Below are 48,884 nucleotides of genomic sequence, written 5' to 3'. Positions count from 1 at the left end.
TTTCACCGGCCTGTCACCGGTTTTTTAATAAAATCAAATGATCGATGCATAAATCAAAATGATTGATGCATAACTTCGAGGAATCGATGCATACATCCTTTTCATTGAACAATAAACTGATTCAGATTTATATCAGGACAGTTTTAAAATCGTATCCAGTTCACTTTCAATGTTCTTTCTAGTAAGAAGTCATCTTTTAGGTAGAAATCCGCCAGTTGTCACCGGCCTGTCACCGGTTTTTTAATAAAAACAAACCGCAGATGATCACTTTGCCCCATCAATCGATAATTGCTTCCAATCACACCTATATCATAAACTGCCATTTCAAAATGATCTCTTAAATATTCCTCTTAATAATTTAAAATCTTTTTCCCCAACCGTTCCCCTTGTTCTGCCAGCATACCTCCTATTTCGATGACGGAATTTCGCCTTTTGCCTCAGTTAAGCTTGATACCACGCGGATTACAGAGGAAAATGGCGATGAAAACAGGGCATTTTTTTAAAGGAATCGGCGGTCTTGAGGGGGAATTACTACCTACAGGGAAAGCACCCTGCATCTTTTCGGAAAGGTAGTGAGATGAAGTATGATATTTCTTAACCTACATCGAAAGGTTCCTGAACAAAATGCCAATGCCAATGAGACTGCCAAAGAAGAAGAAGCGAAGGAGCCCGTCCGAAAGATCCTGAACCGGGTAAAAGTGATGACGATGGTGAAAGCAACACCAGAAGTGGAGCGTGAGTCCAGAAGACTGTCATTACTAGGCAGCCAGAATGCCAAGCAGGGAAGCCGCGTTTCCAGTCTAATCCGATTACAGCTGGAGGAAGTGAAGAGAAAAGTCGGGGCATCCTCCCCTGCGGCTTTGCAATTCATAGGCCCGGGTGATCGTGAAATAACTCCAACTTTGAGAGGAGGGATAACCATATAGGCCGCAGCACCCACAATTAAATAATCTATATATAATATAAATATGAATTTATCTATCTTTACTATTAATCTGCAGCCGCCTTCTGCAGAAAAGAGCGCTTCCGGCAGCGGGAAGCGCTCTTTGTGTTATTGTTCCTATCACAGTTTTGACACCATCTTAATATAATGCCGACAACCCCAATGCGACTGTCCCTTCCACTTGTCACAGCCTGGACATCGTTTTTTCAATAAACCCAAATCATTTATACCATTAATTTTACTTAAATAGTGCCCCGCTCCCCTTTGTCACAGCCTGGACACCGGTTTTTCAATAAATTCAAATAATCGATGCATAACTTCCCAGAATCAATCGATAAATGGTCGCCATCGATGCATAAACCCAAACCGACTCCTTCCCTCCACGAAAAATAGTGCCCCTCTTACCACTAAACACATTATTTTAAGTGAAAACAGTACCTCAGTTCCCCTTTGTCACAGCCTGGACACCAGTTTTTCAATAACCTCCAACCATCGATGCATAAACCAAAATAATCGATGCATAACTTCACAGAATCAATCGATAAATGGTCGCCATCGATCGATAAATCCAAATTTGCTGCTTTCCTCCACGAAAAATAGTGCCCCTCTTACCACTGAACCCTTTATTTCAGTAAAAATAGGGCCGCGGTTCACCTTTTGTCACAGCCTGGACACCGTTTTTTCAAGAAATAGTGCACAAAAAAGCCTGAGAGGTAGGTGAAATCTCTCAGACTTTACTCCTTCCAGTTACAGGCCAGACTGCATCATTGTTAAGAGGGGTTTTTTAACAATGATCCTTGACTGGCCCTGGATAGCCTACGTCCCCGGCACTAAAGCCTGGGGCGCTCTTCAATTGGAAGGAGGGAACTTAAGTTAACTAAAGTATAAACTCGAATCTTCATTCTCACTATCACCTTGTCATGATATCTCACACGGTTTTTATTTTAAAAAAGACAAAAATATGAAAAAAGTGGGCAAGTGGATGTAACTTTCTTCTTCCTGGCTCTGCTATAGTTGGAAACGAATAATAAGTGTGAGAGAGGAGGATTACGAAAAGCCGCACAGCACTTCCTATAGAACAACCATATAAAAGGAGAGATCACATGGGTAAACAACTTAATATCTTGCTGCTGGCCATATTGGTTTTATCTTCGGCATTCTCAAATGTAAGCGCTGCATCAGCCGCCGACACCGAGAAAGGCTTTCAATTTTTATTCGGTGAAAATCTTAAAGAGGGCTACATAACAATCAATTCTTCTTCCCTCTACAGCAAAGAAACAGGCTACGGACTGAAAAACCCGTCTAGCATCCAAAGCGGTCAGACGACCATCTCTGGTTCGGAAATTCAATTGTCTGCCGATTTGCCAGTAAATGATTACAATGTTTCCCTTTCTGTCCCTGGAACAGTTGATACCACTAAAGCAAAGGTTTTTATCAATAATGTCGAAATTAAAAAGTCCTGGGTGGAGCAGGACGGGGGAAAGGTTTTGGCCTTCCGATTTGCTTTAATTGATGATTCTATGAATTTTAAAATTACCGGGGAGCCTGCAGCCCTTTCCCAGCTTTCCATTACTCCGCTCCCAAAACGGACAGCCGGGGACAAGCCGTCCATCTTTTTGATCAGTGATTCAACGGTGCGGGCCTATGAAATTGCACGGGCTCCAATGACTGGCTGGGGACAAGTGATAGACCGTCTTTTCGAACCGGAAATCAAAATCGAGAATCGGGCCATGGGAGGAAGAAGCACCAGAACGGCCTACGCTGAAGGGCGATTGAATGACTTGCTTGTCGACGTCAAACCTGGCGATTATGTCTTTATTCAATTTGCACACAACGATGAAGCCGTTAATTATCCTGACCGATACGTGACCGTTGACGAATACAAGTCCTACCTAAACAATTACTACATTAAAGGGGCCATTCAGCGCGGCGCCATCCCGGTTGCCCTGACTTCCATGAACAGACGTACATTTAAACAGGACCTCGGCGCCTTTGTGGATAGCTTCCCAGCCTATACCCAAGCGATGAAAGAAGTCGCTGCCGAGAACAAGCTTACCCTGCTCGACTTGAATGCCAAAAGCCTGGAGTACTACAACCAGCTTGGCTACGAAGGGACGGCGTCCATCTTCATGCAGTTAAAGCCTGGCGAAGCTCCAAATTATCCGGCAGGGCTCAATGATAATACCCATTTTAAAGAAGCAGGTGCAAAACAAATGGCAAGAATGATTGTCGAGGAGATCAATGACAAGCTTCCTGCCTTGTCGCAATACACTCTTCCTTATCACAAAGTGATGAAAGAGGTATTTAAAGATACCGAAACCCTTTGGGAACGAGAGCAAATTGAAAAGATGGCACTTTTAGGAGTCATGTCCGGAGCAGGCAATAACTTCAAACCTGAGCGGGAGGTTACCCTTCAGGAGTACTTAGGAATGCTGGAAAGACTGACAGGCGTAAAGCCAACCGAGCTGGGCCTTGAGAACCTGGAGCCGAAGCCTGAGCTGTTAACTCGCGAAGCAGCCGTCAGCCTGGCACTGGATGCTTACTCTCAAAAGAAGAAGATTGCCCCTCCGGCAGGGAATGCCGACCTTTATGCTGATAAAAATGATATCTCGCCAGAACTCGTAAATAAAGTGGTATCAGCAGCTCAATTAAACCTCATCATCCCTGATGAAAACAAGAGGCTTCAGCCAAAGGGTGTGATGACGAAAAAAGAGACTGCTGTCCTGCTGTACAAGGTTTACATCATGATGAATATTTAATTTAAAATCAAAAGCAGGGCAAATCGTTTGAATTTGCTCTGCTTTTTTATCGCTATTGAAAGGTTTTGCTTGAGTCTGAAACCCTATCTAAAGCTTCCATTTAAATGGGACACATCTATCAACCCTCTTACTTCCTTTCACCATCTTCGGGAGGCATAAAGTGACGATGGGTCATGCAGTATTCCATCGCCTGATTAAGCCATGCCTCTTCTTCTGGTGTAAAAGGTGATGGATAGTGCTCCACAAGCTGTTCGGAATCCTGGACATCCATTTGTTGAAAAGCCTTGATCGCCTCTTCTCCAACAAACTCCATCGTGGCTTTCATGTAATCCAGGATCAGCTTTTGGACTTCAGGATCATCAAATGGTTTTCCAAATAGTCGCTTTACCTCCTTCGAAAGCTGGACATAGGCCTTATCCAGCCCGAGCTTTTCTTCCTCCGATTTATTTAAAAGCTGATCAACCACTTCTTTTGGTGCGCGTTCTTCCAGCCATTGCTTCAGGTCCTTTTCTGTTTGGATACTGGAGATCAAGCTCATTAAAACAGCGCTGTCCACCTCCCCTTCTTCTTCCAGGATTGTGATCACTCGATTGATCGAGGTGATGGCGGCCTCTATTTGTTCCTTTTTTTCTTCAAATGCTTTCTTTTGCAGGTACAAGGATTCATTCAGGCCCACATCAAACGTCGGCTTGCAAATCATGTCTGCAATTTGTTCAAGCGGATAACCCAGGACCTTCAGGCTCACAATTTTTTGAAGGGTCAAAACGTCACGGTCACTGTACAGCCTGTGACCTGAAACTGGATGTTTTTCAGGTGTCAGCAGTCCAATTTCATCATAATAATGCAGTGTTCTAACCGACGTTCCGGTTCGCTCCGAAAATTCACCAATCAAGTATTTTTTCTGCTCTCCCAACTTGTTCCCTCCCCGCTAAAACTAGAGGCAAGGATAATGTCACCTCCCCGCCTCCTTTGATACTTTGATTCTACCTCCTGACGTAACTGGAGGTGCAAGCGGAAATTTCAAAAAAAGTTTCCAAGGAGAATCAAGCCGTTATTTTCTAAACAGCTCCATTGGAAAAGAAACCGCCTCACTCAGCAGGGACAAAAACCCTTCACCCTTCCGAACGAAAGAGGCTGCCTTGATGGCAGCCCCGGCAAACTTTTCAATGGTTATTTTGAAACAGTAACAGTTCTAGCAGCACTTACTTGTCCTTTTGCATCCTTGGCCGTTACAGATAGCTTTTTCCCTGCCTTCTGTTTTGGAATGGAAACCTTGTAATTCCCGTAAGCATTCGCTTTGGCAGTATAGGTTTTTGTTCCTATTTTAACGGTCACTTTTGCATTTTTCTCCGTTTTCCCGGATACTGCGGCAGAGGTGGATTTTACTTTATTGACAGTAGGCATATTCGGCGCAACTCGGGAAATCTTCAATGTCCTCGCCGCACTTGTATTGCCCTTGCTGTCTTTTGCGGTTACAGATAGAGATGTTCCTGCATTTTGCACCGGAATTGTCACTTTGTAGTTTCCATACTTGTCCGCCTTTTTGCTGTAGCTTTTCCCTGCGATCGATACTTTCAGGGTTGCATAGGCTTCCGTTTTCCCTGTCACAGATGTCGTTTTATTGCTCACCTTACTGACACCAGGCATATTCGGCGCAGCTCTTACAATAGCCACTTTCCTTGCAATACTTACTTTTCCCTTGCTGTCCTTTGCTGTGACAGACAGAGATGTTCCGGTATTTTGCACCGGGATGGATACTTTGTAATTACCGTACTTATCCGCTTTTTTACTATAATTCTTCCCCGCAACTGATACCGTCACGGTCGCATTTGCTTCTGTTTTTCCCGTCACTGCGGCCGCTTTATTGCTCACCTTGTTCACAACCGGGATATTGGGTGCCACCCTTACGACTTTCACTTTCTTTACGGCACTCGAATTTTTGGCAGTGTCTTTTACGGTTAAGGATAGAACAGTCCCCGTGTTTTGTACCGGGATGGCAATTTTGTAAGTTCCGTATTTATCCGCTACTTTGATGTAGCTCTTCCCCGCGATGGACAGTGTGACCGTTGCATTTGCCTCTGTCTTACCGATAACCTCCTTGGACTTATTTGTTACAGTATTTATATTTAAAATGGATGGAGGAGTTTTATCGATGACCTTTATGGCAGCAGCAGGACTTTCAGCATTCAGCTTGTCCTTATAGGTGATGGTCAGCTGCGTCCCGGCTTTTTGAACAGGAATATCCACTGTGAAGGTTCCATTATTGCCAGCTACCGTGCTCCCGACTAGTTTTGAACCGTTCATCACTTGAACTGTTGCATTTGCAGGTGCTTTTCCGGTAATCACCCGATCTTTATCATCCACCGTGCTGACTGATGGCAGATCCAGCTGTTTAGCCAGATAAGCCGAGGAAACATAGCCTGTCAGCTTTTGATCAGCCGTTTTGACCGGATACCAGACGAATTGATTTTGCCTGTCAACTGATTCGTCATATACGAAATCTCCTGTTATGACCAATGGTGTATTTTCCGCTAATTGGTTAGATGATGAACCACTCGTCGGATGAGATCTTAAGTTTGTTGCTAGAGTCGTGACAACCCTATCCCCTGTTTTAAAAAGAGAAGTGCTGGTATGCATCTGGCCGCTAATGGTGTACTCCAGCTTTTTAAAGACTATATTTTGAGTACTGTCAGTGAGATATTGAAAGTCTGCCCTGTTGAAAGGGAATTCCGCCAATTCCGTATCATCCAGGAAGGAGTTCTTTTCAATCAAGGCAAAGACCTGCTCCTGATAGGCATCCGTATTCTTACTCCCATCTGCCTGTTTAAGCGGGCTGTTTACAGGCTTTGTCCCATTATAGGCCATGACAGGAAAATACCAGTTTTCAATCACGTGCCGGCCTGCCCCTTTTATTTTCGGAAGATCTTTGCGGAGGTACATGCTGTTAAGAACCTCGACCCCGGCCTGAATATTGTAGGAAATGTCCGTTTTTAATTTCTCTTGATCGTATTTTGATTGATTCGTAATCTGCATGAGCCCGATTCCGCCATCAGGTGCGATGACGGGCTGCCCATCCGCATCAAATTGCCTCCAGCCGCTGCTTTCCTTCTCAGCTACTGCCTTGACAACCTCCGGCGGAATATCCGCTTCTAAGGCTGCATTCGTTAATAAGCAGTTCACGTGCTGCGGTGATGGGTTCTGATTTGGTTTCATTTCACCAAACGAGGCACATTTGGCCGGCCAGGTTGTCTCTGCGGAAGCTTCCCCATTTGAGACGCCCAGGAACATGAAGCACGTCAACACTCCAGCTTTCAGTAAGGATAATCTCATTCTCCCAATCTCCTAACATTTAATTTCCAATTTTCAATCTACTATATAGTAACATGATAGAAGAAGTGTTTATATAAAAATACCAATCATTTCTCCTCTCCCAAAAAATCCTTTATAATAAAATAGATTGAATTTTCAATAAAATCCTACTAAAAAGGAGGCAAGACCATATGGAGGATGCCATTGACAATCGATTTAGCATCGAGGATTCCTTTTCCATACAGCACTTGTATATGAAAGGCCAGCACAATATGGGGCAAAGCCATCAGCACTCTTACTATGAATTATTTTATTTAATCGACGGTGAACGGGTCTATTATATTAACAACAAGGCGTATACAGTTAAAAAAGGCGATCTTGTCATTATCCACCCGAAGGATTTGCACCATACTAAAAGTGCAAATGTGCCCCTATACGAAAGAATCCTGATCTATTTCAAGCCTGATTTTATTTCATCCCTGACAGCCACTGATGCGTTTCCGTTCCACCACAGCTCGATGCTGCTGAGATTGCCGCTAAAGGAGCACGGCCCAATCAATAAAGCGATTGGAGATATCTATACAGAATGCCGGGAACAAAAAACAGGATTTGAGACCTGTGTAAAATTAAACCTGACCCTCCTGCTCATCAACCTTCAGCGGCATCTGCTTTTAAATAACCAAAATCCATGCGAGCAATCTCATCCAATGTACGAAAAAATGACTGAGATCACTTCCTATATGAGTAAAAACTTCCATAAAGAAATAAGCCTGGAGTCGATTTCCAAGAAATTTTTCATCAGTCCCTCTTATTTAAGCAGGACATTTAAAAAGATTACAGGGCACCATTTCAGTGAGTATCTGCAGCAAGTTCGCATAAAAGAAGCGAAAAAATACTTAAGCGAGACGCAGGAAAAAATGGCGATCGTCGCTGATAAAGTGGGATTCCGGCACCTGTCGCACTTCAATACGACTTTTAAAAAGATGGAGGGGATGACTCCCCGGCAGTATCGGAAGGCCCACCTGGACACGGACACGTATAACTAAAAAAAAGAGAAGTGTGTCTCCACACTTCTCTCTGGAATTCTATTAAACTCTTACTTCACATCCACCTCACGTGCACCATACTTTGTCACCCAATCCTTCACCTGGTCAAAGTCATCGGAGAAAGACAGGGAAAGCATCAGCAAAATGCGGGCATGCTGCGCGTTCAAACTATCGGCCGGGATGATTCCGGCCCCGCCCCCATAGACACTTCCGGAACCTGTCCTCGTTGCGCTCATGAAGACGACGCCTTTTTCAATGGCTGCTCTTCTCTCGGCGCTTTGAGCGGAGGAAATGCCGCCTGCCCCTGTACCTGCGGTTACGATTCCCTTGGCACCACTATCAGCAAAAGCTTTGATTGCTTCGCCGCCGGCACCCTGGTAGGAGTAGGCGATTTCAACCTTTGCCAGATCGGCTTTGTTTAATTTCTTCAGATTAAAAGGCGTTCGCCAATTCCCTCCCTTTTCAAACGCACGGGCTGGAGCTTCATAAACCTGAATGTTGTTTTCATCAATATGTCCCAATGGGCCCGTACGCGACTCAAAGGTATCGACCCGGTAGCTGTTCGTCTTCGTCACATCGCGGGCCGGGAACATCGTATCGTTCAGCATAATGACCGTTCCGAAGCCGGAGGTCTCACCGCTCCCGGCGAGCTTGATGGCGTTGAACAGGTTTGCCTGCGCGTCACTGCCAATCACCGTCCATGGACGCATGGAGCCCGTCACAACCACCGGTTTGTTGCTCTGCACCGTCAAATCAAGGAAATAAGCGATTTCCTCCATCGTATCCGTTCCCGTGGTCACGACAACGCCGTCATTCTTCTTTAATTGCTCATCCACTAAAAGGGAAAGATCATATAAATCCTGCATGCTGTAGGCGGAGGACCCTTTATTCCCGAATTGGGTGGTGCTCACATCCGCCATTTTCTCTACATTCGGCAGCTCATCCACCATATCCTTGATTGCCAGGCTTCCGGATCGATAGGAAATGAAGCTTGTCTCATCGGTGGACTTTCCCGAGATGGTCCCGCCTGTTCCAATCACCTGAACCTTAGGAAGGGCGGCCGCCTGTTTCGCACTCGCCTCTTTCGCCGCTGCGTATGTAATCTTCTTTGGATTCACCTCATTCACGACTGCCGTTGTCCCTACCAGCAGTAAAGTCGACGCCGTCATGACCGATAATGTCTGTTTTACTTTTCTTCCAATCATTTCTTTTCCCCCTTAGATTCTGTTAACTCCTTCACACTCCAACTATAAAATAGAAATCTAGCAATATCATTGAGTATGTAAGGAAACCTAACGTGTTTTCTGGCAGAAAAGAATTATCGTAAAAAAGATAGGGAGAAACACTGACATAAAGGAAAATCGATTGAGTAATTCGCAATAATTCTTTAGAAGAAGGCCAATAAAAGAGAACAGGGTCATCTTATGTGCATTCCTTTTGGACTGCCTGCAGGCAATTGACGCTTAACCAGCTGGCTAATGGGATTGTAGAAAAACAAGAAAAAGGACTGCAGCAGCAACCCTTTTTATTTCCTATCGGTTTTCTAAATGACAAACCCATTTATAATAGATGATGACAATCCATAATAGGATGGGGTCAACCATCACTGAATGCCATATTTTCCACCAGCCATAATTGAAGTACCCCCAAGGTTCTGGAAGCAAAGAGATCCATTCATAAATCACCATGAATGCTACCCAATAAAGATAATAAAGCATTCGTTTTTTTAAAGGGGAATCAAACGGATACCAATTGATAAACATCATATTCACAGGCGGTACAACCATTGTAATGGTAGGAAGCGACTCCCATTCAATGTCTTTGGAAAAATACCAATAACCGTGGTATTTTTGGTCAATATATAAATCAGCAAGTCCCTGCAGGGCAATCGTAAAGGCCCATATATGAACAATTTGGTTTTTAGAAAGACGTTTATTCGTGATAAAAGCAACAGCATTAAAAATGATGATGGCTATAATAAGTCCAACCATAAAAAATTCCTTTTTTGAATCATTTTCCCCTGTTTTCCCTTCCTTCATTCAGTCCCGCTATGAAATAAGAAAAGCTGCCTTTATTGAAGACGCATCATTCATTAAAAGGCTCCGCTGCAGCATCTTAATCCTTTGCTCTTTCCCTTACTTAAGGGTGCTTCCGCAGCAACCATATTGTTCGCCGAAACCCCTCTCTAAACTACTTCTCTCAAACCCTCGGGATATGCCAAGAGCTTTTTTGTCATAATAAGATGGTTCAATCATAAATGAAGGAGGGATTGCATGCAGCAGAATCAGCAATCAAATAAGAATTTGGGCTCGATTATGAAACCAGGATTTGCAGGAACGGATCCACAAAAAGTAAGACAAGAAATAAAAAAAGACGTAAGCGAAGGACAAGGTTCAATGACTTCCCGGGAAGCTGGGGCAATGAATGATTAAAAAAACCACTCACAGTGGTTTTTATTTTCAGGTTCAAAACTCCTCACCAATCCAGGAATTACGCTGCCTCAGTCCCCCATTTCCCTTAAAAAATTCAGCAGCCTTTCCATCCAAACAATATTCTGTTCGCTTTGGCTAAAGGCATGCTCACTGATAAACTCTGCCGCCTTGAGCTGTTTTTCGTCGAGGGATTCGTATATTTTTTTCACTTCTTCTGTATTTTTAACCTCTCGATAATGGGCCCAGCGCTTTTTTTCCTCTGAGATGGCATCTTCCAGGAAGATGGCGGCTTTGAATGGGTCAATGTATTTCAACAGATAAATGGAGATATAAAGATCTTCCATCCTGGAGACATGTTTAAAACTGCTGTAAATCTCCTGTTCAAGGTATTGCCGTCCACTCTGAGTGATTTTATACAAGGTTTTGTTTGGCCGGTTTTCTTTCTGGACGGTTCCGGCAGGTTCTATGAGCCCCTTTTTCTGAAGTGCCTCGAAGTTATAGTAGAACTTTCCCTCACTGATTTTTTCGATCGGAAGGACATCAAGCAGCTTTTTCTTTATTTTATATGGATGGCTGTTGTCCTCGGCTAAACTCCCCAGAATATATAACGAAAGAGACAAGAGGAATTCTCCTTTCTGATGTTCCATTCTTTAAACTCTTAAATTTTACCACACAAAGCATTCCCTGACTTGAGTCCCCGAACCTTGACTCTCCCCCGCATCCCTAAGTACCCTTACTCCCATTGAAAATAAATGTAGTCTCCATGTCCTATTACATATTACTCTTTATAAACTACTCTGATTAGAGTAATTTATAAGGGAACAAGAGCATGAAATTTTTACCTTTTCGGAAACCTGTGGAGTCTATTTTTAAAGGAGGAAGTAGAACGATGCTAAAAGAAGTCATTCCGATGAATGAAATTACTAATTTCCAATCGCGGGCAGAAGAATTCTTTCCTATTGACTGGTACAAAGGGATGCTGGAGAATCATCCTGTTTATTTCCATGAAGGTACGAACACCTGGAATGTATTTAAATTTGAGCATTGCAAACAGGTGCTGAGCAATTATGAATACTTTTCGAGTCAGGGTCCCAGAACCACCATTTTTGTCGGAGCGAATGACAAACAGGAAAACACTTCGCCCATCATGAACCTTACGCTACTGGATCCGCCCGACCACCGAAAGGGCCGTTCCTTGCTGGCAGCCGCTTTCACTCCCCGCAGCCTAAAGAACTGGGAGCCCCGGATTCAGCAAATTGCCGCCCAGCTTGTGGACGAAATCGAGGAAAACTCCGTCGTCAATATCGTTGAAACGCTGGCTGCCCCGCTGCCTGGTTTAGTCATCGCTGATTTATTTGGCGTACCAGTACAGGATCAGCATCAGTTTAAAAAATGGGTGGACATTCTCTTCCAGCCTTATGATAAGGAACGGCTGGAAGACATTGAGCTGGCAAAACAAAATGCCGCTAGAGAATACTTCCACTATCTCTACCCGATTGTTGTGCAAAAACGATCCAACCTCGAAGATGATATCATCTCTGACTTAATCAGGGCTGAAGTAGACGGGGAACGATTTAGTGATGAAGAAATCGTCCAGACCACCATGCTGCTTTTAGGGGCAGGGGTTGAAACCACCAGTCACGCCATCGCCAATACCTTCTATTCCTTGCTCTATGATGATGAGTCGTTATTCGGAGAACTAAAAAGGAATGTAGAATTGGTGCCGAACGCAGTCGAGGAAATGCTCCGTTATCGGTTTCATATGTCCAGAAGAGATCGGACAGTCAAACAGGACAATGATTTATTGGGAGTTCCCTTAAAAAAGGGAGACGTTGTCATTGCATGGATGAGTGCCTGCAATATGGACGAGGCGATGTTTGACGATCCGTTCTCGCTCAACATCCACCGTCCAACAAATAAAAAGCACCTAACCTTCGGAAATGGCCCTCACTTCTGTTTAGGCGCCCCGCTTGCACGCCTGGAAATGAAAATTGCCCTTGAGGCCTTCCTGCAGAAGTTTTCCCGCATTGAACCAGTTGAAGGGTTTGATTTGGAAAACAGCCTGACTGCTTCAGCAACAGGGCAGTCCCTGACCAATCTGCCGATGAAAGTTTATCGGTAAAAGGGCAAAATAGCAATTCAAAAGGAGAACACACAGCTTGCCCCTGTTGTTCTCCTTTCTTTTCTTTACTAGTTGATTCAGCTCTGAAACAGCATCCTCTTTAAGGATAAAAAAAACCTTCAATCCAAGTCAGATCAAAGGTTCTGTCCTATTTAATGAATTTCATCCAAAAATTAATGATAGGCTAGCTCTTTTTCAGTTTTAAGCGCGAGCGCCTTTGCTGTTGAAGCATGGATATCGCGCAGGAGCTCAGGATTTTCCATCAGAGACGCGCCGTAGGAAGGAATCATTTCCCTGATTTTTGGTTCCCACTCATCCACATGCTGCGGGAAGCATTTTTTCATGACTTCGAGCATGACTTGAACGGCAGTGGAAGCACCAGGAGAAGCACCCAGCAATGCAGCAATCGAGCCGTCTGCGGCGGTAATCACTTCTGTGCCGAACTGCAGCGTTCCTTTACCGCCAGCTTCCGTATCCTTGATCACCTGCACGCGCTGGCCGGCGACAACCAGATCCCAGTCCTCGCTGTTGGCCCCCGGAATAAACTCACGAAGCTCTTCCATGCGCTGTTCTTTGGATAACAGCACTTGCTGGATCAGGTACTTTGTCAATGCCATCTCTTTGGCACCTGCCGAAAGCATCGTTAACAGATTGTGCGATTTTACCGAAGTGACCAAATCGAGCATGGAGCCTGTTTTCAGGAACTTTGGCGAAAAGCCGGCAAATGGTCCAAACAGCAGCGACTTTTTGTTGTCGATATATCTGGTGTCGAGATGAGGTACCGACATTGGCGGCGCCCCCACCTTCGCCTTGCCGTATACTTTCGCATTGTGCAATTCCACCACATCCGGATTATTGCACACCATGAAGATTCCGCTTACCGGGAATCCGCCAATATGCTTTCCTTCAGGAATGCCGGATTTTTGCAGCAGATGCAGGCTTCCTCCCCCGCCTCCGACAAAGACGAATTTGGCCGTATGGCGTTCAACTGTACCGTTGCCATTCTGCACCTTCAATTCCCACTGGCCATCGTTTGTCCGCTTCAAGTCCTTAACACTGTGATTATAATTAATCTCTACATTCTTGCTCTCTAAGTGTTCAAACAGCATGCGCGTCAATGCACCGAAATTGACATCCGTCCCGGAGTCGATTTTGGTGGCCGCGATCGGTTCGTTCCATGAACGGTCCTGCATAACAAGCGGAATCCATTCCATCAGTTTTGCAGGGTTTTCAGAGAATTCCATTCCCTCAAACAGTGGGTTGTCTGACAGCGCTTTAAATCGTTTCTTTAAAAAAGTGACATTTTCTTCCCCTTGCACTAAACTCATATGGGGCAGCGACCTGATAAAATCCTTTGGATCCTTGATCAGCTTGCTGTTAACAAGATAAGACCAAAACTGCATGGAAACCTGAAACTGTTCATTAATTTGAATCGCTTTGCTGATATCGACAGAACCATCCGGTTTTTCGACTGTGTAGTTAAGCTCGCACAATGCGGCATGCCCCGTTCCCGCATTATTCCATTCGTTGGAGCTTTCCTCTCCTGCTTTTCCGAGCTTCTCAAAAACTGTAATGTTCCAATCCGGTACTAATTCTTTCAAGAGTGTCCCCAAAGTCGCACTCATGACTCCGGCGCCAATCAGAATGACGTCTGTTTTAGTTTCTCTGTTGCTCATATTTATCAACCTTTTCTTCTAAAATTTGCAGAAAAGATGCAGGCTCCACAACAAGCCAAGGCCCTACCTTAGTCAAACACCTCTCCTGTCTCAATTATTAAAATTATTGATAGATTCAACTATCTACTATTATATGATAATTATAAATTATTTAAAAGTTGGTAAAAAGTGAGAAGTCTTACCATATGGCCTAAAATACACAAATACTTTCCCTGATCCCAGCATTTAAGAGATGATCGGTTCGCATTACCAGGGAATCGCCAGCTCCTTTTCCTTCCATATAAAAAAGGCGATTACCCTTGTCAGTAACCACCCGTGTACCTATTCCATATAGTCTATTTGATTTTCCTTACACCAACTAATCGCAATTTGTCTAAAACACCGTTCACGGAAGGAATACCACTGTTCTTCTAATTGAAAATTAATGATATTATCGTTAAACCTTCTAAAGGCCCCCTTTCCCCTAATGGCCCGCAATAAAGATTCCTTCTTCCGCCGATCGTTAATTCATACTCATTTACTTCATATCCAGAAGGCAGCTCCAGATAATTATCTTGGTCCTCAATAACGTCATTTGCACTGATCCTATCTTCTATTTCCCAATCAGCTAAATGGTCGAATGGTTCTTCGTCTTCTGCAGCTCTCAGGTTGTCCGATGTTACAGACAAGATTTCACCCGTTTTAAGATTCAGGAATGAATGCGACTCCTCCAGCTGCATTTCCATTTCCTCAATGATGTCTTTTAAATTGACTTTTATATTCATAAGAATCACCTTTTATATTTATAGCCAGTCCCATTGCGGACTATTCCAGTCTATTCATAGCAGCAACTTTTATTAAGCAATAAAGTATTTTCACTTTCCTTCGGCACACACAACTTGGAGTTGGGCACCCCCTATTCTTGTTGAACTAAACTTTAGTAAAGGGATTTTTGACAGTAAACTTTTGGACAAAAAGATCCCCTTATTAAAGATAAGCCGAGTCAGACATTTAGAAAGTTATAACGTCGAACCTTTTTCGGGCAGATACTTGTTTAAGTACCCATTCAGTGATGCAGCCTTTATGGATTGCTATTTTAAAAGGAGGACATAAAAATTCCCCTTCAGGCGAAAGATATAATGTAGCGGAACAATGTTTTAGGAGGTAAGCATGAAAAAAGTCATTTGCACTAATAACGAAGGTTTTGAGCTGGAATTCAACGTAGGAGAGGAATACGAGGTAGAGAGAGAATTGGATACAACCTACATTGTGATAAATAAACTAGGAAATAAGCATACAGTTTTTAAAATTAATTTTGAACCAGCGGAGGAAAGTGAATGATAAGTTTGACTAAACTTATATGGAACAGAAGAAAATTCACATTTCTTCTTTGACTATATTGCCCTTTTGCTGAAGATGAAAAAGACCGCCTGGAACAGCAGCGGTTCTTGTACTCTTGTACCCGTTGGTTTAATAAGAATCAGAAGAAATGCCTTTCCCTCCCCTAGCTATTAGGGTATTGATTCTCTCCATTCCAGTAATAATTGGTTTTGCGCGCTGTATTAATGTTTGAGTAACTTCAAGTGTTAGAGACGCCTGATGGGCATCTTCATTACTCCACACTTCATAAACATATACAGTATTTGGTTCGCCCTCAGAAGTACTTACAAGATAGATTTCGCATTCATCCAAATTCTCCATGGATTCAGCTGCTTCCAGCAAAATATCTACAAGTGTGCCTCGTTCCCCTTCTTTTACGGTAAACTTGCCAAACAATCCGAATTTCCCCATACTTCTCCCCCTAAATGGTACAGTCCTTATTTCTTAATTAAACATTTCAACATTACGGTTCACTTTTCCTATTATTACCACAAAAACATTGTATAATCTTCTTTCACTATCCTCTTAGTTGTAGAATATTCTTGGGCTACAAGGGTTTCCAATCAGGATCCTTGATATCTGACTTATTTGGAGGCCTTCCATATTTCAGACTTCTCTCACCTTTAGCCCCAAATTTTATAAAGTTTTGCTGCGCTTCTCTAAAGGAAACATAATTGGCGCCAGTTTCATCTGGATATATATATTGTTTCATCTGGATATATATATTGATAGCCATCATCTTCCCAAAAACAGATCTCACATATTTCATAGGTGTCTGGAGGTTCTTCATCTAAAGTTTTAAAACCACAGCAAGGACAAGTATATTTCATTGGTTTCACCTCGTTCATGATCATTATCTGAAACTTTTGTATTCGTTAATTCGGTTAATCGTAATTACATTTTCCAGTGATCTTTTATTACAGTTGCTAGTATTGAAATTTATAATCCGATAACTCTATTTAGTATTAATAGTATCCAGGTTGCATGTCATAAAATATGGCAAATCTTTATTGTTCCTAAAGGAGAAAAGCTATCATCACATCAACTATAAACTTGCAACATTATCAAACGGTACAGATTTCCCATTAATAATGACATTAATAACTTCGTGTTCTGGATTTAATGTTAATTTGTAGACATGATTCTTAAGCACATCTGCTTTTTTATTCTTCTCTTCTAACTTTACTTTTAATGTATCACCTTCTGTTAGAAGATCAGTGGAAACTGTCCCATTTGATTGGTAGACAATATACGCAGCATCTTCCCCATCAGTTATCAGTTGAAGCTTATAATCGGGGTCAACCTTATTATGGACATCGCTTGGGACCGTATCCATTTCACTTATACTTAAAATAGATGTATTGCAAGCTACTAAAAGAGTTGTGGTAAATAGTAATAATGATATTATTTTTCTCAATGAATTTTCTCCTTTCATTTTTTGTATAATACTAAAATCACAGGATTGTAATAAACAAACTTGCATAATATTTTAATGATAATTTGTTTTTTAATATCCCTCCTTGCTGGATTTAATTTATGAATTTCTACACGAATTGTCTAATTCCTTTTTGTTCCACCAACCCTCTTAGTAGAAAAGGTTCCCAACGGTAATCTTTACCAAGTTTTTATGATAAGATACCGCGTTTTTATCATACAATAACGTGGTATATAAAGAAGGCAAGACCAATAAACAACAGGAGGGACTGGTTAAATTGCAAGATTTAACAGCGACTTCAAGGTTATTATTGGACTCTGCAAAAACTGAGGCAACATTTGCCGAAAGGGCGACTGGCACACTGGTCTTGAATCAATATATTTAAGATCGCCACTGCCCCAACTGTCCTGTAGGCAGGACAAAAAAGGTGTAAACCAAATTTGGTTTGCACCTTTTTTATTGAACAAAATACCGTATCCGATTAATCTTCTGCAGTTTTGTCAGATTTCCTCTTTTTAAAGAGAAACAAACCCCAATAAAAAATGAGGTAGAGATAACCTATTAATGCATACATGGCCCAAGCTGAGCCTTGCTGTAAATGATGAACCAAATGTTCAAATTCATTGACACTTTCACCCCTCCCGATGGTGTTCATTACAGAGATGATCGGGACCGTAATGGTTACGACTATCACAGTCACGGAGGAGACAGCCAGTTTTTTTCTGAATATATTTAAAATAGCCAGCCCTAATGTTGCCAAAATAAAAATGTAATAAAACACCCAAACATAAGCAGGAAGTGTTTGCCAGTACACTTCAAACATACCATCACCTCTTGCCACTTAATCCTTTTTCCTTAAAATCCAGTTTCGGTGTACTTTCCATCTGCTCCTTCCCTTGAAAAAGCCAGACCTGTTAACTCAATAAAAATCCCTGGATCGATACGAATAATGAAAATAAAAAAACAGCGACAAAAAGCCAGCCATTCGCCTTTTTTCCTCTTTGAAACTCTTCTAATCCCATAATCAACATTAATAAACTCAATAAAAAGAACATTATATCGTTCAGATTAAAATTTTGAGTTATTAGTCCATAAGCTCCAAATAAAAAAACCACTACCGATAAAGCATAACGCGAGATTTTTAACATTGAAAAATCCTCTCTTATCTTCTTACACTTCTTAGTTAGTTACTTCTCTGGTACAATATTTAAGATAATTAAGTATGTTTTTTCATTTTTCTTCATCTCACCTACATAGACCATTTGATGAATCTGGATGGCTTCCCCTTCTTTGAGGTGTTCTTTTTGAGCTTTTATTACATGCTCAAGTCTCTCGGCAAATGAAACATCGTTATAATGTTTTCGAATTGTCCATTCAATAATCACCTGACTTTGTAAACTCATTTTACCAATCCCACCTCATAAAATTACTTCAACAATTCTTGAAGTCACCTGCCCCAAAGTCAGATAAGAAAAGGGTCGACTGGAAGATAGCCGGTTCTAAAGGAGATTCAAAAAAATTAGATTTTTGACAATGTATCTTCTTTCCATAATCGTGCCAAATTGACACCAGTCGGAGTAAAAGTTAATTGAAAAACATCTGGATTGCTGAGATTTCTCCAGCACTCAAAATTAAAATCTCGAACATACTTCTTTAGCAGAAGGGATATGATATTCCCGTGACTGACGATTACCGTGTTTTCAGTCCCGCTTGCCAATACTTCTTCTACAACATTTACAATTCGATTCATCGCTTCCTGGCTTGACTCCCCTCCCTCAAATTTTAATTTCAGATCCTTAAATGTCTCCTGGAGTTTTTCGTACCAGTCCGGTAAATCCTTTGTGCTCAGTATGCGTTCTGACAGCCGCTCATCCTTCTCTATTTCTATATTTCTTTTCTTACTTAATGGTTCTATTGATTGAGTTGCACGCAAAAAGGGACTGGATATGATCCGGTCAATTTCAGTATTATTGAAGAACTGAACTAAGACATTCGCTTGGTTTAATCCTTTTTCTGTCAACGGAGACTCAAAAGGCTGTCCCTGTGCCTCACAATGCCGGACAACATAAATCTTTTTCGGCATACCATTTTCCTCCTATCCCAGACCTGTTAAACCAGCCCTTTAAGAAAAAGGAGACTGCTGGAACAGTCCCTATTTTAAAACTGTTACCCATTTAGGCTGTTCAACCGCTGAATCAGACCAAAACTAGCTGGAACAGCACGGATTCTTATACTCTTGTTCATTCAGCGGGGATGGTTGATTCATTTAAAAGTAACCACCTAACTGCCTTGTTTATGTCCTCAGCAATAAAGTGAGGCTGTACCTCACCCCAGCTTCCAAAAAAATGATTATTCATGTACTTTTCAAATGTTTCTTTGCCACTGCCCGTTTTCACTAAAATTTTCTTGCATCCAACTTCTTCGGCAGCTAATAAATCGGTCCATCTATCCCCGATGACTGCACAGTTACCTAAATCCAAATTATGATCATTGGCGGCCCTTTTAAGCATTCCTGGAGAAGGCTTCCTGCACTGACACCCTTCATCAGGTGAATGAGGACACATATAGATTTCATCAAACCCAAAATCTTTGAGTTCCTTCTCGAATCGATAACAGGTTGACTCACCCTTAGAGATTCCTGGTTGATTGGTAAAAGAGCAAACTAAAATACCAGAACTCTTTAACTGCAGGATTGTCTTTGAAACATTAGGAAACAGGGTAAACTCCCCGGGATAAATAACTTGATCATTCCCGCCAATTGTTCCATCCCTATCAATAAAAACTGCTTGTATATGTGTCATTTTAGCCCCCCGAATCGGCAAACTTCATACTAAACTATTATGTGGCAACCCTGGGTATACCTGTTGCTCTATATTTTACCACATATATCCATATTTCTACTATCACCCGACATGTGCATTGTATCCAGTCTGCGAACCTATTTTTCTATTTTCCCCTCTAATTCTTTCAGTCTTTTCTCTGGTTTTTTTCTTGTCTCCATCTCATAAACAACAAACATTTTTTAAAGTAATGCCCTAACTTTCAGTAGCATCCTTCATTTGCCCAAGAGATTCTACAAGAAAAAACGCCGATCCTTTATTCGGGATCGACGTATATTAATCTATTAGTTATTTGATAATGACCCCTGTTTGTTTGGTTTGACAAACTTTACAAATAGGAAACGCACAAGCGGCCCCATAATAATGATTTGCAGCGGTAGCGCCATCAGAAGGTTTTTACCAAACACCGATAGATAATCACCAACAATCGAATTGGAATGATATTCACTGTGTGCTATGGTTGTAACCAGCCCAAAAATAGACATGAAAAACGCCATTCCTATTACCATGAAGGTTGAAATCATCAGGATCGTATAAACCTTATTGTTCGCTTTTGCCGTTAATTTCAAAGCAAACTTTTTTGCATTGGGACCGACAATAATCAGATCAAGTATAAGTGCAATAATAAACGCAATGAAAAAATCTGCGATTCCTTCATAGAAGGTCATTTCCCCAATCATTCCATTAAGGTAAAAGTTATATACCGTCATAACCAATACCATTCCAAAGCACATCATGATACCAAAACATAAGCTTTCTTTCTTTGTAGCTGGAATTTCCATCATCCCCTTTTTTTAGATACTTTGCTAGTATAGCCATGGTGATAACCTTCTCGTAAGTGAACATTTTGTGAACGTTTTGTGAACAAACCCCACTTCATTCTCCACCTTAGCGATCCAGTTCAATACCAACCCTTTCCACCTGTAATTTTCGTTTTTACTTTGATTGTGCTTTCAACCAGATTGCCCTTTTATCAAAAAGAAAAAGCTGCCTATATTAGCAGCTAGATCTTAAAGTAAGTATACGGAGGCCATCGATGAAGCTCGAATTCAGCACCCAAGTTCTAACAGAGTCTTTTGTTCGTATCGTAGAATGGAAAAACTCATGATTCACACCCGACTATTTGCCTGCGTAATATGCCCATAAGTAAATGCATAGAAAAAGAGGTGAAGAAAATTTATGGCTCCATCTATGGATTATACATCTCCATTGGCTCAATTTTCTTTTGACTTAAATAACAGCCCGTTGTTCAAGTTAGATGATAAAAACCTTATCAACGTATTAGGAATCCAACAATTGAATACGCTTGAAAATGTGTCTCTGCTGGATATTTTCCTAAGCAGGGATCATGTGGTGGAACCGCACTATCACCAAAATGCAGCGGAACTGGTCTATTGTATTTCTGGTTCTGCGGTGGTGTCGATCCTCCATCCTTATACAAAGCAAATACTAAACTACACCATCACACCTGGCCAGGTGGCAAATGTTCCACATGGATGGTGGCATTATGAAATGGCTTTAGTTGATGGTACCCACCTTTTGGCGATTTTCAATGCACCAACTCCACAAGTGATTCTAGGATCTGATATTTTAAAATTCACTCCCCCACAGGTCATGGCGCACACCTACTGCCTTGACGAAAATCAGTGGAAACAAGCCATTGCACCGGTTAAACCCTCCACTTATATTGGTCCATATAAGGGCTGCAACAGAGGACAGGAAACGATGTCTTATCAAAATACTAATCCCTGCCAACACCCCGAGTCCATTCAAGACTACCGATTTCAGCCATACATTCGGCCTTATCGGCCATATTGAGGCAGACAGGATGGCCAAAAAACAATCGACATGGAATCTCCGTGTTTTTTTCGTTAAGGTCTGATTAATGTTACTATTTTTAAAAAATGAAAGGAAACCCTGTAGCCTAAGGGTTTCCCATTTTTATCGAAATAACGAACCTGTTATTTAAGATGTTAGAACCAGTTGTTATCGAATATTAATGACTTCTATAATCTTACTTCTTAGCTTATCGGTCCTTTTCTCACTGCTTAACGCCTTCTCTGCATTTGCCCAGCCAATGATGTAACGAATTGTCCTGTGAGCTTCAGAAAGCTGTCTTCCTTTCAGCAGGATGCTTGATCTTGAATATAAGCACTCTGCTAGTTCGATAAGGAAGTTTTTTTCTTATAAATCTTGAGATAATCGAACCATATCCCTACAAGGTATTCCATTTTCAAAAATTGCTTCTGAATAGTGCCTTATGAAAAAGTCTTTATCTACACCTATAATTCTAAAACCACACTTTTGATAGAGAGAAAGCTGTCCTATACTAGAATTTCCTGTACCAACTTCAATTGTTTTGTATCCTTTTAACTTTGCTGTATGTATAGCATTTTTTACTAACTGTTTTCCTAGCCCTTTCCCCTGTTGGTGATCCACCACTGCAATATTCACCAATTCCACAGTTTCTGGTCTTGTAGGGAGTAGCACATAAACCCCGACAATTTGATGTCCAGTTTCAGCTACATAACATTCACCACGAATAACATATTCCTCAACAATGGCTTCCGAAGGGTCAGCCAATAACAACAACTCCATTGGAGGTTTTTCTGCTTTGGTAAGTTTCCTAATATTCATCTTAAACCCCTGCCAATAATCTGACTTCTCTTTAATTTTACCATTCCTTCGTCATCTAAACTGCTCCTTTATTTCAATAACAAAAAGGGATCGCAGCAACCATCCCTTTTAACAAAACAACCCTTTGAGTTGAACAAGCAGTTATTCCTCGCAGGCATCTCCTGAAGGTGTGTAATTACCAGGGAATAAACTGGACCCACTTGTTACATAAAAAAAGCTGCCTAAGAATAGCAGCCACTGGTGGGAGTCTCAGCTTTAGTTGTTCTGATCATACTTATGATTTTTTCTTCGTTTTTATATTATAAAAACCCAGGGCTACAGCGACAGCATTTCCGGTTGCAACTCATCCACTAAATTTCACAAACCTGCGCTACCGGAAGAAAAAAACACCTCAAAAAGCAGCCTTGATACGAACTAATGCAATCATGAAGGATCTCTATGCAAGAAGGCGCACTTTTTTTGTAACAAAACAAGTAAATATATGCATTGCCTAATAGGCTTGATATTCTTGAAATAAGAAAGGAGGACAGTATGAAATTAAACTTTATTTGGGATAAAGGGCGAGCAATGGACGAAATCGAGATCATAGCAAATCCAGTCAATAAAGAAAAATTAGTTTCACTTAAAGACGGATTATGTTCAAACATAACCTTAAATGTTCTGAATCCTAAGAACAACAGAAAACTTCGCATCAATATTCAGCAAGTTGAAGTGATTGAATCTTTAGGCCATCTATCTAAAGTAATTTTAGTGAATAACGAAGAGTATCTATTGCAGAAGCGACTAAAAGAGTTACAAGTATTGGAAGCGAATGGACTATATAGAATAAACAATTCCACAATCTTGAATCTATCTCAAGTTGCATCTTTTAGGTCGGGTGAATATGCAAGATTAGAAGTATTTACAAAAAATAATAAAAAATACTTAGTTAGTAGACATTATGCAAAATTGATAAGGGAGGAATTATCATGATCACTCATTTAAGACAAAGTTTTACCCAAGCAGCATTCGGAAGTATTCTTTGGATTTTTTTATTAAGTTCTTTTGTTTATCATGGACTGAATATTCCATTTAATTATGTTTGGAATTTAATTGGGATTGGCGTCATTTTTGGAATCATATTCGGTGTTATTTATCCTTATTTATGGGGGTATTCAACATTTAAGGCATCAGTTAATATCGTGTTAAGTACACTAATAAACTCACTTGGCGGTTTCTTAGTCGTGTATCTATTTTCAGGTGACATGTTTAACCTAATAAAAGAATATGCATTATTCATTATTCTATTGACCCTGGCAGGACATATCATTGCGTTTTACTTTTACTCAAAATACGAAAACAAAAAATTAGCAGATTCCCTTAATAAATTAAAAAAATAAGAACTCGTTGTTCCTTTGACATTCAATGTTCCTAACAACAAATTACAGAATTCATCAGTATATGGTGAACTCTTTTCGATCCGCCCTTTTATAACAGTTACACTATATCAGAAGGTAATTCCTTTTAATATAGAGAACTCTTTCGCGCTAACCCTGCTCGTTAGTCGATTGAGAAAAAGGCTGCTTTTTTGCAGCGTTTTCTTTAAGGTGAACACCCGTGGTTCAATAATCATCACATTATATTTAAGTATCCTCCCCTGTTCATTGAAGAAGCAAAATCAACATCCTCTTTAACGGAGCGTTTAAAATAAGCAGGTTTATGTTATAGTTACTTTAAGTCTGAACGACTTGGGGAGGAAGTGAACTGGTATGAACGATCAACAATCCGAAGAAATGGTGAAGCATTTGCGAAGGATTGCGGATGCTTTAGAACGTTTATCACCACCACCGCCTAAAGAACCTGCTTTAAAAGATGTGCAGAAATAAAATAAGATGGAATTAGAAGCCGCTTCTTAAAGCGGCTTTATTTTTTAGTTCTGTTAACCAATGATGTTGATATTTCCCCAAAAGAAGAAGAACTCATATTCGAGCTTAGAGAATATTTTCTTCAACATAAATAAACTCCTATTCCTACTATGTAACAAGAAAAAGACCTTCCACGAGACCCTTTTTTATATAGAGTTATTCCATCAGGAAACTAAAGTAAAAAAAACCACCATTTCCCTATCCTAATAATTATAAATTATTTTTAATTATTGATTATATTCATATTTTAGTTACCCCGGACTGTTTGTTGGATAAGGAACGCGCATAAACCGATGGATCAATCTATCCGCGGAAGAAAGAAGCTAGACCTCAATTTTGAGGGAAAGAAAAAACATTGTTAAATCAGGATGCGGAAATGGTGCTGACACGAGAATGGGAACCATTGGTTTTATACGACTCTTTAGAGGAGCTCTGGCACCCCCGTTAGTAAAACAAGGTTAATTTAGCAAAATCCATTTTCAATCCATTAAGAAATCATACTCTCTATGGAAATTGGAAATAATATTTTGGAGGTGAAGATATGGATATGGATAAATTAAAACTTACTTCTTCTGAAATAGGTTCCTTGTGGGGTGAGTATATTAACGGAACAGCGACCGATGTAGTAAATAGATATATGTACTCCATTGTTGAAGATGAAGCGATAAAAGCTGTTTTTAATGATGCTATCGAGACATTCGAAAAACAAAAGAATCAAATTAAAGCATTTTTTGAAAATGAGGGATTTCCTGTTCCGATCGGATTTAATGAAACAGACCTGTATTTAGGAAAACAGAGGCTGTTTTCGGATGCTTTCTGCCTGAACTATTTACATATAATGACACTACATGGATTATTAGGGCACATTGCATCGTTAGGGATCTCTGTAAGAAAAGACTTAAGAGAATTTTACGACTCCTGCGATAACGACGCGAAAAAGATGTATCATCAAACTGTTGATTTATTGCTTGAAAAAGGGCTTTTCCAGAGAGACCCGTTATATTATGCATATGAGCATCCTGAATTTGTCTCAAGTAAAGATTTCAAAGATGGTTTTTTTGGAAAGGGCAGAACCCTTGCAGCTACAGAAATAATTAGCATTTCTCTAAACCTCAAAAAAAGTATTATGGCAAAAACCCTCTCAATTGCATTCAGCCAGGTGGCAGAATCAAAAGAGGTTAGAAAATTTTTAACTAAATCTGAGAGAACCGCTGATGGACAAATAAAAGCTTTTGCAAAAATATTACAGGGCGATAACTTGCCAGTTCCAAAATCTCTGGAAACGGAAGTGACCATTTCAACTGACTCTCCATTTTCTGATAAGTTGTTACTGTATCATATCGGATTTTTGTTTCAAGCTGCACAGAATTATCATGGAGCAGGTCTTGCATCATCAATGCGAACCGACCTCATAGCCACTTATGAATCAACTATTATACAGAACCTTTCAGTTACCAAAGACTGGTTTGATCTAATGGTGAAAAACAAATGGTTAGAACAGCCTCCAATAGCACCTAACAGAACTGAAATTGCAAAACAGAAATAACACATAATACCCTTCCCAAATGGAGGGGTATTTTATTTTTAGACAATCATTCTTTCACTTTCCTGCCTCATAAAAACTAAACAAAAAAAGACCGGAGCAACGGCCCTTCCTCGGTTCAAGCATTTGTTATTTAAAAAAAGTGACAGGTTAAAGATTTATTACTTTCTCGTCACTCATTAATACACCGTGGCAATTGTGTAAAACCTTTTTGAGTGAATCAGATGTTCTGCTGGCATCATAAGCACATACCGAAACGATCCCTTTTTCATTTACGATCTTATGTATTTGCTCTTCGTACTCCGCTATATTTTTGTGGATTTCTTTGTCTTCTCTCCACTCTACAAGTCCCCAGGTACAAATTGAAGCCCCTTTTTGCAGGTGTGGTTCAATGTTTTCTACAAAATGATTAACAATCGTATGCGGATGAAAATTACCGTAGGAATAATAAAAGTCAAAGTTATTTATGAACAGCAAGTAAGTTAACTCCTTCTCGCTCAATTCATTTTGTAACATTTCTTTTATTTGAAGTATATTTCGATCATTTTCAAGGAGAAGAATATAATCTCCATTCCTAATTCCCGTGACAATAAATGAAACAACATTGGTCATATAATTGCTTTCATTGTTATAAAGATAGCAAATATGTCCTCCATCATTTACTTTAAAATCCTTATATAATTCTACAATCATTCTGTCCATTCAAATCCCCTCAGATTTATAGTTATACACATTATAGCCAAACAAATGCAGTTTCTCCATACTAAGGAAATGACGTTATTCAATCAGCCCTTTTGTTCAAGAAAGAATTTCAAACATAAAGGACACTCATATAACGGTCAACCCGCTCCTAGTTGCTTTGTAATTCACCCCCAGCCAATAGAATAATCCCGCTCCTTTTACAAATAATATCAATAATGATTTCACTCCAAAAATTATCTTGGAGGTTAGAAAATTGAATAGAACCTTTTCGAATGATCTCCGCCGTCCAAAAGCACATCTTTCACCATATATAATAAATTATCTTTATGAACGTAATCCCTGGAAAGTAGTCTGGTGGTCCGCTGCATTCCCAGGAGCAGGGTATCTTCTTTTATGCAAATATTTTACTGGGGCCATGCTAATAATCTGGGAACTCTTTATCAATTTCCAGGCACATATTAACGAGGCAATCCTTTATTCTTTGATAGGTGAATTTGAGATGGCTAAGGCGGTAATTGATACTCGCTGGTTTCTTATCTATATAACCGTATATATTTTTCAATTAAGAAACTGCTATAAACTGACAAAGGATCTGAACAAATTTTCAAGGGTTGCGGATAAATTGGAATCGCCCATATTACCTTTTAACATGAGTCCGCTGGAAATCAGTTATCTTGCTTATCGCAGACCTTGGGAAGGGGCTTTTTGGGGCTTTATGAATCCAGGTTTAGAATCTATTTATGCCAACCGGCTTCCGATGGGTTTGATTGCGTTAGTATGCTTCATCATTAGCGTCTATCAGTCAAATGTTTTACCCGCCATCCATCTGACCTTTGCAGGAAAAACTGAAATGGCCGCTGCGGTTATTAATCCTCAATGGTATTTAAATATGCCATCGCTTATGCTGTTTGCTGTTAGTGCTGGTTACAATGATATACAGTATACAAATCATCTATTTAAGGTTGAGCAATCCAGATATTTAGCTGACCATTTTCAGCCCGCTCCCTTTAATATGCCACATAAAAAGAAGGAAAACTTTATGCATTTCATTTCATCGTTTGACTACCGTTCCTTTTTGGAAGTAACGATCAGTGATTTGGAGCAAATCGGAATTTCAAAAGAGAATATTTTTGTCGCTCCGCTAAATAAAAAATCGCCATTTAAATCAAATGTTGATCCGTTCCAAGGAAGTACGAGTGAATATGAACCATCCTTTATTTTAGGAATGATTTTTATGCTGCTTGGCGGAATTTACGGGTTTATTTTAGAATGGGGACCTATCATTTGGTCACTCATTGGTCTTGTTTTCGGCTTTATCCTTGGCCTCCTACTATCCTTTATCTTTATGAAGTACAGATGGCGCCAAAAAAACACTCAAACGCCAACAGAGGTCATATTAATTGTTGAGTGTGAAAAACAACAGTCCGAAATCGTTGAACAGCTGCTTTGGAGACACAAGGCATTGGGAGTTACAAAAACTTCGTGATTACTCAATAATTAACATATTGGATTCATCAAACTCCCAATCTTCTCCAAAAGCGACTTCCCAATAGTAACCATCCAGGTCGGTGAAATATCCCCCATATCCACCCCAATCTGTCTTTTTGGGCTCCTTTTGGATTGTAGCTCCAGCCGATTCCGCCTTTCTTATAACCTTATCAACTTCTTCCTTTGACTTTGCATTATAAGCTAACGTAATTCCTGAAAACCCATTTGAAGTGGCAGGAGGGTTGTCTTGATTTACATCTTTGGCAAGTTCTTTTAAAGGATACAACGCTATTCTGGTCCCTTCGTTTCTAAAGAAAATAATAGCAGGATTGGATTCTGGCCCCCTGATAGAAGTGTCAAAACCAAGTTCCTTATAAAACTGATGAGATTTTACAATGTCCTTTGTACCAAGTGTTATTATGTTTAATCGATTCATGCTTTACCTCCAGAGAGTTCTTTCCTATCTTTATTCAACAATTTTATGCAATACCCTTCATGCATTCTAATAATAAAAACAGAATAGGAAATAACTAGAGTTTCTATCTTTCAGTCCTACAATCCAAAAAAATTAAAAAACCGCCGCACCCAATATTTAAAATCATGTTTTAACAGTGAATATAGGTGGTATATAAAGAAGGCAAGACCAATAAACAGCCGAAGGGACTGGTTAAATTGCAAGATTTAACAGCGACTTCAATGTTACTATTGGACTCTGCGATTGAGGCAGCATTTGCCGAAAGGGCGACTGGAACACTGGTCTTGAATCGATATACTTAAGACCGACATTGCCCAATAGTCCTGTACGCAGGACAAAAAAGGTGCAAACCAACTATGGTTTGCACCTTTTTTCATTCAGTAATAAGACCGCTGACCGTCCTGATCTCATTAATCCCTATTCAAATGATAGATCAACTGAACAACACCAGAGGAGAATGATCTTGATTGAATCAATTTCAAGTTTTGCCTCTTGTGTATATCCATAAACAACGGTTTTCCTTCTCCCAAAATCACAGGATGAACCGATAATCGAAACTCATCAACAAGCCCTAAATGAATAAAACTTGTAATCAGACTGGATCCACCATATAACCAGATGTCTTTTCCAGGCCTACTTTTTAATTTATTGACTTCTTCAAATACCTGGTCATTTATAAATATAGCTTTATCATCCGTCCACTTTTTCGATTTGGAAAACACATATTTTTGTTTGCTATGAACGGCTTCCCATAATTCTTTTTCCGTTTCACCAGCTTCTGGACCTGGAGTAAATTGCCCCCATAGCTCATAGCTCTTTCTCCCATATAAAATGGTGTCAACTTGATCTAAGAAATTCATAAACTCCATTTCCGAGTCCATGATGCACCAGTCGACTTCTCCATTTTTTCCTTCAATAAAACCATCCAGCGTTACGGCTAAATCTAACATTATTTTTCTTTGCTTCGTCTCTTTGGACATGGTTCTGCCTCCTTCAGGTATTAACGGTGAGTTTTGCTCAAATTCCCTATACCTATTCATTACCTAGTATTCATTTTACTAATGTTATTAACCTTTTGTTGAAACAGTGAATTCTGTTCCGGTAAATAAGTGCCTTCGAGTAGAGGGTAGTTGAAAAGAACAAAAGGGGTTCCTCTCTCCTCTACGCTGTTTAATTTACACAAAATACCTCTTTTGTGTTTTTTTTAAAGTTGAGGGGAATTTTAATCTATAGCATATAACTTGAGGAGGAAAATGGGATGATCCGAATTAGAAGGCGTCCTTCAAAGAAAAGAACAAAAAGCACCAGGTAGAGGTCAAAATTAGTGTGAATGCTCAAATCAGGAGGCCTGGTTACATTGGCCCGCCAGCAGCACTCCCAAGAGATGAGGTTGAGGAATAATGGAATGGAGTACAGTATTTGCAGTGCAGGTCTTTATTTGGCTCATTGTTTATTCGAGTGGAAGCAACTAAAAAAAGCCTCAAAGGCTGACAGAATCACATTTTCTTCTATCCTGATTCTGTCAGCCCTAATGTCCTTTTTTAATCTGGAAAATATACCTGGCCCCATCTCTTTTCTTCATTATCTTTTTGGCCCTTTAGGAAGAATCCTGGGATAGAAGCTATAGTTGCTGTGAAGCTTAGATTATAGGCTCCTGGAGACAGCTATGTCTGCATCCTCATTTAATTTTGGGGACATGATAAATTGAACTCTAATTAGAATGCAGATGATCTATATTGAACCAAGCTTTACACATTAAGATACCTCTCCCTAACTGGAATTGTGACTCTAGGCGGCACACTAACGAAAACATTTATGGGAAGAGAGGATTGTGATTTGTTGGTAGGACACTAGGGATTAAATCTAGTTTCGGCAGAAGTTGCCTTCTCATCAATAAGATCGTTTAACGCCTATTTTTAATCCAGCCACTATACTCTAACTAAATTTGCCTTTCTAAACCCAGCGTTTCTGAACTCCATTCCCATAATTCTTAAGCACACAATTACTGCGGAATGTTTAGCTCCTGCACCCTTGCTTTGGACAGATTTTTACATAAAAATCACTTAAAAAATTCAATTGTATTATGAAATCTTATCTATTTTGGGCTTGCATAAGTTCATATATCTTACGAGCAGTGTTGACATTCCTTACCGTTACTTGTTTGTAGATCTTTGAGCCAATGATCTTTGACCTTCCACTTTTGGTTACATTTATCTTGTCAACACACCATAGGATCGCACCTGGGACATATTTTACCGTATCAATATCTGGCTTAATGACTAAATGCTCAAGTACGGACTCGTCATCAATTTCATCCCATAAAAACATGACATCACTGGTCATTTCTTTGTCATTTTTCCATGTGTCAGGGATTGCGTTAATGATCCCTCTGACATCATCGACCGTACGAATGACTACTTTAATGTATAATCCAAAATCATTATGGATCGCTTCTTCCAACATACGGGCTAATTCAGTTTTTGATTTGTCTTTATATGCAAAAATAATATTGCCTGTATTAATGTAAGTCACCACATCACACATCCCGGCTTGTTTAAACGTATGCTTAAGCAGCTTCATGTCTATTTTATTATTTCCACCCACATTAATCCCCCGAAGAAGAGCAATATAAATCATAACCATCCTCCTTCCATTTCTATACATATAAGTCCATCTATTATTTCTTTAATGACTAAATTTGTGACAGCAACCGGTTCCGTTAGCACATCAAGCAATAGCTCTTATTCATCAATTGCACCCGTTAGTTTAAGTACGTTTCTTCACAAACTGTATTTTATTAACAAAAAGCAAAAACTATAACATTTTAAACGTGTTAAAAACACTATCTGCTATTTTCTTTAAACCAGTCCATTACTTTATTAACTTCTTCACGATGTTTAGCCAGTTCCTCTTTGTTAATTAAGCCTGTTTTAAGATTTCTGTTAAAAAACAACCTTACTATGGTCAATACATCATCCAAAGTTAAAACACCACCCACAAAATCGTGATCTGCACCTTTGATTTCGAGATATGATGAATTTGGCAATGCTGTATGTAAAAGTTGACTTTGTTGAACAGGACAGATTTCATCATAATCCCCCTGAATTATTAGTACAGGTGGGCTATCCTCATTTATATAATGGATGGGATTTGCTAGTTCTGCCTTTACGCTTTGCTCTTGAACACTCCCACCAAGAAATTTGGATTCGGGAGAATTTGGATTATTGTGCCACCCTCCCATTTCAAGTAAATCTACTGGACCCGCCAAGGTAGCAACTGCATTAACCTTTGTCGAGATGAACTGACCCTTCGAAGAAAATTCAGGATGATCGGCACTTAATGCTGCTAGAGTGGCTAAATGTCCTCCTGATGAATGTCCCCAGATGCCCACTTTATTTTCGTCTATATTGTAGTTTTTTGCATTTAATTTAACCCAACGAATTGCTTGTTTTACATCTAATAATGGTGCTGGAAAAATTGCCTCACCACTCAACCGAAAATTAATATTAATACATACAAATCCATATTTTGCGAAAGAGGCATTCCATTCCCCACCTACTTTACTTTTATCACCTGACATCCATCCTCCGCCGTGGACATAAATAATAGCAGGGAAAAATTCTTCCGACGCTACTGGTTGAATTATATCGAGTTTTAGCTCACGTTCAGCCGTTTGCCCATAAACAATATCTACTAATTCCTCAGTTTGATAAATTTCCATAATTCCCCTCCTTTTATCAAGTTCAATATTAATTGAACTATAAACAAAAGTCAATGTATGTTAAACTAAAACAAAAACTGTAAGGAGAAGTTTTATGAATATTAAAGTTCTTGACTCAATAGTTTATGAAGTGCTTCTTAGCCTGTCACTTTACAAGAGACAAACTCATCTAAAATACTTAGCTATTTCAAAAGATTGGTATGAAGAGACTAAACATAAAATATCCAATGAATTACATAAGGAGATAACAGAGCTTGCGGATCTTCAATTTGAAGATTTATCAGTACATTTAATTCAACATTGTCCGTATAACAATTTTAAAGGATATCACTTATGGCTTTCTGAACTACCATTAGGGGAAATGTACGAATTATTGGCACCTTATGTGAGTGAAAAAAGGGGAATGCCCAGTGACCTAGATAAGAGGAGGAAAAATCATCTATTGATTTTATTAAAATGGTATCGGGAATATTTTATTGATATTGAGGAAATGGTATCTCCAATATTAACCCATAATATTAAGAATGTTGATGTATCAGCACTAAAAGAACATCCCTTTAGTGAAATTGAAGTTATAACAAAAGGGTTCAATATTGAAAATTTACAAGTCTCAGAAGTTGTTCTTGCCCCTACTTGGCATTTTCGACCTTTATCTTTAGTTGATATTTTCAATGAAAAAGTAGTTCTTACCTATCCTTGTTCAATGGGTGTCAGAGATGAGACATTGCTTATTACCAAAGCATTGGCGGAAGATAAACGATTACAAATACTTAGTGGTATGAAAGAGGAAAGTAAAACTTTCACTGAACTTGTTCAATTGATTGGGATGTCAAAAGGGAATATCCATCATCATTTGCTACTGCTTCGTTCCGCAGGTCTATTAAGAATAACACCAACTAGGCAGGAGTATTTTCTTTATAATTTTAGACATTGCAGAATTAAAGAGTTATCTGACTTATTATTATCATTTTAATGAAAATTTTTATATTAAAACTCACCCTAGATTGAGCTGCAGCCCCTTATATACACGCACCTTTCAAATGTTGCAGCTTCATTTAATTTATAAACTTTGATTATCCTTGTTCAACTAAACTCCCCCTTTTATGGAATAAGAAAAGCTGCCTGGTTTGGCAGCTGATCTTAAACACAAGCATCCTTTAGTTAAATAAGAAAAGGAACGATTATTCAACTAAAACTTTCGTTACTTTAAGTACATATTTCCAATCTCTAACAGTTAAGTTCAATTCGCTTATTTTGCCTACCTATTAATCATAATGATAAATACTAGTACTACGATTAAAAAAGCTATGATTACTGACAGCCATCCAATCTTCACCCTACCTAATAAACGATCAATAAGAAAGAATAGGATAGCAGAACCAAGACCAAAAACTTGCAATACTGCTCCGCAGCAACAATGAATTAAGAAGGAGGTAATTTCGCGAGTATAAGCTCTTTTAGAAATCTTCCTACTAAGCCAGTCACTAAAGAAGGAAGCAATAACTCCGTAAGTAATTACAAGCATAAAGTTTAAATAATATAAATTTAAATATAAATTAAAAAATCGGTTCGCTTCAAAGCCACCAAGCACTGAAAAGATAAGTGCAAATAACAAACTGCTAAGAATTGCCGTTAATATTTTTCTCTTTAAAATAATAAATTTCCCCCCTCTTATTTTGTTGATAATAAGCTTGTAACTTACAATATTCGTAGAAGCACATACTCGAAACTCTTTTAGGTTACAGTTAATTTTGAATCAAATTTGATTAAACTGACCCTTTAGTACCATAAGAAAAAGCGGGCTGTCTTCACGACAGCCAGGATCTTTTACTCATTAGTTTGAGAAGACTGTTGGTTATCTTTCTTGCTTCTTACAACAAAAATAGCCCCTAAATTAAATCCAATCCCTATTAAATGCATAATAAAGTTACCTGTCTTGCCAAAGCTATTTACTGTTAATCCAATTAAAAAACTCCCAAACAAAATAAGTAAAACAGCAAAAAATAACTTCAAATTTTCCCTCAATCCTTTTAGCCGTTTTAAATAGATTGGGAACCTGCAGTGGACCTCAATGACAGCTTTTTTTGAGGTAGTTTTTACAGTTAGAGTTAGGTGTTACCCCCTGATTTTACCACATATTTACAAAATAATGTTTAACCTTCTCAGCTAATCTCCCTATAGTTAAACAATAAAAAAGGCCGGCTGAATTACGCCCGGCTCTTAAACTCTTGCAACCGTTAGCTGAAGAAGGAAATTTAGGTTTGATCCTTTTTTGGTGTTTATTAGTTTCAGGAACTGTATCCCTTTTACCTTAAAAATAATTGTTAGGCAGTTGAATTCCGTACCAGCCGCTTACATCGCATTGTCCATATTCATTATCCCCCACAGCAACCATCGTGCCGTCAGATTTAAGACCCACGGTATGAGCACAACCAGCCGCGATTGCCACAATATCGTGCCAATTACTTACATTACATTGACCATACTCATTCCAACCCACAGCCGCCACAGTACCGTTCGATTTAAGGCCAATGGTATGATTACTACCCGCCGCTATCGCCACAATACCACGCCAGTCGCTTACATCGCATTGGCCATTTTTATCCGAACCTATAGCAACCACCTTGCCGTCCGATTTAAGACCGATGGTATGAAGATAACCAGCCGCTACCGCCACAATATTGCGCCAGCCGCCTACATTGCATTGGCGATACCGATTATTTCCCACAGCCATCAGTGTTCCGTCCAATTTAAGACCGATTGTATGCCAGTCACCCGCCGCGACGGCCAAAATATCATGCCAGCCGCTTACATTGCATTCACCATCATTATTTCGGCCCACTGCTACCACTGCGCCATCCGATTTAAGCCCAATGGTACGACGCCAACCCGCTGCAACCGCTACAATATCGCGCCAGTCGTTGACATCGCATTGGTCATGTTTATTCCAACCCACAGCAGTCACAGCACTGTCAGATTTAAGACCGATTGTATGAGCATTACCCGTGTTCGTCGCCATATGAACATTTCCAGCCGCTACCGCCACAATATTGCGCCAGCCGCCTACATCACATTGTCCATATATATTATCACCCGCAGCCATCACCGTGCCGTCAGATTTTAGGCCAACGGTATGACGACGCCCCGCCGCTATGGTATCCTTAGGCCACCGTTGTACCTTTAACACTGCTTCTTCCGGTGAAATGTAATCCATGATTCACCTCCTTGAAACAATACCTTTGTGGAAGAAGAAAAAAGACCGCCATAGCGCTCTCCCTTCGACTCCTTCTGCTTTTCATTTATATACTTAAGGAATATTATTATTTGTATTTTTTAACTCTACTATTAATATAATTGCTTAATTTATAAAAGGAACCTATAAACGATAGAAGGTTATAAGGTTAATTTGCCGCCATGATAGCAATAGTAGGTTTTTACATTGAGATTTAAGATTTTGCTAAGGGACTCTTTTGCTTTCTCAATATTTAAACAAAAATGAGGATTAGCAATCACCAACCTATTATTTTCATTAACAGCTGCATCACCCGTAATTACACTATTCAAACTAGGTATATATAAAGATATATGACCTGATGTATGTCCCGGGGTTGCAATTATGGTACATTTTCCATCAAGGATCTTTGCCCCATCTTCAACTTTTTCATCCACTGAAATATGTTTCAAACTCTTTAATTCTTGTATAAACCATTTACCAAATTCTATTTCTTCACTTGGTAATCCAGCTAACATTTCTTCCGCTTGAACTAATCTCTCCGACTTTTCTTCTCCGCTTATGTATCTTGATTCACGCTCACTGGCTATTATTTTGATCCAAGGGTATTTTGCTTTGAAAGCATATAACGAGCCAATATGGTCATTATCATAGTGAGTGATAATGATGTTCTTTAAATTAATCATTTTATATCCAATTTTTATAATTTCAGATTCGATTATAGGTAAAAAATTCGCATATCCTGTATCCACTAAAGTTAAATCATTATTGGAGATAATTAAGCTAGGATAAATTATATTCTTCTGTTCTTTATACTTAAACTCAATTGGTAGTTCTAAAATCTCCATTTTAAATCCCCTATCCTTTAATTTGGTTGCTTTCACCTGTTTCGTACCTACAATATGAAATTTCAACATAAAGAGGCCTCAACCCCTTGGTTTAATGCACCCGTTAGGTTTTAGTAGATTAGTTCACACTCATAGTAAGTTCCACAGAAAAAGGCATTAATCCTTTCTGCTGAATCAATACCTTCACTTTTTGAAATTAACTTTACTATTATTTTTTTTAGTTAACATATAGCTTTGTTTTATCATTTCGTAAATGTCTTCCTTAGGAACAGTGCCATCAAGAATTATCGAATTCCAATGATCCTTATTAAGATGAAATGCTGGAACTACCGAATTGTAAATCTGACGCCAATAATTCAAAAAACCGGGTTCACATTTCACATTAATCCAAATATGGCCATCTTTTTCAAATATCCACGCAAACACTTTCTTGTTATCTATATGTCGCATTAACGTCCAATTCTTATCACGAAATGGATAATCTTCATATGTATTGCCCATCCCCAAACAGTATCTGATAGCTTCCTCTCTATTTTTCATTGTTAACCTCTTCTCTAAGACAACTTGCTAGTTATTTAATAAAGCTGCATCCTTAATTATAACCCCTGGACGCTTTATTGCTCTAACCTCCCTTTTGTACAATAAGGAAAAAGAATGCTACCTATTATACATAGGACCGCAGTTGTTTAAAGAAGTTTATTATTTGAATAACTTCTTCCCATTGACGAAGGCGAAAACTTTATTTTATATCTGCCGTCGAGCTCTAACTTAACTTTTTCTGTTAAATAAGCACCTTGTCGGTTATGTTCTTCCTCTATTTCAGCACCATTTTCAATTATTTGGTCTAAATCCCAATCAATCCATTCACCATACTTTGTTGCCCACTCGCTCAATTCTCTTTTTAATTCTTTTGAGAATGGAATATCATCTAAATCAAAATTACAGCCGCATTGATTACACCAGATAGGGTCAGCTCCAACATCACCTTCGACCTTTAACTCGTATGTTTCTTGTTGTTCGCAAAAACACTTCATTTTCTGCTCCTCTAATAAATAAATATTGTTTTTAGTATATATTCAAGTCGATTAGTTACATATTCTTTTTCAGCAAACCTCCCCTTTACTACCATAAGTCGCTAAACACAAAAGGTCATTCATCCATATACAATCAATGCCCCTCTTTAGTCCAATAAAAATTAAAAATCTTGTATTATAAATCCCTGTTTACCAGCATAGTCATTAATGATTCTAAGTACTTTATTTTTGGATATAGAAAATGAATTATGAATTTCCCTCTTTTTATTAATCTCATATTCTTCATAAACGATAAAGTTCAATAAATCCAATTTTTAACTACAAATTGATTACATTCATATTCTCCACATCTAATATTGCCAGAATAAATAAAACGAATGATTCCTTCATAATAATCTTGATCAGAAATTTCAGTTTCTAAAAATGATTGCACTATTTCTTCCATTTAAACACACCTTCAATTTTATAACTCTTATATATCTTAATTCCCTCAAAGTAATACATTTCCTTCTTCAACAAGCCCGCCACCATTAAAAAAGACTGTCTTCACGACAGCCGGGATCCTTTATCTCTTGCACCCTGTAATTTTAATAAAATATTTCACAAAAAAAGACGGTGACTTACTTAAGTCATCGCCCGATTTTACTAATTATTCAATGCAATAATAGAATTCCGTCCGATTCCTAACTGAGTTACTGTAACTGATTATTCTTCCCCGACCGGAAGTTCAACAGTAAATGGTTGTAAATCCTCAGATGGGACAAACCTTGAAAAATCGAACTGCAGGATTGTATTTTCCAGCTTAAAGTTCTTAATTTTTTCTTCTCCATTCAAATCGAATGTGGATTGGAAGTGTAACGTTGCCTCATCAATCATTTTTACTTTATTAAAGGGAATACCGTGGTTTTTAGGAGGCCACGGATTTTCCGGGTCTATCTTGTTTAAATATTCCTTATCCACCAACCAGAAAAGGTAAGCCAAATTATGGTTAATTGTTTCAAGTTTACCTTTACTCAAATTCCTCGGAAGCCCTGTAAGCTGATAATCTATTACCAATTCCCCACTTTTTTGAGTAACATCATTTACCTGCAAGCCTAAATTGAACCGTGTGCTTTTTAAGGTGAAAGATTTTATATTCAAAAGTTGTTGTCCTTTTGGATCTGCCGCTGATAACGAAGTATAAAATGTAAGTGATGTAATATCTGAATTCAGCTTGGTCATTTCTCTTCTGACGATACTATGATATCCATCTTCCTGTTCCGATTCCTCAAGAATTGTTGGGTTTCCGAACGTATATACTTTTCCTTTATTATCAACTACTTGTATATCAATATTATCGCCCTCGTATTTCTCCACGGTCTCATAAATAAGTGAAGAGGTGGTTTTTGCGGTAAGAATCTCCTTTATACGGATTTTGACCTCATCTTCTGGATATCCTTTTTCCTGATTAATAACAAGTGTACTGTTTTTTTCTTGCTGAATTGGAACATTAAAATTCCAATCACCTTTTATTCCATTAATACTATGAATCGTTATAGGGAGAGTGAAGTTCTCTTTAATCGACTTATATGGATATTCCATTTTCCATTGGAATTTATATCCGCCTTTAACCTTCCTGAGATCTTTCGACCCATTTAGCCATGGGTCATTGTCTCCTTTATTATGTTCAAAGTTCACATCAAAGCTTACTTCTCCTTTTTCGTTATGCCCTTTTTCAACACCATCATCTACAAATCCCGTAATGGAAACCACATTACCATCAAAGTAAGCGCTTGTTAGTTTTACAGTTACCCCATGTTTTGTTAAAGATTGATTTAATTGTGTTACTGCATCCTGATTTGCTAGTTCTACACCCATTGGATCATCAAACTCTTGAAAAATCCCACCGATTAAGGGTGCCTTGGCTAATACTTTGTTCATAGCAGGATTAAAAAATCCGGAGGCCATTGTGATTCCAAGAATAGCAGCCGCAATCGCTATACCAGCAAGAGCCTTCTTTTTCTTTCCATGTCCTCGATCCACATCTTTGTTTATCCCTTTGGAAATGGCGTTAAAAACTTTTTCTTTTGGCACAGGTATTTGTTCAATTGCATCATTGAGTTCTTTGTTATCCATGGCATTTGTCCTCCTCACTTTTATAAACCTTTTTTAACTCTGCTTTTCCTCTGCTTAAATATGTTTTGACGGTATTCTCTGGGATTTCCATCACACTACTAATCGTTTTGATTGAGTAATCGTAATAGTAGAATAAAATAATGGCTGTACGATAATTCAATCTTAGCTGCTGAACGGCATGTAGAAGCTGTGAAGACTCTTCAATGTTTGAATTCAATTCATCCGGTAAGCTGGCTAATAATTCATCGCTCATTGGAATGACATTGTCCCTTTTCTTTATCACATGTCCCGAACATCGAATTACAATCCTGGTGAGCCAGGTCGTAAAATACTCCGGATTTCTTAACGTTTTGATGGATGTATAGGCCTGATAGGTTGCCTCCTGGACGACGTCCAATGCATCTGCTTCGTTATGTACATAAAGATAAGCTGTCCGGTAGATTCTTTCATAGTAATGTTGAACCAACTTTTCAAACGCGTTTTTGTTCCCTTTGATTGCTTTTTTTACTAATCGGTGGATTTCCGCTTCCATCAATTCTCCCCCCTTCACCTATTAGTGGACACTATCATCAATAAAAGTTTCAAGAAGTTAAGATTCTTTTCAAAATCATGTAAATACAAAAGCACTTCTTATTGAACCGTCCCTGTTATTCCATAAAAAAAAGGATTACAGCAGTAACCCTTTTGAATCTAAAAGCATTCATAAAGTTGAAGAAGACTACTGTAATCGTCTTACCATACTTGAGATTGTTATTATTAGAAGTAAAACACTGATACCCCATAATATACCAGCCATTGCTATTCTCAACGAAGCTTCTTCTGAACCTACACCTGATTTATATTCAAAATTATTAATTGAGTTAACAAGCTATATCCTGTAAATGAAAATAAGACTATGTTAACTAAAAAACAAATAAGAGCAGCCTTATCTACTTAAAATAACCGTTTCATTAGAGGAAGTGGCTATGTTTTTAGAAGAGGAAGTATATGGGATGTTGAATGGGGATTCGGCATTGTAATGTCTTCCCAAATCCATTTTTTATTAGAATATGTATATGAAAGAGGTTCTTTTCACAGGGACTCCATTAAAAAGAATCTCAGCTGCACGCTATTCAACTTAATCACTTAGAGTTTATACAATAAACAAGATGGTCAGTCCACTCTTCGTTTTCATATATAAATCCTTTGCGAATACATTCAAACTCCATTCCTATACTCCTTGCTGTATTAATAGAAGGTATATTATCAAGGTTTATATGAGCTTCAATTCGATGAAAATCCAGTTCTTTAAATGCTAGGTTTACAGCCTCTTTTACTGCTTCTTTGCAGTATCCATTTTCCCAAAACTGATTATGAATACTGTAACCAATTCTAGCCCATTGAAAGACTTCCCTAGCTAAGGTGGAGAAGTCTACCATCCCCAAGTGAATCCCATCTTCTTTACGGAAAATACCGAATACGTGTGCTACATCACTCAATGCTAATTCTTGATGTTTTTCCACCAAATTATGAAACCACTCCTCAGTGCAAACACTCATATCCATTCTTCCTTTGTCGTGTTTATACTGCGAGGGAAACCTGTTATTAAACTCATTAAACCAATTTTGATAATCATCACTTTTTAATGGTCTTACTATTAATCTTTCCGTTTCTGCAATTACATCAAATATTTTTTTCTTGTCGGGCAATGCGATATCTCTCCTTCATAAAGTCTATTCTGAAGTACTTTAATATTCTAAATTTATCAAACATATTACATCACACCTTTTATAGCATACAGGAATATTATACCATTAATGTTATATTAAACTGTCCTGCCCCCGGCCCGGGTACTCATCCGGGTCCTCTAGCTTGCAGAACCTTCTGATCCATCTGCAAATCTCAACAATTTACATATTACAATTCTCGAAATTTGTTACATTGTGTTACAGGGCTGTTATGTTCGTCACCCAATTTATATCTCTTTGTTCTTTTATTGTAAGACTGCTATGTTACTATAATCACCATAGTAAAAGAAAGCCGATTGGAGGCAAGGAGAAAATGAAACGAAAATTTTTATCTTTAATTGCAGCAGCGGCGTTCTTTATCGCAGCTGCGGGAAGTGCGCAAGCAGAACAAGTCGTCGTCAAGCAGGGAGACACTCTGTATGGTCTATCCAAACAATATGGAGTATCTGTCGAATCCATCAAAAAATGGAACAAACTCACAAGTGATGTGATTCATCCAAATGACACTCTAGAAGTATCACCAGTCAAAACAGTACTAGTAAGAAGCGGGGACACCCTTTGGAATATATCTCAAGTCTACGGAGTTACAGTAGACAACCTGATGAAGTGGAACTCTCTATCATCTGACCTGATCCATCCTGGTTTGGAACTAACTATTTATACGGACGTACATAATGCAGCAACCGTAAAAACAGAAAGAGCTCAAAATGTTTCAGCACCAGCGAAAACAGCACCAGCCAAATCAACAGCCCCGGTTGCGAAAACAGCAGCCGCTCAAACGTCTGCACCAGCAGGCAAGGAAATCATGGTCGAAGCAACAGCTTATACAGCTGACTGCGAAGGCTGCATCGGAATCACCAAAACAGGTGTTGACCTGAAAGCCAATCCGAATGCAAAAGTCATTGCCGTGGATCCATCCGTTATTCCGCTCGGATCAAAAGTATACGTTCAGGGGTACGGGTATGCTACCGCTGAAGACATCGGCGGAGCCATCAAAGGCAATAGAATCGACGTATTCATCCCTGAGCAAAGCGACGCACTTGCGTTTGGAAGAAAGCAAGTGAAAGTAACAATCGTAGAATAAGAGGAAAGCCCCCAGCTCTTGGGGGCTTATTCCCTTTATAAAAGAATAACAGAACGGTATTGATGACAATTAAGATCATGAATACCATGATTCAGCTCAGAAGCAGGCCGGCACATGGGATTCTTTTCATAATGGCTCCATGATTCAACCTTCAACTTACTTAAATCTACCCGTTAAAGTGGCGGCATGAACGTTTGCTTTTATCTATTTTAAAAGGCCTGATCGCAAATGATCAGGCCTTTTTGTTCGTTGGTTTACCGCCTTCTGCTTCGCTTCCGCAAGAACGATGGAATATCAAGCGAGTCATCTTGCTGCTGGGTACCCCGTTCGTAATTCGCGGGCTCTTCGTAGGCAGGCGGCTGGCTGTGATGGCCGGATTGACCGTAGCCGCCGGACTGGCTGTAGTTTCGGGCTTGGCCATAATTCCCCGATTCTGCATGGGCAACAGGCTCTCGCTGTCTCGACTGAGCCTGGTATTGCTCACGGGAATTGGCAATCATGTCTCCGGAACGGCGTGATGTGTTCGACGGCGGAGCTTCCTCCTCATCATGATCGAAGCCGGTCGCAATCACGGTCACCATGATTTCTTTATTCAGGTTTTCATTGATGACCGATCCAAAAATCATGTTAAGCTGGTCATCTGTTGCAGCCGCCACAATATCGGCCGCTTCCTGGACTTCATACAAACTGAGGTTCATGCCGCCGGTGATGTTCATCAGCACCCCTTTCGCCCCATTGATGCTTGTTTCAAGCAACGGCGAGGAGATGGCCTTTTTGGCAGCTTCGGCAGCGCGGTCTTCGCCTGAAGCGACTCCGATGCCCATAAGCGCCGTTCCTTTATTGGACATGATCGTTTTCACGTCAGCAAAGTCCAGGTTAATCAAGCCTGGCACGGCGATCAAGTCGGAAATGCCCTGGACACCCTGCCTGAGAACATTGTCCGCCTCACGGAAGGCTTCAATCATCGGCGTTTTCTTGTCGACGATTTCCAGCAATCGCTCGTTTGGAATAATGATTAAGGTATTAACGGCTTTCTTCATCTCTTCAATTCCGGCTGCCGCATTTTGTGCCCGCTTGCGGCCTTCAAAAGGGAACGGACGAGTCACCACTCCAATTGTAAGTGCCCCAAGCTCGCGCGCGATATGGGCAATCTCCGGCGCAGCTCCGGTCCCGGTTCCGCCGCCCATTCCGGCCGTTACGAACACCATGTCCGCACCTTGCAGAGCTTCCCTTATCTGCTGCCTGCTTTCCTCGACAGCCTTTCTGCCGATTTCAGGATTGGCACCGGCCCCCAGGCCCCTGGTCAGCGAACCGCCGATTTGCATCGTGACCTCCGCTTTTGACATGTGGAGAGCCTGCGCATCTGTATTCACGGAAATGAACTCTACTCCCTGCACGCCGTCCTCAATCATCCGGTTTACGGCATTATTTCCGCCGCCGCCAACCCCAATTACTTTTATAGTGGCAAATTGATCGATATTGGTTTCAAATTCCAGCATTTATAGTCCTCCCAATTAGCTTCAGATATGGCCCCCTATTTTTCTCTATACCTATAAGATTCATAAGCGTTTTGGAAATTGTGTCCTTTCCTGCGATTTGTCAAAGAACTGTAATTTGACCGTAATAAAGTGTCATTCTTCGTGTGGGTAATGCACAAGCACTGCGCAGGAAATTCAGTAGAGAAGTTAAAGTGGTTTAGTTTTACAGGGATTATGCTACCCTACAACCCTAGAAGATTTCTAATTAGGAACGAACCTGACACTATTAGCACTACAACCCATAAAATATAAGCCTTGTAATTTTCCTTTCCGTCTTTTTGCTGATTAAGTTCCATATTGGTTACATAGATATTGTGAATCGCTAAAAAAATTATCCCAGCTTGGAAAAATGTATTACCGTATACAAAAGCTATTAAAAAAAATAGTAAAGCTATAAATAGAGTGATTCTTTTGATGAAAATATCTATTTTAATCCCAACCTTCCCCTAAATTCTTTTTAAATTATAAAATTTTAGAATTCTTCTTACACAAAACTCCCCTTTTATTGAAGAAGAAAAGAACCGGCTGGAACAGCAGCTGGTTCTTAAACTCTTGCACCCTTTACTTTAAGTACAAAACTTCACAATCTATCTCATATTTTTATTTATTTTTTTCTGTATCGAGTCCAACCTTTCTTCATTACGTTTAATTGTTCTTTTTTCTTTTTTGAAGAACGCCAAAATAAAAGTAAGATTGCTATAAAAAATATTGGAACTCCTAAGGAAAATACTTGAAAAATAATATCTCCCATATTTACTCCTGCATTCATAATTTTTCTCCTCTTCTGTCATTTCATCTGCATTTTACCTTTTTTTATAAAACAAAACTGCCCCTTTTGTACAATAAGAAAACCGCATCATATGTAGCCAGATACTAAGGAATGCCCCCGCGTATACATTAACTCCCTATACGAAAAAGACGCGTTGTGAAATAAACGCATCCGAGTGGTCTGTGCTGTTCCCCTTGTTAGATGGTAAAGCATAGAGTCCATAAACATCTTTCAATATTTTCCCTTACTTATATCTACTTAATATTTCTTCTGGAATATGACAATAATCATTTGGACATCTAGCTAATCTATCTTGATGTTCTTCTGCACTTCTCACATAGTTTGTAAGAAGCAATACTTCTACGACTATAAGGTCATAATCATTTCTCTCACTAATAAATGCCTTCGCCTCTATTAAGTGTTCAGGCTTTTCACTATATACTCCTGTTCTGTATTTCTTACCAACATCCTGTCCTTGTTTATTCAAACTGTAGGGATCAATAATTTCAAAAAAATAGCCCATTAATTCCATGATCGTTACAACCTTTGGATCAAATCCTGTTTTTACACATTCGGCGTAGCCATCATAAGCACCATCAAGTGTTTGACTTGTTCCATTAGCTCTTCCCGCTTCTGTAAACCTAACTCCAGGTAAAGTTTTTATAAAAGCTTGTACTCCCCATAAACATCCACCTGCAAAATAGACTATTTCCATATTGACTCTCCTCTTTTTTTAAACGCCCAAAATTTTTATTCTAAGAAAAGACTCCAGTTACTATGATCCGGCTCATTCAAGCTACTATTTAAACACCATCGGATTACTAGTGGTATTCAATAAAAAGAGCATTCATCCCTTCTAAGATCTATGAAGAAGAAAAGGACCGCCTGGAAAAGAAGCCGGTTGTTAAACTCTTGCCCTCTTTACTTTAATAAGCTAAAAAGGCAGTCACTAACGACCGCCTGTTACTCATACATTTACAGCATATGGTATAATCTACTAAAACAAAGGAGATTTCTCAATGATTAATCTTTTTACTATAGCTCCAATGTAACATTATTGTTTAATATAGCCGTTATAGTTTTTGTTATCTGGTATCTTATGCGATTTATAAGGATACAACAGGAAAGGAATAATATTCTTAAATCTATATTGGACAAGCTTGATAAGTAAAAAATTAGACGGTAAAACTCGTCTTTTTCATTTATCTTTCTCATTCAATTACAATCTTCTTCGACTAACCTGTCCCTTGAGCACAATAAAACTGCTGCATCAGCAGCAGTTAAAAGAATTTCTTATATAACTCACGTTTCAAATGACCACTTAGATAAGCTTATATTCTGGTGGTTTCGCTCTTTTCGTGTCCCATTAAATTCTGTATGACCTCTAAAGGTGCTCAACTGTTAATAAGTGTGGTTGCATAGCTATGTCTAAGGTGATGTTGATGGCCGATTTATCATTCTGCTCTTCATTTTTTGATAAGGAGAAATAAGTTATGAACTGGGGAGTTATATTGTTCTTTGCTAGTTTAGCAATTTGTGTTTTGCTAATAATTATTACCCTCGTGACATTACCTCAATTGGGGAATGAAAGGAAAAATTTCATCAAAATGAAAGCCCAGTCATACGCATTTACAGTTGTAATTGGTATGCTGTTAATTGAAATGATTGAAAATGTTTATTTAACTTTTTGGACAGACCGTTCTTACGAGGGTATAAATCCATTTATCTTTCTTTTAACTATTTCGATTATTTATTTAATCACTTTACTATACACTAAGAGAAAATATGGTGGTTAAATGATGTTATAATAATAGATCCATCAATGAGATGCTTGTTATAGATAAGCTTCTTTTGGATCTGCAGAAAGCTCTTCTATGGTAAGAAAATCAAAACGCACAGATTGGTCCTTTCCTTGAGGACTGCATGCAAATAATCCAGCTGAGATTGTTGAATCACCAGGAATATCCAAGTGAGCTATGCGTATTTGCATCCATTCTTCCCCATCCCAGGAAAAATCAACATAGCAATTTTGAGCAATCCTGGAGATTCGTAAGTATGTGTCAGTCTCTTTAGACTCCATATATTGTGTGGACCAGTCAGAGTACCCTCCATTTGTAACTACTGCCCCCATTTTACTCAAAGTATTTGTTATATATTCTAAAGAAGTTTTAACCCATACATTCTTTGAATAGCGAACCATCAACCCTGCCTGGTCATACTTTGACTTTGGAAAAGCTTTGACCTTTGTGGTTATCCTAAAATTCTTATCTGTATTCATATAAAGAAAATGACCATTGTCTGCTTCAAAGCCGTAATGTGTTTTTTGCCAGTAATCTGTTTCCTGATCGGTTTCTAAAACCAGCTGAGAACTCGTTGTGTCAACACTCCACTTCTTAGGTTCACAACGCCATTCTAGTAAGCTATTTAATTGTTGATTTTCAAATTTCTCCTCAAGAATCAACTGTTTATCCAACCTTATCCCTCCAGCTTTAATAATCGCACCCTAACAAAAGAATTATGCCTGTCTTCTCCAAATAAGGCCGAATTATCTGTGATTATAAAATTTACAATGGCTCACTTTTCATGCGATGTAAACAGTTTCTAAACATATATAATATTGTAAGTAGTTTTAATGACTCCGTTAGAATACTGTTTTATATCCATTAACTCTAATTTTAAATGCGCTTTAATGCTCCCGAATAGAGGTATACCTTTCCCGACTATAATTGGATTAACCTTTAGCACTAATTGATCAATAAGTTTATTTTTGAGCAAGGACCCTGCTAATTCCCCACCCCCACACAGCCAAATCCTGCCCACTTCTTTTTGTTTAAGATTTTCAATAAACCCTAAAGCATCTTCCTTGATAAGTTCCACTTCTTCGTTTGAATCGAACTGCATAGAGTTAGAAAATATGTAATGTTTTATACCTTTGTAGCCAGGTTCGCCCGGTTTAGCACCGAATTGAAATCCAAACTCATATGTTTTCCCACCCATCAGCACTGCATCATATTGTTGGATATCTGATAAAAAGTCCGGGACATGTTCGCCATCAAATAAAAAGGAAGAATTGTTAATTTCCCCCTCTATCATTCCTTGGTCGGCAATAAAGTTATCTAGTGAAACTGCAACATGATAAATTATTTTAGACATCCTGTTATACTTCCACCCTTCCCTGAAAACAAAATTTCCAAATCACTCATAACACCCCTTCTAATTCTTTTAATTGTTATTCTGAATATTAGGTTTTATTCTTCTTTCAATAACCTGCCCATTGAAGTAATTAAGAATGATCAATATTATGGCGGGACGCCTCAGCGCCCCTTCTTATTTCAATCAATAAAAATTAGTTATAAGACAAATAATCCAATAACCATTGCCGTACTTTTTCATTGATATTTTTAAGCAATATTGCTTTCTTAAGGAAAATATAAATAAGTCATTTAGTATATGAATTTCACTAATCTGATTTCAATTGTTCTGCTCCAATACTTAAGAAAAAAGCGATTCTCCATTTCTGAAGCATCGCACTCTTTAATTTAAATACAATTTTTTCACATCCTAGCCTCGGAAAGGAGCACATGATGTTTTCCTTATCTAAGCAACGTAACACTATATTCAAAAATTTTTATTTGCCGCCACCAAAAACCATTACATAACCGTCTAAGTCTTTAACAGCGAATTCTTTCCATTGACTATTTCCCATAGTTTCAGTTTTTGGTTCATACGCGAAAATTGCGCCTTTGGATTTAAATTCTTTGTATAATTGCCCAACACCCTCAAAGTTGGAATAGAAATAGGAATCCCAGCCAATGTTTTGCCCTTCCCACTGTACCTTGCCTGGTTTAGCATTGGGTCTTATATCTTGAAGATTGTCAGCTTGTTGAAGTATGAAACCGAAGTTATTCCCAAGTTCTGCGTGTCCCCATTCATCTACTTTGAACCCAAGAGTATTTTGGTAATAAATTTTTGATTTGTTAAGATCTGAAACAAGCCTAACTTGAAGAAAATTTTTTAGGTAAACATCCTGTTTGGTTTTTTCCATAGGTGACCTCCCTCTATAAATATTGATATATCAACGGTTTGACCCGTTGGTGGGATGTCAAAAAATATTTTTTTGACATACGCCCTAACAGATATTAATAA

At 39.1% G+C, this 48,884-nt stretch carries 52 protein-coding genes and 2 pseudogenes; 14 read left to right on the top strand and 40 right to left on the bottom strand.

Annotated elements, in window-relative coordinates; translation table 11 throughout:
- Window positions 1–584 precede the first annotated feature (584 nt).
- Together EV146_RS04935 and EV146_RS04930 are read left to right on the top strand one after the other, a co-directional pair.
- Window positions 585–926 (top strand): hypothetical protein, encoded by a 342-nt coding sequence (locus EV146_RS04935; protein WP_132002780.1) that lies wholly within the window; start codon window positions 585–587, stop codon window positions 924–926.
- Window positions 927–2,046: 1,120 nt separating this feature from the next.
- Complete coding sequence (locus EV146_RS04930) at window positions 2,047–3,702, top strand: rhamnogalacturonan acetylesterase (protein ID WP_132002777.1); 1,656 nt, start codon at window positions 2,047–2,049, stop codon at window positions 3,700–3,702.
- Window positions 3,703–3,829: 127 nt separating this feature from the next.
- On the opposite strand, the gene EV146_RS04925 is transcribed toward EV146_RS04930, so the two are convergent.
- Window positions 3,830–4,615: a MerR family transcriptional regulator gene (locus EV146_RS04925; protein ID WP_132002774.1), complete on the bottom strand. Its 786-nt coding sequence runs from the start codon at window positions 4,613–4,615 to the stop codon at window positions 3,830–3,832.
- A gap of 257 nt (window positions 4,616–4,872) precedes the next feature.
- Window positions 4,873–7,032, bottom strand: coding sequence for an Ig-like domain-containing protein (locus EV146_RS04920; protein WP_132002771.1), 2,160 nt, complete (start codon window positions 7,030–7,032; stop codon window positions 4,873–4,875).
- Between the two features lie 170 nt (window positions 7,033–7,202).
- Here EV146_RS04920 and EV146_RS04915 point away from each other — a divergent pair, with 170 nt between their 5' ends.
- Window positions 7,203–8,057, top strand: a complete 855-nt coding sequence (locus EV146_RS04915; protein WP_132002769.1) for a helix-turn-helix domain-containing protein — start codon at window positions 7,203–7,205, stop codon at window positions 8,055–8,057.
- Window positions 8,058–8,107: 50 nt separating this feature from the next.
- On the opposite strand, the gene EV146_RS04910 is transcribed toward EV146_RS04915, so the two are convergent.
- Together EV146_RS04910 and EV146_RS04905 are read right to left on the bottom strand one after the other, a co-directional pair.
- Window positions 8,108–9,262: an asparaginase gene (locus EV146_RS04910; RefSeq protein ID WP_132002766.1), complete on the bottom strand. Its 1,155-nt coding sequence runs from the start codon at window positions 9,260–9,262 to the stop codon at window positions 8,108–8,110.
- 327 nt (window positions 9,263–9,589) lie between these two features.
- Entirely contained in the window at window positions 9,590–10,096 is a 507-nt protein-coding gene (locus EV146_RS04905; RefSeq protein WP_309136091.1) for a hypothetical protein, read from the bottom strand.
- 234 nt (window positions 10,097–10,330) lie between these two features.
- Here EV146_RS04905 and EV146_RS27415 point away from each other — a divergent pair, with 234 nt between their 5' ends.
- Entirely contained in the window at window positions 10,331–10,489 is a 159-nt protein-coding gene (locus EV146_RS27415; protein ID WP_181215835.1) for a hypothetical protein, read from the top strand.
- 68 nt (window positions 10,490–10,557) lie between these two features.
- Here the strand turns inward: EV146_RS27415 and EV146_RS04900 are convergent, their stop codons facing one another.
- A complete protein-coding gene (locus EV146_RS04900) occupies window positions 10,558–11,136 on the bottom strand; it encodes a PadR family transcriptional regulator (protein ID WP_132002763.1) in 579 nt (192 codons plus the stop codon).
- 242 nt (window positions 11,137–11,378) lie between these two features.
- Between EV146_RS04900 and EV146_RS04895 the strand changes: the two genes are divergently transcribed.
- Window positions 11,379–12,611: a cytochrome P450 gene (locus EV146_RS04895; protein ID WP_132002760.1), complete on the top strand. Its 1,233-nt coding sequence runs from the start codon at window positions 11,379–11,381 to the stop codon at window positions 12,609–12,611.
- A 173-nt stretch (window positions 12,612–12,784) separates the two neighbouring features.
- On the opposite strand, the gene EV146_RS04890 is transcribed toward EV146_RS04895, so the two are convergent.
- The 3 genes from EV146_RS04890 to EV146_RS04885 form a co-directional block, all read right to left on the bottom strand.
- A complete protein-coding gene (locus tag EV146_RS04890) occupies window positions 12,785–14,287 on the bottom strand; it encodes a malate:quinone oxidoreductase (RefSeq protein WP_132002757.1) in 1,503 nt (500 codons plus the stop codon).
- Window positions 14,288–14,608: 321 nt separating this feature from the next.
- Window positions 14,609–14,764, bottom strand: coding sequence for a UPF0158 family protein (locus EV146_RS27795; RefSeq protein WP_241993815.1), 156 nt, complete (start codon window positions 14,762–14,764; stop codon window positions 14,609–14,611).
- Entirely contained in the window at window positions 14,698–15,051 is a 354-nt protein-coding gene (locus tag EV146_RS04885; protein ID WP_241993814.1) for a hypothetical protein, read from the bottom strand. Before EV146_RS04885 ends, EV146_RS27795 begins: the two co-directional genes overlap by 67 nt.
- Window positions 15,052–15,436: 385 nt before the next feature.
- Here EV146_RS04885 and EV146_RS26800 point away from each other — a divergent pair, with 385 nt between their 5' ends.
- Window positions 15,437–15,607, top strand: a complete 171-nt coding sequence (locus EV146_RS26800; RefSeq protein ID WP_158287005.1) for a DUF7244 family protein — start codon at window positions 15,437–15,439, stop codon at window positions 15,605–15,607.
- A gap of 129 nt (window positions 15,608–15,736) precedes the next feature.
- On the opposite strand, the gene EV146_RS04880 is transcribed toward EV146_RS26800, so the two are convergent.
- From EV146_RS04880 to EV146_RS28095, 10 genes and pseudogenes are all read right to left on the bottom strand, one after another.
- Window positions 15,737–16,057 carry a putative quinol monooxygenase gene (locus tag EV146_RS04880; RefSeq protein ID WP_132002754.1) on the bottom strand — a complete coding sequence of 107 codons (321 nt, stop codon included), beginning with the start codon at window positions 16,055–16,057 and terminating at the stop codon, window positions 15,737–15,739.
- Between the two features lie 136 nt (window positions 16,058–16,193).
- Window positions 16,194–16,476, bottom strand: a pseudogene (locus EV146_RS04875) (CPCC family cysteine-rich protein).
- Between the two features lie 215 nt (window positions 16,477–16,691).
- Window positions 16,692–17,129, bottom strand: coding sequence for a peptidylprolyl isomerase (locus tag EV146_RS04870; RefSeq protein WP_199232657.1), 438 nt, complete (start codon window positions 17,127–17,129; stop codon window positions 16,692–16,694).
- A gap of 433 nt (window positions 17,130–17,562) precedes the next feature.
- Complete coding sequence (locus tag EV146_RS04865; protein ID WP_219916254.1) at window positions 17,563–17,904, bottom strand: hypothetical protein; 342 nt, start codon at window positions 17,902–17,904, stop codon at window positions 17,563–17,565.
- Between the two features lie 91 nt (window positions 17,905–17,995).
- Window positions 17,996–18,229: a DUF3953 domain-containing protein gene (locus EV146_RS04860; protein ID WP_132002748.1), complete on the bottom strand. Its 234-nt coding sequence runs from the start codon at window positions 18,227–18,229 to the stop codon at window positions 17,996–17,998.
- Window positions 18,230–18,268: 39 nt separating this feature from the next.
- Complete coding sequence (locus EV146_RS04855; protein WP_132002745.1) at window positions 18,269–18,484, bottom strand: hypothetical protein; 216 nt, start codon at window positions 18,482–18,484, stop codon at window positions 18,269–18,271.
- A 116-nt stretch (window positions 18,485–18,600) separates the two neighbouring features.
- Window positions 18,601–19,164 carry a histidine phosphatase family protein gene (locus EV146_RS04850; RefSeq protein WP_132002742.1) on the bottom strand — a complete coding sequence of 188 codons (564 nt, stop codon included), beginning with the start codon at window positions 19,162–19,164 and terminating at the stop codon, window positions 18,601–18,603.
- Window positions 19,165–19,321: 157 nt separating this feature from the next.
- Complete coding sequence (locus EV146_RS04845; protein ID WP_132002739.1) at window positions 19,322–19,882, bottom strand: HAD-IIIA family hydrolase; 561 nt, start codon at window positions 19,880–19,882, stop codon at window positions 19,322–19,324.
- 323 nt (window positions 19,883–20,205) lie between these two features.
- Entirely contained in the window at window positions 20,206–20,643 is a 438-nt protein-coding gene (locus tag EV146_RS04840) for a DUF2798 domain-containing protein (protein WP_241993813.1), read from the bottom strand.
- A complete protein-coding gene (locus EV146_RS28095) occupies window positions 20,618–20,740 on the bottom strand; it encodes a hypothetical protein (RefSeq protein WP_277873207.1) in 123 nt (40 codons plus the stop codon). The genes EV146_RS04840 and EV146_RS28095 overlap by 26 nt, the downstream gene beginning before the upstream one ends.
- Before the next feature lie 360 nt (window positions 20,741–21,100).
- Between EV146_RS28095 and EV146_RS04835 the strand changes: the two genes are divergently transcribed.
- The gene (locus tag EV146_RS04835) at window positions 21,101–21,739 is read left to right on the top strand and encodes a cupin domain-containing protein (RefSeq protein ID WP_132002736.1); all 639 of its coding nucleotides are present in this window, start codon (window positions 21,101–21,103) and stop codon (window positions 21,737–21,739) included.
- Window positions 21,740–22,105: 366 nt separating this feature from the next.
- Here the strand turns inward: EV146_RS04835 and EV146_RS04830 are convergent, their stop codons facing one another.
- Complete coding sequence (locus EV146_RS04830; protein WP_132002733.1) at window positions 22,106–22,558, bottom strand: GNAT family N-acetyltransferase; 453 nt, start codon at window positions 22,556–22,558, stop codon at window positions 22,106–22,108.
- Window positions 22,559–23,089: 531 nt separating this feature from the next.
- Between EV146_RS04830 and EV146_RS04825 the strand changes: the two genes are divergently transcribed.
- The 3 genes from EV146_RS04825 (at window position 23,090) to EV146_RS04815 (ending at window position 26,008) form a co-directional block, all read left to right on the top strand.
- A complete protein-coding gene (locus EV146_RS04825) occupies window positions 23,090–23,530 on the top strand; it encodes a LytTR family DNA-binding domain-containing protein (protein ID WP_132002729.1) in 441 nt (146 codons plus the stop codon).
- Window positions 23,527–23,937, top strand: coding sequence for a hypothetical protein (locus EV146_RS04820; protein WP_132002726.1), 411 nt, complete (start codon window positions 23,527–23,529; stop codon window positions 23,935–23,937). Before EV146_RS04825 ends, EV146_RS04820 begins: the two co-directional genes overlap by 4 nt.
- Before the next feature lie 1,066 nt (window positions 23,938–25,003).
- Window positions 25,004–26,008 (top strand): DUF3231 family protein, encoded by a 1,005-nt coding sequence (locus EV146_RS04815; RefSeq protein WP_132002723.1) that lies wholly within the window; start codon window positions 25,004–25,006, stop codon window positions 26,006–26,008.
- 147 nt (window positions 26,009–26,155) lie between these two features.
- Here EV146_RS04815 and EV146_RS04810 read toward each other — a convergent pair whose 3' ends face one another.
- The gene (locus tag EV146_RS04810) at window positions 26,156–26,707 is read right to left on the bottom strand and encodes an MEDS domain-containing protein (protein ID WP_132002720.1); all 552 of its coding nucleotides are present in this window, start codon (window positions 26,705–26,707) and stop codon (window positions 26,156–26,158) included.
- A gap of 253 nt (window positions 26,708–26,960) precedes the next feature.
- On the opposite strand from EV146_RS04810, the gene EV146_RS04805 reads away from it, so the two are divergent.
- Complete coding sequence (locus EV146_RS04805) at window positions 26,961–28,193, top strand: hypothetical protein (RefSeq protein WP_132002717.1); 1,233 nt, start codon at window positions 26,961–26,963, stop codon at window positions 28,191–28,193.
- Here the strand turns inward: EV146_RS04805 and EV146_RS04800 are convergent, their stop codons facing one another.
- The 4 genes from EV146_RS04800 to EV146_RS04785 form a co-directional block, all read right to left on the bottom strand.
- Entirely contained in the window at window positions 28,194–28,631 is a 438-nt protein-coding gene (locus EV146_RS04800; protein WP_132002714.1) for a VOC family protein, read from the bottom strand.
- 449 nt (window positions 28,632–29,080) lie between these two features.
- Complete coding sequence (locus tag EV146_RS04795) at window positions 29,081–29,650, bottom strand: dihydrofolate reductase family protein (protein WP_132002711.1); 570 nt, start codon at window positions 29,648–29,650, stop codon at window positions 29,081–29,083.
- 1,111 nt (window positions 29,651–30,761) lie between these two features.
- Complete coding sequence (locus EV146_RS04790) at window positions 30,762–31,307, bottom strand: DUF1697 domain-containing protein (protein ID WP_132002708.1); 546 nt, start codon at window positions 31,305–31,307, stop codon at window positions 30,762–30,764.
- A gap of 205 nt (window positions 31,308–31,512) precedes the next feature.
- The gene (locus EV146_RS04785; RefSeq protein WP_132002705.1) at window positions 31,513–32,391 is read right to left on the bottom strand and encodes an alpha/beta hydrolase; all 879 of its coding nucleotides are present in this window, start codon (window positions 32,389–32,391) and stop codon (window positions 31,513–31,515) included.
- 94 nt (window positions 32,392–32,485) lie between these two features.
- On the opposite strand from EV146_RS04785, the gene EV146_RS04780 reads away from it, so the two are divergent.
- A complete protein-coding gene (locus EV146_RS04780; protein ID WP_132002702.1) occupies window positions 32,486–33,364 on the top strand; it encodes a winged helix-turn-helix domain-containing protein in 879 nt (292 codons plus the stop codon).
- Between the two features lie 854 nt (window positions 33,365–34,218).
- On the opposite strand, the gene EV146_RS04770 is transcribed toward EV146_RS04780, so the two are convergent.
- The 9 genes from EV146_RS04770 to EV146_RS04730 all read right to left on the bottom strand — a co-directional run bounded on the left by EV146_RS04770 (window position 34,219) and on the right by EV146_RS04730 (window position 41,308).
- Window positions 34,219–34,416 carry a serine kinase gene (locus tag EV146_RS04770; protein ID WP_241993812.1) on the bottom strand — a complete coding sequence of 66 codons (198 nt, stop codon included), beginning with the start codon at window positions 34,414–34,416 and terminating at the stop codon, window positions 34,219–34,221.
- A 286-nt stretch (window positions 34,417–34,702) separates the two neighbouring features.
- Entirely contained in the window at window positions 34,703–35,605 is a 903-nt protein-coding gene (locus EV146_RS04765) for an RCC1 domain-containing protein (RefSeq protein WP_132002693.1), read from the bottom strand.
- A gap of 179 nt (window positions 35,606–35,784) precedes the next feature.
- Window positions 35,785–36,471: an MBL fold metallo-hydrolase gene (locus EV146_RS04760; protein WP_132003698.1), complete on the bottom strand. Its 687-nt coding sequence runs from the start codon at window positions 36,469–36,471 to the stop codon at window positions 35,785–35,787.
- A gap of 183 nt (window positions 36,472–36,654) precedes the next feature.
- Entirely contained in the window at window positions 36,655–37,011 is a 357-nt protein-coding gene (locus EV146_RS04755; RefSeq protein WP_132002690.1) for an MmcQ/YjbR family DNA-binding protein, read from the bottom strand.
- 146 nt (window positions 37,012–37,157) lie between these two features.
- Window positions 37,158–37,505 (bottom strand): hypothetical protein, encoded by a 348-nt coding sequence (locus EV146_RS04750; RefSeq protein WP_132002687.1) that lies wholly within the window; start codon window positions 37,503–37,505, stop codon window positions 37,158–37,160.
- 298 nt (window positions 37,506–37,803) lie between these two features.
- Window positions 37,804–37,950, bottom strand: coding sequence for a hypothetical protein (locus tag EV146_RS27790; protein WP_241993811.1), 147 nt, complete (start codon window positions 37,948–37,950; stop codon window positions 37,804–37,806).
- A gap of 260 nt (window positions 37,951–38,210) precedes the next feature.
- The gene (locus tag EV146_RS04740) at window positions 38,211–39,620 is read right to left on the bottom strand and encodes a DUF4179 domain-containing protein (protein ID WP_132002684.1); all 1,410 of its coding nucleotides are present in this window, start codon (window positions 39,618–39,620) and stop codon (window positions 38,211–38,213) included.
- A complete protein-coding gene (locus EV146_RS04735; RefSeq protein ID WP_132002681.1) occupies window positions 39,613–40,152 on the bottom strand; it encodes a sigma-70 family RNA polymerase sigma factor in 540 nt (179 codons plus the stop codon). Before EV146_RS04735 ends, EV146_RS04740 begins: the two co-directional genes overlap by 8 nt.
- 589 nt (window positions 40,153–40,741) lie before the next feature.
- Complete coding sequence (locus tag EV146_RS04730) at window positions 40,742–41,308, bottom strand: GNAT family N-acetyltransferase (RefSeq protein WP_219916255.1); 567 nt, start codon at window positions 41,306–41,308, stop codon at window positions 40,742–40,744.
- A gap of 352 nt (window positions 41,309–41,660) precedes the next feature.
- Here EV146_RS04730 and EV146_RS04725 point away from each other — a divergent pair, with 352 nt between their 5' ends.
- Window positions 41,661–42,431: a 3D domain-containing protein gene (locus tag EV146_RS04725; protein WP_132002678.1), complete on the top strand. Its 771-nt coding sequence runs from the start codon at window positions 41,661–41,663 to the stop codon at window positions 42,429–42,431.
- 254 nt (window positions 42,432–42,685) lie between these two features.
- Here the strand turns inward: EV146_RS04725 and ftsZ are convergent, their stop codons facing one another.
- The 4 genes and pseudogenes from ftsZ to EV146_RS27785 form a co-directional block, all read right to left on the bottom strand.
- Entirely contained in the window at window positions 42,686–43,930 is a 1,245-nt protein-coding gene (gene ftsZ / locus EV146_RS04720) for a cell division protein FtsZ (protein ID WP_132002675.1), read from the bottom strand.
- 643 nt (window positions 43,931–44,573) lie between these two features.
- Window positions 44,574–44,738 carry a hypothetical protein gene (locus EV146_RS26795; RefSeq protein ID WP_158287004.1) on the bottom strand — a complete coding sequence of 55 codons (165 nt, stop codon included), beginning with the start codon at window positions 44,736–44,738 and terminating at the stop codon, window positions 44,574–44,576.
- 244 nt (window positions 44,739–44,982) lie between these two features.
- Window positions 44,983–45,453 (bottom strand): peptide-methionine (S)-S-oxide reductase, encoded by a 471-nt coding sequence (locus EV146_RS04715; RefSeq protein ID WP_132002672.1) that lies wholly within the window; start codon window positions 45,451–45,453, stop codon window positions 44,983–44,985.
- Between the two features lie 616 nt (window positions 45,454–46,069).
- Window positions 46,070–46,183 (bottom strand): annotated as a pseudogene (locus EV146_RS27785) (tyrosine-type recombinase/integrase); the annotation flags it as partial.
- Between the two features lie 48 nt (window positions 46,184–46,231).
- Between EV146_RS27785 and EV146_RS04705 the strand changes: the two are divergent.
- The gene (locus EV146_RS04705; protein WP_132002669.1) at window positions 46,232–46,534 is read left to right on the top strand and encodes a hypothetical protein; all 303 of its coding nucleotides are present in this window, start codon (window positions 46,232–46,234) and stop codon (window positions 46,532–46,534) included.
- A 38-nt stretch (window positions 46,535–46,572) separates the two neighbouring features.
- Here EV146_RS04705 and EV146_RS04700 read toward each other — a convergent pair whose 3' ends face one another.
- The 3 genes from EV146_RS04700 to EV146_RS04690 all read right to left on the bottom strand — a co-directional run bounded on the left by EV146_RS04700 (window position 46,573) and on the right by EV146_RS04690 (window position 48,783).
- Window positions 46,573–47,211, bottom strand: a complete 639-nt coding sequence (locus EV146_RS04700; protein WP_132002666.1) for a DUF1349 domain-containing protein — start codon at window positions 47,209–47,211, stop codon at window positions 46,573–46,575.
- Between the two features lie 128 nt (window positions 47,212–47,339).
- Window positions 47,340–47,891 (bottom strand): dihydrofolate reductase family protein, encoded by a 552-nt coding sequence (locus EV146_RS04695; RefSeq protein WP_132002663.1) that lies wholly within the window; start codon window positions 47,889–47,891, stop codon window positions 47,340–47,342.
- Between the two features lie 475 nt (window positions 47,892–48,366).
- Window positions 48,367–48,783, bottom strand: a complete 417-nt coding sequence (locus EV146_RS04690) for a VOC family protein (RefSeq protein WP_132002660.1) — start codon at window positions 48,781–48,783, stop codon at window positions 48,367–48,369.
- Between the last annotated feature and the right edge of the window lie 101 nt (window positions 48,784–48,884).

The sequence above is a fragment of the Mesobacillus foraminis genome (assembly GCF_004340465.1).
GTDB classification, from domain to species: domain Bacteria; phylum Bacillota; class Bacilli; order Bacillales; family Cytobacillaceae; genus Mesobacillus_B; species Mesobacillus_B foraminis.
Note: the sequence above shows the minus strand (reverse complement) of the source record. Positions and strands in the feature narration are given on the sequence as shown.

Coding starts and splice junctions, on each gene's coding strand:
- EV146_RS04935 (WP_132002780.1), top strand. CDS start 585: ATGATATTTCTTAACCTACATCGAAAGGTTCCTGAACAAAATGCCAAT.
- EV146_RS04930 (WP_132002777.1), top strand. CDS start 2,047: ATGGGTAAACAACTTAATATCTTGCTGCTGGCCATATTGGTTTTATCT.
- EV146_RS04920 (WP_132002771.1), bottom strand. CDS start 7,032: ATGAGATTATCCTTACTGAAAGCTGGAGTGTTGACGTGCTTCATGTTC.
- EV146_RS04915 (WP_132002769.1), top strand. CDS start 7,203: ATGGAGGATGCCATTGACAATCGATTTAGCATCGAGGATTCCTTTTCC.
- EV146_RS04910 (WP_132002766.1), bottom strand. CDS start 9,262: ATGATTGGAAGAAAAGTAAAACAGACATTATCGGTCATGACGGCGTCG.
- EV146_RS04905 (WP_309136091.1), bottom strand. CDS start 10,096: ATGAAGGAAGGGAAAACAGGGGAAAATGATTCAAAAAAGGAATTTTTT.
- EV146_RS27415 (WP_181215835.1), top strand. CDS start 10,331: ATGCAGCAGAATCAGCAATCAAATAAGAATTTGGGCTCGATTATGAAA.
- EV146_RS04900 (WP_132002763.1), bottom strand. CDS start 11,136: ATGGAACATCAGAAAGGAGAATTCCTCTTGTCTCTTTCGTTATATATT.
- EV146_RS04895 (WP_132002760.1), top strand. CDS start 11,379: ATGCTAAAAGAAGTCATTCCGATGAATGAAATTACTAATTTCCAATCG.
- EV146_RS04890 (WP_132002757.1), bottom strand. CDS start 14,287: ATGAGCAACAGAGAAACTAAAACAGACGTCATTCTGATTGGCGCCGGA.
- EV146_RS04885 (WP_241993814.1), bottom strand. CDS start 15,051: ATGAATATAAAAGTCAATTTAAAAGACATCATTGAGGAAATGGAAATG.
- EV146_RS26800 (WP_158287005.1), top strand. CDS start 15,437: ATGAAAAAAGTCATTTGCACTAATAACGAAGGTTTTGAGCTGGAATTC.
- EV146_RS04880 (WP_132002754.1), bottom strand. CDS start 16,057: ATGGGGAAATTCGGATTGTTTGGCAAGTTTACCGTAAAAGAAGGGGAA.
- EV146_RS04870 (WP_199232657.1), bottom strand. CDS start 17,129: ATGCAAGTTTGTTTATTACAATCCTGTGATTTTAGTATTATACAAAAA.
- EV146_RS04865 (WP_219916254.1), bottom strand. CDS start 17,904: ATGTTTGAAGTGTACTGGCAAACACTTCCTGCTTATGTTTGGGTGTTT.
- EV146_RS04860 (WP_132002748.1), bottom strand. CDS start 18,229: ATGTTAAAAATCTCGCGTTATGCTTTATCGGTAGTGGTTTTTTTATTT.
- EV146_RS04855 (WP_132002745.1), bottom strand. CDS start 18,484: ATGAGTTTACAAAGTCAGGTGATTATTGAATGGACAATTCGAAAACAT.
- EV146_RS04850 (WP_132002742.1), bottom strand. CDS start 19,164: ATGCCGAAAAAGATTTATGTTGTCCGGCATTGTGAGGCACAGGGACAG.
- EV146_RS04845 (WP_132002739.1), bottom strand. CDS start 19,882: ATGACACATATACAAGCAGTTTTTATTGATAGGGATGGAACAATTGGC.
- EV146_RS04840 (WP_241993813.1), bottom strand. CDS start 20,643: ATGGTATTGGTTATGACGGTATATAACTTTTACCTTAATGGAATGATT.
- EV146_RS28095 (WP_277873207.1), bottom strand. CDS start 20,740: ATGGCTATACTAGCAAAGTATCTAAAAAAAGGGGATGATGGAAATTCC.
- EV146_RS04835 (WP_132002736.1), top strand. CDS start 21,101: ATGGCTCCATCTATGGATTATACATCTCCATTGGCTCAATTTTCTTTT.
- EV146_RS04830 (WP_132002733.1), bottom strand. CDS start 22,558: ATGAATATTAGGAAACTTACCAAAGCAGAAAAACCTCCAATGGAGTTG.
- EV146_RS04825 (WP_132002729.1), top strand. CDS start 23,090: ATGAAATTAAACTTTATTTGGGATAAAGGGCGAGCAATGGACGAAATC.
- EV146_RS04820 (WP_132002726.1), top strand. CDS start 23,527: ATGATCACTCATTTAAGACAAAGTTTTACCCAAGCAGCATTCGGAAGT.
- EV146_RS04815 (WP_132002723.1), top strand. CDS start 25,004: ATGGATATGGATAAATTAAAACTTACTTCTTCTGAAATAGGTTCCTTG.
- EV146_RS04810 (WP_132002720.1), bottom strand. CDS start 26,707: ATGGACAGAATGATTGTAGAATTATATAAGGATTTTAAAGTAAATGAT.
- EV146_RS04800 (WP_132002714.1), bottom strand. CDS start 28,631: ATGAATCGATTAAACATAATAACACTTGGTACAAAGGACATTGTAAAA.
- EV146_RS04795 (WP_132002711.1), bottom strand. CDS start 29,650: ATGTCCAAAGAGACGAAGCAAAGAAAAATAATGTTAGATTTAGCCGTA.
- EV146_RS04790 (WP_132002708.1), bottom strand. CDS start 31,307: ATGATTTATATTGCTCTTCTTCGGGGGATTAATGTGGGTGGAAATAAT.
- EV146_RS04785 (WP_132002705.1), bottom strand. CDS start 32,391: ATGGAAATTTATCAAACTGAGGAATTAGTAGATATTGTTTATGGGCAA.
- EV146_RS04780 (WP_132002702.1), top strand. CDS start 32,486: ATGAATATTAAAGTTCTTGACTCAATAGTTTATGAAGTGCTTCTTAGC.
- EV146_RS04765 (WP_132002693.1), bottom strand. CDS start 35,605: ATGGATTACATTTCACCGGAAGAAGCAGTGTTAAAGGTACAACGGTGG.
- EV146_RS04760 (WP_132003698.1), bottom strand. CDS start 36,471: ATGGAGATTTTAGAACTACCAATTGAGTTTAAGTATAAAGAACAGAAG.
- EV146_RS04755 (WP_132002690.1), bottom strand. CDS start 37,011: ATGAAAAATAGAGAGGAAGCTATCAGATACTGTTTGGGGATGGGCAAT.
- EV146_RS04750 (WP_132002687.1), bottom strand. CDS start 37,505: ATGAAGTGTTTTTGCGAACAACAAGAAACATACGAGTTAAAGGTCGAA.
- EV146_RS27790 (WP_241993811.1), bottom strand. CDS start 37,950: ATGGAAGAAATAGTGCAATCATTTTTAGAAACTGAAATTTCTGATCAA.
- EV146_RS04740 (WP_132002684.1), bottom strand. CDS start 39,620: ATGGATAACAAAGAACTCAATGATGCAATTGAACAAATACCTGTGCCA.
- EV146_RS04735 (WP_132002681.1), bottom strand. CDS start 40,152: ATGGAAGCGGAAATCCACCGATTAGTAAAAAAAGCAATCAAAGGGAAC.
- EV146_RS04725 (WP_132002678.1), top strand. CDS start 41,661: ATGAAACGAAAATTTTTATCTTTAATTGCAGCAGCGGCGTTCTTTATC.
- ftsZ (WP_132002675.1), bottom strand. CDS start 43,930: ATGCTGGAATTTGAAACCAATATCGATCAATTTGCCACTATAAAAGTA.
- EV146_RS26795 (WP_158287004.1), bottom strand. CDS start 44,738: ATGAATGCAGGAGTAAATATGGGAGATATTATTTTTCAAGTATTTTCC.
- EV146_RS04715 (WP_132002672.1), bottom strand. CDS start 45,453: ATGGAAATAGTCTATTTTGCAGGTGGATGTTTATGGGGAGTACAAGCT.
- EV146_RS04705 (WP_132002669.1), top strand. CDS start 46,232: ATGAACTGGGGAGTTATATTGTTCTTTGCTAGTTTAGCAATTTGTGTT.
- EV146_RS04695 (WP_132002663.1), bottom strand. CDS start 47,891: ATGTCTAAAATAATTTATCATGTTGCAGTTTCACTAGATAACTTTATT.
- EV146_RS04690 (WP_132002660.1), bottom strand. CDS start 48,783: ATGGAAAAAACCAAACAGGATGTTTACCTAAAAAATTTTCTTCAAGTT.